Consider the following 57,671-nt stretch of genomic DNA (forward strand, 5'->3'; position numbering starts at 1 on the left):
ACAAATGCAATAAAGGGTGCAGCAGATGAAATTGCTTTTACAATAAAAGAAAGCGAAGCTTTTGAATTAACACAGAAGGCAATTAAGAAGCTGGAGGATGGCGGAAAAAAGAGAATTTCTGTTGAAGAAATTCAAGACATTGTTGAACATACTTTACTTGAAAATGGATATGAATTAATCGGGTTTACTTTTTCAAATTATAGAAAAGAGAGAACTAAAATTAGAGAAACAAAATCAGATTTGATGAAGGCTATAGAGAGAATTGGAGTAGAAACTGATAGAGACAATGCTAATGTAGGAAATAATTTTAGTTCAAAATTACTTAGAATAGCTAGTGAATCAAATAAGTGGCATAACCTAGCCATGATGCCAAAGCATTTAGCAAAGGCACATGAGATCGGAGACATATATTACCATGACTTAGACAGTTACAATCTATCAACAAACTGTTTACATATACCTACAAGAGAGGTACTTGAAAAAGGTTTTAATACTGGTTATGGATACATAAGAAGGGCTAGAAGAATAGAATCAGCTGCGGAGCTTTCCTGCATACTGCTTCAATCCACACAAAATGATATGTTTGGTGGACAGTCACATCCGGATTTTGATAATGACATGGCAATATTTGTTGAACCTACAAGACAGGAAATAAGAAAAGAACTTCGTGAGCTTGGAATAGAAGAGAGCAAAATAGAGGAGTATGTTGAAAAGAAGTTAAGAAAAAACATACAACAGGCTATGCAGGGTATTGTATATAACTTAAATACCATGCATTCTCGTGCAGGTTCTCAAGTACCATTTTCATCTATAAATATTGGAATTCCAAATTGTCCTGATGCCGCTTTAGTGTGCGAAGTATTCCTACTAGAATATGAAAAGGGGTTAGGAATTGGAGAACAGCCAATATTCCCTAATATTATATTTAGGGTAAAGGAAGGGGTAAACAGGGAGCCTAAGGATCCATATCATTATTTATATAGATTAGCTTGCAAAGTTGCAAGTAAGAGAATGAATCCAACCTTCATGAATATAGATGCTGATTTTAATAAAGCGTATTATGATAAAGGCTATATGCCTGCAACTATGGGATGCAGAACTTATGTAATGTCAAATATAAACGGAGAACCTGGGACTAAAGGAAGAGGAAATATTGCTCCAACAACTATAAATCTTCCTAGAGTAGGAATATTAGCTAAAGGTGATATAGATAAATTCTTTTCACTTTTAGATGCAAGACTAGAGCTTGCAAAAGAAGCGCTGCTTCATAGATATGATATTTTGAAAAAGCTTAAGGTAAAGGATCTACCTTTTGTAGCTGGGCAAAAGCTAATGAAGGGTGCTGAAGACTTAACTCCTGATGATTCAATAGAACCAATTTTAAAACAAGGAACTTGGGGAATTGGATTTATTGGTCTTGCAGAGACACTTATAGCTTTACTTGGAAAACATCATGGTGAAGATGCAGAAGCTAGAGAACTTGGGTTTAAAATAGTTTCACATATGAGAGACTTTACTGATAAGCTTACAAGGGAAACTAAATTGAATTGGAGTACATATGCAACCCCAGCTGAAGGATTAAGTGGGAGATTTGTAGTTCAAGATAGAAATATATTCGGAGATATAAAGGGAGTAACTGACAAAGAATATTATACAAATAGTTTTCATGTTCCAGTTGGATTCCCAATATCAATTAAAGATAAGATTGATATTGAGGCTCCATATCACAAGCTTTGTAATGCAGGACATATAAGCTATATTGAGCTTGACGACTATCCTAATGAGGATGTTATCATGGATATACTTAGCTATGCTTACAAGCATACTAATATAAGCTATATAGGAATTAACTTCCATATAAGATATTGTAAAGATTGCGGCACATATCTAAGGGGCGGCGAGCAAAAGTGTAAATGTGGAAGTTATAACATTCAAGGTATATCAAGAGTAACTGGGTACCTAAGTCTTGATGAAAGATTCGGCCCAGGAAAGTATTCAGAGAGAGCTGACAGAAAATCGCATACAGAAGAGCATAGTAATGTATATAATGATGTAAACTGCTAATACTTTTTCATAGAAGCATATAAGGTAATACTTGTATGCTTTCCTATTACAGAAAGGTGATAAATATGAATTTAGATAAATACATAAGACTAGCTGCTATTTTACCTGAAAGTCTTGTGAATGGACCAGGAATGAGGAGAGTGCTGTTTGCTCAAGGATGTCCTCATCACTGTGATGGGTGCTTTAGTCCTCATACTCACTCCTACGAAGCAGGAGCTCTTATAGACATGGAAGACATAATAAAAGATATAAGCTGCAATCCTATGCTTAAGGGAGTTACCTTTAGTGGAGGAGAGCCTTGGGAACAGGCAGATAAATTTGCCTATATTGCAAAAAGAGTAAAAGAACTTGGATTAAACGTATGGTCTTATACGGGTTATACCTTTGAATATATATTAGAAAATAGATTTAATAGAAAAGGCTGGGATGAGCTATTACAATATGTAGATGTACTAGTAGACGGCAAGTTTGATATAAATAAAATGGATTCAAACCTAAAGTTTAGAGGGTCAAGTAATCAGAGAATAATTGATATTAAGGAAAGCCTAGAAGTATTAGGAGCAGTAGCCATTGATGTAGATAATAGAGAAACAGCATAAGTGTAAATAGAGACGGATAGTTATTTAAAATAGCTATCCGTCTTTTTATATGTCTATATATAACTTCAACATGGCAAATTCAGCTTTATCAAAGCGACTTAACAGAATAAGCAAAGTCAGATAAGGTCATCCCAGTGGCCTTTTTAAAATGTCTTGAAAAATAATGGATTGATGAATAACCTAATATATCTGCTATTTGAGTAAAATTCATTTCTTCTTCACGGATAAGCCTTTTTGCTTCCTCAATTTTCAAGCTTTTAAAATATTCTATTACTCCAGTTCCGGTTTTTTCTTTAAAAACAGTTTTAAGATTTGTTTTGCTCATGTTTGAAAATTTACATACATCTTCAAAGGTCAAGTTATTATTTATATTGTCTTGCAGAAAGCCAATAATCTTGGTGGTCATATTATTATCAGATCTTTCCTTTACTGAAGAGGATAATCTAACCTCTTTAGTAATGCTTTTATCCCTTCTAACAAGATTTATTAAAAATTCTTCTAAATATATTTTTATTAGTTGCTCACATCCGAAAATTACATTATCCCGGAATTCAAGTTTTTTTAATTCAGATTCACTTAAATCAGAAGAAAATGCATTTCTTGCTTCTTTTACAATGTTAGATAATAATTTTCTATTAGCGTCATCTGCACTTAATATTTTATTTTCAAAAAATGCCATTGAAGGAGAATTGCAATAAAAGGATATTACAATTAGGTTAGGAGCAACTTTTCCATTAGCCCATAAATTATGAAATTCATTAGGCTTATGAAAGATAATTTCTCCTTGATTAAGCTTATAACCATTGGTGTCAGCCATTATTTCCACTTCACCTTTATCCACATAAACAAACTCCCAAAAGTTATGAGACTCACCTTCATAAATGTAATTTTTGGCAAATTCAAAATAGTGTACTGTGACAATTTCTTTTATATTGAATTCCTCTTTTAATAAAGTCTTAACATAGCTCATAATAGTCACCTTAAGTAATAAAAATTCTTATATATATCATAGCTTAATAAATTGGTTATTTAAAGACTAAAAGTGTAAAATTCTAGTCTTTTTTGATAAATAAATTACTGATTGAAAAATATACAATAAAGGTAGTTAAAATAAAAAGTTAAGTTAAAGGAGAGAGTGAAATGGCAGTTTTGGTTACAGGAGGAGCTGGCTATATTGGCAGCCATACTTCAGTCCAATTAATTGAAAAAGGCAATGACATTGTAATTGTAGATAACCTTATTAATAGTAATGAGGAAGCCTTGCACAGAGTTAGAAAAATAACAGGTAAAGATTTTAAATTCTATAAGGTTGATTTACTTAACAAGACCGACTTAAGGAAAATATTTCATGAAAATCAAATTGATTCTGTTATACATTTTGCTGGATTAAAGGCAGTAGGGGAATCAGTATCAATACCACTTAGATATTACGAAAACAACCTTATTAGTACACTAAATTTATGTGAAGTTATGAATGAATTTAATGTTAAGAAGCTTGTATTCAGTTCCTCAGCAACAGTTTATGGAAATCCTAGTACAGTTCCTATAACTGAGGATTTTCCACTAAGCGCAACGAATCCATATGGAAGAACAAAGCTTATGATTGAGGAAATACTTAGAGATTTATATATATCTGATAATAGCTGGAATATAGCATTACTTCGATATTTTAATCCAATCGGTGCTCATAAAAGTGGGCTTATAGGTGAAGATCCTAAGGGTATACCTAATAATTTAGTTCCATATATAGCACAGGTAGCTTGTGGTAAGCTTGAATGCTTGAAAGTTTTTGGAGATGACTATCCAACAAAAGATGGCACTGGAGTAAGAGATTATATCCATGTAGAGGATTTAGCAGATGGGCACCTTAAAGCCCTAGAAAAGTTAAACGCAAATCCTGGGATACAGGCTTATAATCTTGGGACAGGCAATGGGTATACAGTGCTTGAAGTAGTAGAAGCATATTCAAAAGCTTGTGGTAAGGAAATACCTTATAAAATAGCACCCAAAAGACCTGGAGATGTGGCAGCTTGCTATGCTGATACTTCTAAAGCACTAGAAGAGCTAGGCTTTTCAGCTAGAAGAACTCTAGAGGATATGTGCAGAGATTCATGGAATTGGCAATCAAACAATCCAAATGGATATGAGATATAAATGAAAGGAGAACTAGTATGATAAAACCAACTTTAGTAATAATGGCAGCTGGAATGGGAAGTAGATATGGAGGCTTAAAGCAAATAGAACCAGTGGGACCAAATGGTGAGATTATAATGGATTATTCAATCTATGATGCATTGAAGGCTAACTTTGGTAAAGTAGTATTTATTATAAAAAAGGAAATAGAAGAAGCCTTTAAACAAACTATAGGTGATAGAATTAGCAGTATTATTGATACAGCATATGTTTATCAGGAAGTGTCGGCTTATATACCTTTAAATTATAGTGTACATGAAGGAAGGGTTAAACCTTGGGGCACAGCTCATGCAGTTTTATGCTGTAAAGATATAGTTGATACACCTTTTGCTGTAATCAATGCAGATGATTTTTACGGCTCAACTTCTTTTGAGGAAATTGGTAAGTATCTTTCAGAAGTTAAGGATAGCGAAGACTTTTACAATTATGCTATGATTGGCTTTCAACTTGAAAATACTCTTACAGAACATGGAACTGTAGCTAGAGGTGTATGTAATGTAGATCCTTATAATTATTTAGTTGATATAAATGAAAGAACTAAGATTAAAAAGTTTGGGGAAGAGGCAAAGTATACTGAGGATGGAGAAAATTGGATAAACATACCAAAGGAAAGTACAGTATCTATGAATACCTGGGGCTTTACTCCAAGCATATTTAAGGAATTAGAAGCAGGCTTTATGAAGTTTTTAGAGGAAAATGAAGCTAATATATTAAAGGCTGAATATTTCATACCAAGTGTTGTTGATAGCCTTATTAAAGAGGGAAAAGCAAAAGTAAAGGTGTTAAAGTCAAAGGAGCAATGGTATGGGGTTACCTATAAAGAAGATAAGCCTATGGTTCATGAAGCAATTAATAAGCTTATAAGGTCAGGAATATATCCAGAAAAATTATGGGGGAATAAATAATGGAAAGTAAATTTAATATTAATGAGATAGTAAATAATTTTCAGTTTACTGGTAAATTCGTAAAAGCAGAGGCTTATGGCTTCGGACATATAAATAGTACCTACGCTGTATACTTTGAAAAAGAAGATGGCACAATTCATAGATACATACTTCAAAAAATAAATACAAATATATTTAAATCTCCAGAGAAGCTTATGGAAAATATAGAAAACGTAACTTCTCATATTAAAAATAAATTGATTACAGCAGGAAGAAATCCTGAGAGAGAGACCTTGGTTATTATAAAAGCTAAGGATGGAAAAAGCTTTTATAAAAGTGAAAGCGGAGAATACTTTAGAAGTTACGTATTTATTGAGGACGCTCAAACCTATATGCTAGTAGAAAACCCAAAGCATTTTTATAATGCAGGAAGAGCTTTAGGTAAGTTCCAGCAATACCTTTCCGATTTTCCAGCAGAAAGATTACATGAAACTATACCTGATTTTCACAATACTGAAAAAAGATATGAAGCCTTTTTAAAAGCAGTAAAAGAAGATGTGAAAGGTAGGGCAAAAGAGGTCCAAGATGAAATAAAATTTGTAACTAATCGAGCAGATGATACCAAGGTACTTGTAAACCTATTAAAGGAAAATAAATTACCACTTCGTGTTACTCATAATGATACAAAGTTCAATAATGTTATGATAGACGATGCCACTGGAGAAGGGATATGTGTTATAGATTTAGACACTGTAATGCCTGGATTATCTTTATATGACTTTGGTGATTCTATTCGTTCTGGAGCAGTTACAGCAGAAGAAGATGAAATTGACCTTTCCAAGGCATGGTTAAGTCTTGAATTATTTGAGAACTTTACTAAAGGCTTTATGGAAACTGCAGGACAGTCACTTACAGACATGGAAATTAAGTACTTACCATTTAGTGCTAAGCTCTTGACTTTTGAATGTGGAATGAGATTCCTTACAGATTACTTAAATGGAGATGTATATTTTAAAATTCACAGAGAAAAACATAATCTTGATAGAGCAAGAAATCAATTTAAAATTGTAGCTGATATGGAAGATAAGTTTGAACAGATGGAAGCCATTGTTGAAAAGGTATGCCAGTAGCTGGAAGTATTCTTTTAAACGCTAAATAATAAAAAATTAAAACCAGGTTATGTAAGAAGAGGAAATATGGAAATAGTGTATAGGTTTTCTTGCATAATATAAAGAAAAAAGCAAATAATTATTTTAAATTATTAAAAAAATGAAAGAAAATATATTGACTAATGCATTTTTGATGTATATAATAATATCAATAGTTCTAAAAAGCTTTGACGAGAAGAGTAGTTATAGAAGTTTAATCAAAGAGAGTCGGCGCTTTGGTGAGAGTCCGATATTAAAACTATAATGAAGAACATCTCTGAGCTTCCAATCGAAATCTAAAAGATAGTAGACTTGGACGGAGCCACACCGTTACAGCGTGGACAGTATCGAATTATCATTTGTTCCGTACTGATTGAGGGAGCTTTTGTAAGCTAATTTAGGTGGTACCGCGGAAGTAATATAACCTTTCGTCCTAGTTATTAGGATGAAGGGTTTTTTGTTTTGCCATGGCAATTTACTGCAAAACTGGCCAGAATTGCAGTGACTTTAGACATTCTAAGAAATTATTTTAATTAAAGATAGCTTAAATGAACTATTACTAAAAATAATTAGCTTTTTAAAGAAAAGTAAGTCAGTGTATAGGTAAAATTTCTATACTAAAAATTTGAAGGAGTGAAGATTATGGCAAAGGAATTAATAATACCAAAGGGATATAAATCTATATTAGCACTTAGAGAAACTGAAATAGCAATAAAGAAGACAAAAGACTTTTTTGAAAGAAGATTATCGGAAGCATTAAGACTCACTAGGGTCTCTGCTCCTCTATTTGTGGAAAAAGAAACAGGTATTAACGATAACCTAAATGGGGTTGAAAGACCTGTAGCTTTTGATGTAAAGGCTATGGTAGGCAGCAGTGTAGAGGTTGTTCATTCTTTAGCTAAGTGGAAGAGAATGGCTCTATATAGGTATGGTTTTTCATCCGGTGAGGGGCTATATACAGATATGAATGCTATAAGAAGAGATGAAGATATGGATAATCTGCATTCTATCTATGTAGATCAGTGGGATTGGGAAATGGTATTAGATAAGAAAGACAGAACTGAAGCTAAATTGAAGGAAGTAGTTAAAGCAATTTATAGGGTGTTTAAAGATACGGAATGGTATATACATGGAGAATACCCTGAAATTGAAAAGTGCCTTCCTGAGGAAATACATTTTATAACTTCACAGGAATTAGAGGATAAATTCCCAGAGCTTACCCCAAGACAAAGAGAGGATGCTATATGTAAAGAATGGGGTGCTGTATTTATAATGAAAATAGGAGGAACATTAGAATCCGGAGAAAAGCACGATGGAAGATCTCCTGATTATGATGATTGGGAACTAAATGGTGATATATTATTTTGGTATCCTGTTTTAGATAGAGCCGTTGAACTCTCGTCAATGGGAATAAGGGTGGATGAGAAGGCTCTCTTAAAACAACTGAAGGCAGCAGATTGTGAGCACAGAAAGGACCTTCCTTTTCATAAAATGCTTTTAGATGGAAAACTTCCATACACTGTTGGAGGAGGTATTGGGCAATCAAGAATATGCATGTACTTCCTAAGAAAAGCGCATGTAGGAGAAGTGCAAGCATCCATTTGGCCGAAGGAAATGGCAGAGTTATGTGAAAGTACAGGAATTGAACTATTATAAGGGGCATGTTTGCCCCTTTTTTTTATTCTTCTTCCATAAGTCCGCTGTCCTTAAATTTTGCTACAAATCGAACAATAAGACCTCTAAATAGTGATTTCCAGGCGAGTCCTATAACGATGAAAACTACAAAGTAAATTTCCAAGATTAGTCCGTTTGTAATAAGCACATCCCACAAGACACCTCCAACAGCTTCTCTCATGCCTGCTATTGCATAAGTAAAAGGAAGAAATGGGTTTAAATGCTGAAAGAATGCTGGAGTTACTTCAATAGGAAAAGTGCCTCCAGAAGCAGATATCTGAAGTACCAGCAGTATCATAGATAGTGCTTTGCCTACATTTCCGAATACTGATACTAAGGTATATACTATCATACTGAAGATAAGGCTTATATACATGGCATAGACTATAAATACCAGAATATTAGATACATAGACCTTAAGCAGGTATATATCTCCCAAGGTAACTGCTAAGGCTTGCAATAGTGCAATAGTCAAAAATGTTAGATAGCGGCCTAGATAAGCTTCTTGTAAGGTCATAGAGACACCTTCAAGGGGCTTATGAACATCTACAGATAAAATAGACACCAGTATAAGTGCACCTACCCAAAGGGACAGGGTTGTAAAAAAAGGTGCCATACCTGAGCCATAGTTTGGTATAGGGAAAAGTCTGTTTTGAACTACATTTACTGGATTTGCTATAAAATCAGCTTCCTTACGAGCATCTAATTTTAGTAATCTAATTACTTCATTTAGGCTAGCATCATTATCTAAAGCTCTAAGTTTTTCAGCAGTAGAATGGATAGAGCTTTCTATGGACGGTAGATTTTTTTTAAGCTCAATAATATCAGCTATTCCAGTATTAGTACCCTTATTGGCCTTTTGAATCAAATCTGAAGCTGCAGGCAAATTGTTATTAGCATCTTGTAGCAGCTTAAGAGTGTTACTAGCTGCAGTAATTGAATTAGAAAGTATATTATCTACTTCAGGAGCAATGGTTGAGTCATAATTATTTATAATATTGTCTAAGAAACTTCCAATTGCTGTACTATCCTGCTTTAGTTTATTTAGTAGGCTAGCAGCATCTTGATCCTTGTTATCTATGGCCTTAATAACAGAATCAATATCAGTGGATATACTCTGAAGTTTGATTTTATGCGCTTTTAATGAGTTTGTTAAGCTGACTATAGTTTTATTGCTAGAATTATTTCCAAGAGAATTTATTAATTCAAGAAGATTATCAATTTTATTTATGGCCTGAGTATTTGTATCCTTTGCTTTTACAAAAGCTTCTCTTGCTTTTACAGGATCCGATTCTATAAGATTTAAAGCTTGGTTTATTAAAGTTTCTGTTGTGCTAGAAATACTTCTAAGTACAATTAATTCCTGCTTTATAAAAGGACTTAAATTTCTTAAGGTATCCTGTGATTTAGTTAAAAAGCTCTGTCCTTTTGTAACAATATCAGTAGTTTTTTTAATAGTATCGTCTATTAAGGGGAGGTCGTTTTGAATTCTGTTTAATAGACCTTGAAGCACTATTGCGCCATCGTACACATCATTTACTGCCTTATTTATTTCAGGTATTCGTCTATCTACCTCAAAAATCATTTCCATTAGTGTTTTTAGCTGAGGCTTTCCTTTTTCAAGTTCAATACCTAGTCTATTAAAAATATCAAAAATAAGTCCGTTAACAGTTTCTATAAAGGTGGTTGTAACTTGCTGCTGTATACTGGTAACACCCTTTTGAGTTATTTTAGGAGCCACTGCATTTATCTTTTCATTAACAGAATAAATAATATCTGCCTTGTGTGGATTATCCTTAGTTATTGATAAAATGCTGTCAGAAAAGTTTTCAGGTATAGTAATACTGGCATAATATTTGCCGTATTTTACGCCATGCTCAGCTTCTTTTTCATCAACAAATTTCCATCCCATACTAGTGTTGCTCTTTAATTTTTCCACTAATTCATTACCTACATTTATGGTTTTGTCTCTATAGGAACCTCCTTTATCTCTATTCACTACAGCTACCAAAATTCCTTTTGTATTGCCATAGGGGTCCCATGCTGATTTTATATTGAACCAAGCGTACAATGAAGGCAGTATAACAAGAGCAATAGTAACTACCAGAGCTACCCAATTTGAAATTATATTTTTAAAATCTCTATTATAAATCTTTAAAACAGTCTTCATATTAAATTCAACCTTTCCTTTAATTATAATACTTTTATTTTGCATATTACTGAGAAAAAAATGTATGAGGTAGATGTTTATCAGTTTGAAAATAACTTATATTAATTAATAATTATTATTGATTAATATTCTAAAATATGGTATATTAAAATTGTAATAGATAATTATTTTGAAAATACACATATAAATAAGCGAGTTAAATTTTAATAAGCGAAAAATAAGAAATATAAGGAGGGTAATCATGATAGCTGAAAACTATAACCCACTAGAAGAAAAGATGTTTAGTATTTTAGACATGAATGGAAATGTCATTAATAAAAATTATTTGCCAGAAATTTCAGGTGAAAAACTTGTAGAGTTTTATAAGACTATGCTGCTTACAAGGTGTGCCGATAATAAAGCACTGCAACTTCAAAGACAAGGAAGGATGCTTACCTATGCACCAAATACAGGTCAAGAAGCAGCACAAGTTGGATCAGCAGCCGCTTTAGAAGAGAGAGATTGGCTTGTACCAGCATTTAGAGATTTAGGAGCATGGCTTACTAAGGGAGTGACTTTGGAGCAAGTATATCTATATTGGTATGGAAACGAGTTTGGAAGTAAGTTTGATGATAAAGTAAAAATGATGCCCATATCGGTTCCAATAGCTACACAGTTTAATCATGCTGTTGGTATAGCAATGGCTTCGAAAATTAAAGGAGAAGATGAGGTTACAATTGCCTATGTTGGTGATGGTGGAACCTCTGAGGGAGATTTCCATGAAGCCCTTAATTTTGCTGGAGTTTTCAATTCACCAGTGGTTTTTATAGTTCAAAACAACCAATACGCCATATCAGTTTCAAGAGCTATTCAAACTAAGTCAAGAACCATAGCCCAAAAAGCTGTAGCTTATGGAATGCCAGGAGTTCAAGTAGATGGAAATGACCTGCTTGCAATGTATGCAGCAACTAAAGAAGCAGTAGATAGAGCAAGGCGTGGAGAAGGACCAACACTAATTGAGGCACTGACTTATAGATTAGGTGCTCATACTACTTCAGATGATCCAACAAGATATCGTGAAGCTAGTGAAGTTGAAGAATGGAAAGAAAAAGACCCTATTAAGAGATTAAAAAAGTATTTAATAGAAAGTGGACTATGGAGTGAAGAACAGGATGCAGCACAAATAGAAGAATATGAAAATTATGCACTTGAAGTCTTTAAAAAGGTTGAAGAAAGTGGAGAGACCAAGTTAGAAGATATATTTAAATACCATTATAAAGATATGCCAAAAAATTTAGAAGAACAATATGAAGAATATAAGGCATATATCGAGAGAGAGGTGAAATAATATGGCACTTATGACTGTTATAGGAGCAATAAATCAAGCACTAGACCAGGAAATGGCTAGGGATAAAAGTGTTGTTGTATTTGGAGAAGACGTTGGACTTGAGGGTGGCGTATTTAGAGCTACAGTGGATCTTCAAAATAAATATGGAAAAGATAGATGTTTTGATACACCATTAGCTGAGGCGGCTATAATAGGTACCGGCATAGGTATGGCTATAAATGGTTTAAAACCAGTAGCAGAAATTCAGTTTTCTGGCTTTGTATTTCCAGGCTATGATCAGATTGTATCCCACGCTGCTAGAATGAGAAATAGAACTAGGGGAAAATATTCCGTGCCTATGGTTATAAGAATGCCACATGGTGGAGGAATAAGGGCCTTAGAACATCATTCGGAAAATATTGAGACTCTGTTTGCTCATATCCCAGGACTTAAGGTAGTAGTTCCATCTACTCCTTATGATGCAAAAGGACTTATGATTTCGGCTATAAGAGATGAGGACCCAGTAATATTTTTAGAGCCAAGTAAAATCTATAGAGCCTTTAAACAAGAGGTTCCTGAAGAAGAATATACAATTCCTATAGGTAAAGCTAAAATAGTAAAGCCAGGGAAGGATGTTACAGTAGTAGCTTGGGGAGCCTATGTTAGAGAAACAGAAAAAGCAATAAAGGAACTAGAGGCAGAAGGTATAAGTGTCGAGCTAATAGATTTAAGGACTATCTCACCTATAGATAAAGATACTATTTTAACTTCGGTGAAGAAAACTGGACGTTTTGTAGTGGTACATGAGGCTGCAAAATCCTTTGGACCAGGAGCAGAACTTATGGCAATAGTTAACGAAGGAGCCTTTTTATATCTAGAAGCACCTCCAACTAGACTTACTGGTTTTGATATAACAGTACCTCTTCCAAAGGGAGAGCACCATTATTTATTAGATGCCAAGAGAATTGCATATGGCATACGCAATGTTGTTAGGTTCTAGAGAGGAGGAAGAAGACTATGATAGAATTTAAATTTCCGGATATAGGAGAAGGAATAGCAGAAGGAAAACTACTAAAGTGGATGGTGAATACTGGAGATAAGGTAAAGGAAGGAGATACACTATTTTTAGTTGAAACTGATAAAGTTAACGCTGAGATTCCATCACCAGCATCAGGTACAATAGTTGAGCTTATGGCTAAGGAAGGCGACATTATATATGTTGGTCATGTTATAGTTAAAATTAATGATGGAGCTGAAACACCAGAGGAAGAAAAAACTGCAAGTACAGAAAAACTTAATGAAGGTAAAGAGGAAAATGCTGGTGTTGTAGGTGCAATTGAAGTATCCTCCGAAGTAATTGAAAGCAGCAATGAAAATAAACAAGAAGCTTCAGGAGAGCAATCTAAAGTTTTAGCTACTCCAGTCGCTAGAAAACTGGCAAAAGACTTAGGGCTGGATATTAGGATTATCAAAGGTACAGGTCCAGCTGGCAGAGTTATGAAAGATGATATTTATAATGCAAATAAGCAGGATGAAGCTGATGGCAGAAAGAGCGAGGCAGAAGCTGCAGATATAAAAACTATTAAAGAGGAGATTATTAGGCCAGAGGTAAGGAAAGCTGTAGAGGTTCCTAAGCTTAAGATAACAGGAGAAGTGGAAAGAGTGCCTTTAACTACTATTAGGAAGACTATTGCTAAGAATATGGTGCTTTCAAAGAGTGTAATTCCTCATGCAGCTGTAATGGATGATTTTGATGTAACTGAACTTGTGAAGTTCAGAAGTGAAGTAAAAGCTATGGCTAATACTCAGGGAGTTCAATTAACTTACATGCCATTTATAATAAAAGCCATAATACTTGTTCTTAAAGAATTCCCAATGTTCAATGCCAGCTTCGATGAAGATAATGAAGAAGCAATATTAAAGAAGTACTACAATATTGGCGTAGCTGTTGATACACCAGAAGGTCTCATGGTTCCTGTGGTAAAGGATGCAGATAAGAGGGGAGTTCTTAATATAGCAGAAGAACTTGGTGAATTGATTGTAGGTTCAAGGGAAAGAAGTATACCACTGGATAAGCTTCAGGATGGAACCTTCACAATTACAAATTATGGAGCTATAGGAGCCTCCTTTGGGGTACCAGTTATAAGATATCCAGAATCAGCTATACTTGGTGTTGGTAAGATTACTAAAAAGCCAGTTATAGATGATAATGATGAAATAGTAATAAGACACATGATGCCTATATCCTTATGTATAGATCATAGGATAATTGACGGAGGAGACGCAGGTAGATTTCTAAATAAGCTTAAGGCATATCTTAAGGACCCAATGCTTCTCCTAATGAGTTAAGGAGGATAAGGCTATGAAAGAATATGATATTGTTGTTTTAGGTGGTGGTCCAGGCGGTTATGTGGCAGCTATAAAAGCTGCCCAGCTTGGTGCCAAAACTGCATTGATAGAAAAAGAAAAGGTTGGCGGGGTGTGTCTTAATATAGGCTGTATACCAACAAAAACTCTGCTAAGAAGTGCAAAGGTATATGAAGATTTAATGAATAGCGAAAAGTTTGGTATAGATATTCTTGATAAATCCTCAGTGAAAATTAATTGGCCCAATATGCAAAAGAGAAAAGATGGTATAGTAAGCAGACTTACAGGTGGCGTAAAGATACTTCTAAAGCAAAATGGTGTAGATGTATATGATGGTTTTGGAGAGGTTGTAGATAAAAACACCATTAAAGTTAATGATGAAACCATCAAAACAAAAAATTTAATAGTGGCAACTGGTTCATCTGCAGCTATACCAAAAACTCCTGGTTTAACAGAAGCTTTTGAGAATGGATATGCTATAACAAGCACTGAAGCACTATCCCTTGATAAAGTTCCTAAGGATTTTATCGTAATAGGTGGAGGAGTAGTTGGAGTAGAATTTGCAGCACTATATAATGCACTTGGGAGCAATGTAACTATTCTTCAGAGATCTCAAATCCTGCGTACTTTAGATAAGGATGTAAGAGAAACCTTGGAGAAGATTTTAAAAAACAAAGGCATAAACCTTGTATATGGGGTGGATATTGAAAGATACGAAAACAATAATATAATTTGCAAGGTTAATGGAGAAGCTAAAACCTTTAGTGCAGATAAAATACTAATAAGTATGGGCAGAACTCCAAATCTTAAAGGAATTGAGAAGTTAAACTTAGATATTCAAAAAGGTGCTATAGTAACTGATGAAGGACTAAGAACCAATATTCCTGGTGTGTACGCAATAGGCGATGTAAATGGAAAGTATATGCTTGCTCATGTAGCATCAGCGGAAGGAATTATTGCCGTGGAAAACATCATGGGCAAGAATGAAAAAATAAATTATGATAAGGTTCCTTCATGCATCTATACCTTCCCAGAGGTAGGCGTAGTTGGACTTACTGAAGAGGAAGCTATAAAGAGAGGCCATAAGGTAAAAACAAGCTTATTTCCTATGACTGCCAACGGAAAAGCTATGGCAGAAGGAGATACCGACGGCTTTGTAAAGATAGTTGCTGACGAAAAATATGGTGAAGTATTAGGTGTTCATATTATAGCATCCCATGCTACTGATATGATTGCAGAAGCTGTAACCACTATGGAGCTTGAAGGCACTGTCTATGATTTAGCAAAAGCAGTGCATCCTCATCCAACCCTCTCAGAGGTAGTAATGGAGGCTGCTCATGGCGCTATTGATAAGCCAATTCATATATTTAGAAAGTAAATAAAGTAAAAAATCAACCCTAAGTATAGAACTTAGGGTTGATTTTTTATGCAATAAAAATTAGTAAAACATACACTCTATAAAATTATCCTTAGTTATTGCTGAGAAAAACTGAGAAAACTCGGTAAAATCTAGAGCCTCACGTATATCCTCTTCTTTGTAATTTATGTCTCTGAGAATTGCCTCTAGCTCACAGACATCCCTATTGCCGAAAAAGTCTCCAAAGATTTTTATACCTTTAATGACCCCATCTTTAACATCCAAGTTAAGTTCTAATTTGCCACCATCAAATCTCATAGACTTCTGTATATCAAATTCAGGAGATGCTCCATAATTCCATTCCCATTTTAGATATCTCTCATCCATAAGGTTTTGAATGATATCTAAGTCCTCCTGCTTCAATATAAGTTCTTTTTCACTATAATTTTCATCCCCGGTTAAAAATTTTAATAGAGTAGCTTTAAATTCTTCAATAGTTATCTTATTTTCTAAATAAGGATACACATTGGTTACTCTACTTCTAACAGATTTTATTCCCTTAGAAGCTATTTTATCCATTTTAACGTTAAGAGCATTAGCTACCACAGAAAGATCAGAATTAAAAAGTATAGTACCATGGTGCAGCAGTCTGTTTTTGTGATAATACTGTGCATTTCCAGAGAATTTTTTACCGTCTATAGTTATGTCATTCCTTCCTGAAAACTCTGCTTTTATTCCGAACTTTTCTAGAGCTGAAATTACAGGCTCTGTAAATTTTTTAAAGTTGCTTACAGAATCTTTCTCGTTATTTACTACAAAAGTAAAATTTAGATTTCCCAAGTCATGATATACAGCTCCACCACCGGAAAGTCTTCTAACCACGTTAATATCAAAGTCTTTTATATATTTTGCATTTATTTCTTCTATAGTATTTTGATTTCTTCCAATAATAACAGAAGGTTCATTTTGCCATAAAATTATGTAATCTTCTTTAGGATCCAGATATTTTACGGCATATTCCTCTAAGGCTAGATTAAAATGAGGGTCTTTGCATGTGTTTCTAATACTTATCATAATTAAAACTCCTATCTGATAAAAATTATTATTTGATATTAATTAAAATGTTTTCAATATTGTATATTTATATTATATAATCTAAACCCCATATCTGTATAGAATAAGTGCATTAAAATTCTCACATTTTTAAACAAACCGTAAAATTATTTGCAATATTAAAATAGTTACCATTTTGTAACCGATTGCCTAAAAGTTTGAAGTATAATTTGATGTAAAGTTTTACAAAACAGTATAATATTTAAAATAAAATAAAATGAAATGAAAAGGAGGAATGCATAAGTTTAGTACAAATCAGGTATTGTGGTTGATGAAGATTAGTGATTTTTAAAATATAAAATAGTTATTTATAAATATAAAATAGGAGAGTTTTTATGGAAGAGAATGAAAAAGTTAAAACTAAAAAAATAAAAAGAATTTGTATATTTCTAATATATGAAATTGTCATAATTGTAATCACAGTACCAATACTGACCTTCTATGGACCTTTTAATAATATAAAAAGAACTATAGTGGGTACAGCTATGTTTACAATGAGACATCAAAGGATTGCCACCACCTTTATGTCAAAGAAAGACATAGATGAGATTTTAAAATCAAAGGATACCATAGCGCTAAATGAGAGTGAAAATATACAGGATATAGATTTAAAGCGTAAAAAAGATAATACTATAGAAAAGTATGAGGTTCATGGAAAAAGATTTGATGGTTATATTCTTGAAATTAAAGATAAAGAAAGACTAAGAGTTGGAATCACGAAATACAAGAATAAGAGAGGACAGAGAACCTCAGAAATAGCAAAGCAAAATGGAGGCATAGCTGCTATAAATGGAGGAGGGTTTACTGACGTATCATCTTCTGGTAAAGAATTTATAGGTACTGGTGCGGTGCCAGAAGGTATTGTTATTAGTAATGGTGAGGTAGTTTTTAGCAGTATAGATTATGATGAAAAGACAGAAGTTGCTGCCTTTACTAAAGAAGGGGCATTAATTGTAGGAAGTCATAGCGTTAATGAGCTAAAGAAGCTTGATGTAAGAGAGGCTGTATCTTTTAATAGAACTTTAATTATGAATGGAAAAGGGCTTATTCAGGATGATGGTGGTCAAGGAATACAGCCTAGAACAGCAATAGCGCAGAAAAAAGATGGAACTGTACTGATGTTGGTAGTAGATGGGAGACAGGGGTTTAAACAAGGTGCCTCATTAAGAGAAGTTCAAGATTTACTTCTCAAAATGGGTGCTTGGAATGCTGCAAATCTAGATGGTGGTTCATCATCTACCATGTACTACAATGGGAAAATAGTAAATAGACCGTCAGATAAGGAAGGCGAAAGAACTGTTGCAACAGTAATGTATGTTAAGGAATGAGGGAGAGAATGAAGGTGATAAAAAAACTCATAATTTGGACAGTGATACCAATATCCATTGAATTATGTGCGTTCATGTATGTAGATAAATCCTACTTATCACAGAGCAATGTGGTAGAAATTGTGAAGGTAAATGATAAGATAGAAGAAAAGCCAAAGCTGCAAAATATAAGCATTAGTGATAAAGCAAAGGATATAAAGGTGTCCTATGATGGAAAGTATGTATCTTATGAAGAAGATGGAAGTTTAAAGTTATTGGATTTTAACTCTGGAGATTTAATAAATATAGAAAAGGATAAAAATAATTTGATTTCCTATTATACCTGGCTTCCAGATAGAAATCGGCTGTATATAGCTGAAAAGGTGACTTCCAATGGAGGAAGACCACTTATTAAAATGTATTCTTATGATGTAGATAAAAAAGAAAAGTATGAATGGGTTGATAATCATGAGAATAAAACGGAAATAGAACTTCAAAGCAAGCTTAGTGAAGTTAAAGAAATAGCAATGTCAACACTAAGCAGCTTGGCCTATATTAAAATTGAAAATCCTGATAAGAAATATAGTATATATAGAATTAATGTAATGACTCAACTTGAAAAAGTTAAACTTAAAAATACTCAGGTAGGCAAAATCGGAGTTACTACTACAGATGACAGGCTAATATATGAGGATAAAAAGCTCAATAGATTAATTATTGAAGGATATAACAATGCAAAAAAGCCTCTAGATAATCTTTTGTTTTTAGGGGTAGATTATGATAACTTGATTTATTTAGGAGTGAAACAAGAAGAAAAAATAAGCGAAATATTATATGGAAACGTAGATGAGCCAATAGAGAAGTGGAGCAAAGTAAAATTAGATAAAAGTACTGAAAGGGAGCAACTACGTGTTACACTAAATGGCCAAGTGTACTTAGATAGCTCTGAAAATCATGAACTAATAGATTTGAAGACAAATAAGAAATCTACATATGAAGGAAAGTTGGTTGCCATCTGTGAAAATTCAATAGCTTATCTTAATAATGGTAAACTATATAAGGTTCCTGTAAAATAAAACGAAAAGAAGCTCTAGATACTAGGCTTCTTTTCGTTTTATACCAATAATAGCTGAAGGCTCCTTATGCCAGGAATTTATACAATAAAATAGTGATTTTATATTTAAACCATGTATAAATTTATTAATGAAATGGAACAATTAATTACACATGGCAAGTATAGAAATATTTGTTATAACAGCCTGCTAAAATAATGGCTTTAGGTGGTGATAGTGTTGGAGGTTTCTTCTATTCGGGTTTATGAAGGGAATAATATAAAAAGAAGAAAGAAATGTATGAAGGTTACTTTAGAAGGAGCTCAAGCTAGAGAAATTATAAAGTATCTCAAGGCCTATTTTAGAATATGCTTTGCACTTGGCTTTAAGGAACAGCTAGTAAGCATGGATAAAAATGAAAAGCAATATAACCTATGGATTAGCTATTCTAGAGAGGAATTATCAAAATTTATATTAAACAACATAATAAACTATTGGAATAATGAAGAAAGACTGGTGGAGAAGGCAGCTGGCTTAGTTAAGGAGGGATTTGTGCAGAGTATAGTTGATACTTGGACACTAAAGGGAAATTCTCTAATTGAGCTAGGAGAAGGGATATATCAATTAGGATATGGGAAAAATTCTGTAGTGATTAGCAGCAGTTATCAGAGCTATGAAAACATGGCTCAGGTTGAAATTACAAGGAATAGATCTACCCTATGGAATTTATTAAGATATTCTCATATACCAAAGGTAGATGGAAAGGTTATATACAGTGGAGCACATATTAAAGAAACAGAAAATATGAAGTTTCCTGTTAATATAAGAAGCATTGAAAAAAATATGGATTTAAAAATATCCATAGGAGATAAAGAAGAGCTTAATAGAGTACTTGATAATATGATGAAAATGTATACCAGAGTATTTGTTTATAGTGGAGTTATAAACTACAGAATAATCTGCTTTCATGGTGAGATAGGAATAATATATAAAAATAATGATGGTGTTTATAAAAAAGTTGAGCTTACTAATAAAAAGCTTGAAGTTTTAGAGGTAGTTGATGTAATAGAGAGATTGAAGGATTTTTGTAGGGAAGTATACGAAACACTTGAAATTGAATTTATGTATGTAGACTTAGTGGATGATGAGGAATTAAAAATAGTTGATGCTGGAAGTGTATTTGATAATGCAGAAGAAATTAAGGATATTCAAAACCAAGTGGTAGAGTATTTTGTTGCGACTATGGAGGAGCGAGGGGTTGGAGGAATTCCAATTATATCGATAACTGGAACCAATGGAAAGACCACAACCTCAAGATTAACCTATCATATGTTGAAATTGTTAGGCTATAATGTAGGCTTAACCTCAACAGGTGGAGTATATATAGGAGATAAAAAAATTAAAAATGGAGATACTACTGGGTTCTTGAGTGCTAAGGAAGTACTTAGAAATAGTAGTGCAGAAATAGCTGTACTTGAAACTGCAAGAGGTGGCCTTTATAAAAATGGACTTGGCTATGAAAAGGCTATGGCGGCAATAATAACTTCTCTTTCCGAAGACCATATTGGCATGGATGGAATTAAGAATATTAAAGATTTGCTTGATATAAAGAGTGTTGTTCTTGATGAAGTAGAAAGTGATGGTAAACTTATTGTAAAGTCTCAAAAGGAACTTGTGGAAAAAGTAAATGGCAGAAAAAATGTATGCTTGTTTTCCATAGAAAAGGATGAATATATAAAAAGGCATTTAGAAAATAATGGAGAAGTATTATATCTTGAAAGTGGAAATATTGTTTGGTATAAGAATGGTAGAAAGGTTTTTAGTATAGATGTAAAGGAAATTCCTTTCACATATAATGGTATATCACTTTCCAATATCCTTGATATAATGGCATCAGTGGCTGCTATAGAAGCAGTTTATGGAGATATAAGTTCTATTTTTGATTCTTTAAAAAAGCTCCAATGCGATTTAATAATAAATCCAGGAAGGCAAAATATACTTCAAATTAACAACTTTAATGTAATATTAGACTATGGACATAATTCTGAAGCTTTTAATCAAGTACTTACTATTGCTTGCTCGCTAAATCCAACGAAGATTACTTCCATTATCGCTGCACCTGGAGATAGGATGGATAAATATATAGAAGAGCTGGGAAGTATAGCAGCTAGGTACAGTGATTACATAATTATTAGGGAGCAGGAGGACTTAAGAGGAAGAAAGCAGGGAGAGAGTGCTTCATTAATTGAAAAAGGAGTGCTTGAAGCAGGCTTTAGCAAAAAGAATGTAAAAATAATTTTTAAGGAAGAAGAAGCGATTGTTTATGCCCTAGAAAGGGCGGAAAAGGGTGAAATTATTGTTTTATTTACTCAATGCCTTAATGTTATAATTCCAGCTATCAATAGCTTTTTAGAAGTTTCTGGTTATGAGAAAGTAGGAGAAGGTTTAGACTTTTCTCATTAACATATAGGTTATAGATAAATTGCCCCTGTGTAAATCACAGAGGCAATTTGTTTTAGCGACTATAGTCTAATATTTTAACTACATTTTCACCTTCAAGTTCATTTTCTAGTTTTAAGGTTGAACTGGGGACTCTATCACCATTTTGCATATGAGTCAAAAAGGTCTCTACTCCTTCTATAGGAAAGGTCACTGAAGGAGTCTTAAAGTGCATTGGAATTACAATATGAGGGTTTAGGAGTTTGCAGACAGCAGTAGCCTCTTTACCGTCTATAGTATAATTTCCACCTACGGGAATAAATAGCACATCAACATGACCTATTTGATCTGCATCTGCAACAGTAAGTATATGTCCTAAATCACCTAGATGACAAATTCTATAATCATCCATTTTGAAAACATATATTACATTTTCCCCTCTTTTTGCACCTTTTACATTATCATGATAGGAAGGTACTCCAACTATATCAATATCACACTCGTTAAAAAAGCCTACTCTATCTAGAATATGAGGAGTTCCTTTTATTTTTTCTATATAATCATGATCGAAATGATGATGGCTTATAGTAACTACATCTGCTTCACCATCATACACTTTATATCCTACTGAACCATCAAAGGGATCAGTAAGCAGGCACCTGCCTTTTGAATCTTTTACTAAGAATGAAGAATGACCAAGCCATGTAATTTCCATGATAAAATCTCCTTTTCAAGTTAATACACACTCCATAGTATATCCCGAAAATAATCTAAATATAGGGATATTATAACTAATTGTTAAGATCATCTTTTAATGTGTTAATTTCATTTTCCAAACAAGCTTTATCTATAGGACTGATAAAAGTAAAATTACAGCTAAGTCCATTGTTAAACATTTCTAGTGCTTTCGATGAATCGCCTAGTGCTTTAAGAGTTTTTCCGTAATAGTAGTAAGCAGTAGCAAAAGTAGGATTTTTTGATATAACATCTTTATAAATTTCAGCTGCTTTTTCATAATCCTCTAAAAAGTAGTAATTCATACCTAGGTTGTCCAAGATTCCTAAATCAGTATTGCTGTAATCATAGGCTTCTTTATTAAATTCTAAAGCTTTTGAGTAATCTCCATTAAGTATCAAATAGTAGCCTAGGTTTTGATAAACAGTTGAGTTTTTATATCCTTTACTTATGAGCTGCTCTAGTAATTCAATAGCTTTTGGCAAATTGTTTTTCTTCCACATTATTAGTGAAAGATTTAATCCAATAGTAATTTCGTCTTTAGGAAGCAGCTTTGCTGTTGATACCTCATTAAGTATTTTTTCAGCCTTATCAATTTCACCATTTCTTATAAGTACATAGGTATACATTATTTTTATAGATGGCTTGCAGTGTTTAAAATTATATGCTTTTTCATATAATTTCATAGCTTCAGCAGTTTCAGCATTTGAATATTTCTTATTGGCTTTAACAAAAAGGAATATTGGCATATTGCTGTAAAGCAGGTATGTAATAAAGGCAATTATTAAAAGAATTAGCACTATTTTAGTCATTTTTTTCTCCTTTCACTGGTCACACTGGGTAACTTATTCGTGCCGGTTCCCACCAGCAAGTGTCCGGGGTAATTTTTAACGCAAATTCTCATTTGCTAAATTACCCGTTGAAGGTCATTTAGACCTTCAACCCAGTATAATTAATTATTATTTAAATTATAGCAGAAATTTAGATAATTTGTATTCAACTCACATAATGAAGTTACAGATTATTTACAAGAAGTTATTTTTTATAAAAGGCCGATAGAAGATAAGTTTTAGTTTTGTTGAAAATGCTAAGGATTAATTGTACAATAAGTGTGAAAAAACAATTGATACAAATGCTTTAGAAATTTAGGGGGATCACATGGATATAATTTTAGCTTTTATTTTTTGCTTCGTTATGCTAATAACCAGTGTATTTATGGGAGTTTTTGTAGGGTATCCTTTAATCTTAGGGCTTATAATTTTTATAATTATAGCCTGCAGAAAAGGCTTTAAGCTTTTAGATGTAATAAAGATGACTTACAGAGGCGGGAAAAAATCTTTAATAGTTCTAGAAATTTTTGTGCTTATTGGTGCAATAACTTCCAGCTGGATGGCTTCAGGAACTGTGCCAGCTATAGTGTATTATGGAATGAAATTTTTAAATCCAAAGTTTTTTATACTTTCAGCATTTATAATCAGCTCCATAGTTTCCTTTTTAATTGGTACTTCCTTTGGAACTATAGGTACTGTAGGAGTTGCACTTATGGTTATGGCTAGAAGCGGAGGCGTGAATCCGGTTATAGTTGGAGGAGCAATACTCTCTGGAGCATACTTTGGAGATAGATGTTCACCTATGTCCTCTAGTGCCAATTTAGTAGCTCATATAACTGACACTGAGCTTTATGATAATATTAAAAACATGACCAAAACATCTATAGCAGCTTTTGTAATCTCATGTATTTTATATGTTGTATTTTCCTTTGAATTTCCACTAATATCCTCAGGCAGCAGTATAACGGATGAAATTATTAGAATATATAATGTGAGTTATTTAACCTTGATACCAGCCCTTATAATATTAGTGTTGTCCTTTTTTAAGATTAATGTTAAAAAGCTTATGGCGTTAAGTATTGCCGCAGCTTCATTAATAGCAATTGTAATTCAACATAATACTATCTATGATTTAATTAAATCTATTATCTTTGGATATAGTATGAGTGAGGCTAGCACACTAAGCAGCATAATAAAAGGCGGGGGTATATTGTCCATGCTAAAGATTGCTTTAGTTGTGTTTATATCCTCTGGCTTTACAGGAATTTTTGAGGAAACCAATATGCTGAGCGTTGTAGAAGATATAATTAAAAAGCCAAGCACAAGAGCAGGATTGTTCTTTACTAATATTTTAGTGAGTATTGCTACAGCGGCCTTTGGATGTAGTCAAGCTCTGGCTGTAATACTTACCCACCTATTGATTAAGGAAGGGTATAGCGAGAATGGAATTAGCAATAGTGAGCTTGCATGTGATATAGAAAATACAGCTATTGTAATATCCCCTTTAATACCTTGGAATATTGCTGGGCTAGTTCCCTTAACAACTTTAGGAGTAGGACTTGGAGCTATTGTTTTTAGCTTATATCTTTTCCTATTGCCTATATTAAATTTTATAAGCTTATTTTTAAAAGATAAGGTCAAAACTGCATAAATAAAAGCCTTCAGTTAGCTGAACTGCTCACTAAAGGCTTTTTATTTATTTTCTTAGACTGGATTCCCGGACAATAAGTTCAGGGATAAGCAGTTTATTTTCAAAGGTATTAGTTTTATTCTTTAGCTTATCCATAAGTATTTCTCCAGCAACTTTTCCTAGTTCAAAGGTATTAATCTTCAGACAAGTAAGAGGTGGATCCATATAAGGTGCTAATGGAAAATTATCAAAAGTTAATATTCCTATATCCTCAGGAATTCTTAGTCCTTTTTCTTTTACAGCTTTAAGCACGCCAAAGGCAGTATAATTGTTTATGCAAATTACTGCATCGGGTGGATTATCCATGGATAATAAGTCCCTCATAAGTCTGTAGCCATCCTCTTCTGTACCTAAACCACCTTTTATGTAACCTTGATTTTCTCTTATATCCAGCTTATCTAATACTTTTTTGTAGCCTAGAAGTCTGCTGAAGGAAACAGGTTCATCCTTTGTGCCACCAATGAAGGCTATATTAGTATATCCTTGTTCTAAAAGATGATTTGCTGCTAATTCACCGCCAACAGTATTATCTATATCTACCCAGCTAGCTTTATTCTTTTCCTTTGGCTTACCAATTATAACATAAGGAAATTCACTTTCATTTAACTCCTGTATGATATCCTTATTTACAATTGAAACATGTATTATAAGACCATCTACCTTTTTGCTATAAACGAATTTATTTAAAAAATGCTCATTTGAATCTAAATAACTTATATTGCCTAGAGTAAGATCATAGGCACTGGAGAGAACTATGCTTTGAGCACCTCCAATAATATCATAAAAAAAAGGATCTAAAAAGTTATCCTTGCTAGAGGTATTTATTAAAAAGCCTACATTAAAACTACTTTGCATGGCCAATTGCTTTCCAATACTATTTGGTGTATAGTTCATCTCTTTAAGAATAGCTCTAATTCTAATCTTTGTTTCCTCGGAAATAAGAGGACTATCATTTACAACTCTAGACACTGTAGAAGGGGCTACCCCTGCAGCTTTTGCTATATCATTAATTGTAACAGCCATTTTTCTTCCACCTTTACTTATTTATGCAAACGTTAGCAATTATTATTATATCATTTTAAATCAGGTATTCAAGTAGAAATAATTTGTCGTTTATGATAAGTGAAAGTAATAATTCAGAATATACTGTCAAATGGTGTATAAAATAAAGTTTCGCATAAAACTATTGACATTTGAAATTTTATTTCATATAATTAAACCATAAGATATACAAATAAATTTCAAACGCGTTTGAAAAGGATTGTACATTGTATTTATTTGAAAAGGAGGAAAATCTTATGGCAGATAATAATTTATCCCCTAGAGTTATTGCAGATAATATTCTTCAAAAAATTGGGGGAAAAGATAATGTAGCGTCACTAACTCACTGCATGACTAGATTAAGAATGGTGCTTAAGAATAATGACCTTGCAGATAAGGACGGCATTAAAAAGATTGAAGGAGTTCTAGGACTTGTAGAACAATCTGGACAGCTTCAAATTATATTAGGACCAGGAAGAGTTGCAAAGGTATCACAAGAGGTTGGACAAATGACAGGACTTCAAGTTGGTGAACTTGATGAGGCGGCAGTCAAAAAGGCAGAAATAAAGGCTAAAAATGCTACTCCTTTCAAGAATATATTAAGAAAGATCTCCAGTATTTTTATTCCACTTATACCGGCTTTTATAGGTTGTGGACTTGTTACAGCAATATTAAATATAGTTCTTAAATATAATGCACCTTTTGCAGCAGGTCCAACTGCTGGAATATTAAAAATTATAGGAAATGCAGTTTTCTTTGGATTAAGCCTATTTGTAGGTGTTAATGCAGCAAAGGAATTCGGTGGTTCACCAATGCTAGGTGGTGCAATGGCTGCAATTCTTACTCATCCAGACCTTGCCAAGGTAACTATTGGAGGTAAGGCTCTAGTACCTGGAAGAGGCGGAGTTATAGCTGTATTACTAGTTGTTGCTTTTAGCAGCTGGCTTGAAAAGAAACTTAGAAAGGTTGTTCCAGAAGTTTTAGATTTGTTTTTAACTCCACTACTTACACTGCTAATATCTGGCTTTGTTGCACTACTAGTACTTCAACCAGCAGGGGGAGCTATATCTGATGCTATAGGAAATACAGTTAAAGTTGCAATCAAGGGTGGTGGCGCCTTTACTGGATTTATACTAGCAGGAACTTTTTTACCACTTGTTATGACAGGGTTACATCAAGGATTAACTCCAATTCATGCTGATTTGTTAAAGACTACAGGACAAACCCTTCTGTTACCAATATTGGCTATGGCAGGAGCTGGTCAAGTTGGCGCAGCTATTGCAGTACTTGTTAAGACAAAGAATAATAGATTAAAGAAAACTATATGGTCAGGACTTCCAATAGGTATATTAGGGGTTGGAGAACCATTAATATATGGTGTTACTTTACCACTAGGTAAGCCATTTATAGGAGCCTGTATAGGTGGTGCATTTGGAGGAGCATTTATTGCAGCTATGAAAGTAGGGGCAATAGCAATGGGATTATCAGGACTTCCATTAGCAGCACTTGTAAGTAGCCCAGCTAAATATATTATTGGTGTTGTAATAGCGTACGCAGGTGGCTTCATTGCAACTTATCTATTAGGATTTGAAGATCCACAAGAATAGTAAAATGTTAAGAGGAAAGTAGATTTAATATGTAATAAAATATATTTTCTACTATCCTCTTTGTTTTTTAAAATAATTCCATGAAAGATGGAGGAGAAAACATGGGAAAAGGAATCTCGATTTTTTTAGGCATGAATTATTCTCTGAAAGAAAATAAAAATTACATTATGAAGGCAAAGAAAGAGGGCTTCAGTAGTGTATTCACTTCTCTACATATACCAGAAGCTGATTATGAAAATGCTATTAATGAATTTAGGGAAATTGCCGAATTAAGTAAAAGTTTAGATATGAATATTATTGCTGATATATCACCACGAGCTTTTGAATATTTACATTCAGATATGAATAATTTAGGTGCCATCAAGGAACTTGGGGTATATGGAATAAGAGTAGACTTTGGCTTTTCAGCACAAGAAATAGCTTCCTTTACCAAAAATCCATACGGATTAATGATAGAAATAAATGCAAGTACAGTTACGAAGAAGTTTTTAGAAGAACTTCATAGTTATAATCCAGAATATAGCAGGCTTCAAGCGTGTCATAATTATTACCCAAGATTAAACACAGGCATATCAGTAGATACAATGCTTAAAAAAAACATTATGCTTAAAAATAGAGGAATGAAGGTATCAGCGTTCATACCTTCTCTAGTAAATAAAAGAGGACCAATATATGAAGGACTTCCAACTTTAGAAAGGCATAGATTTTTAAAACCTGAAATTTCAGCAAAACATTTATACGCTTTAGGATTAGATGATGTTATTTTTGGAGACAGCATTCCAAGTACTGAGGAGATAGAAGCAGTTGGAAGAGTAAATGAAAAAGCCTTACAGTTAAGCATAGAGTTGCTTAATCCGTCGGAGCTTGAAAATAAAATCATCTTTGAACACATCCATGAAAATAGACCAGATTCTGCTGAGGATGTTGTTAGATCTACTAGTTCTAGGTTAGTTCTAAAGGGAAATAATTCAATTATTCCTCATGATAACATAGCAAGAACTAAAGGGTGTGTAACCATTGATAACTGTAAGTACTTAAGATATTGTGGCGAATTGCAAGTGTGCAAAAGGGATTTAGAACCTGATAATAGAGTAAATGTGGTAGGGAAGGTAGTGGATGAGGAACTTTTCCTAATTGACTTTATAGAAGATGAATCAAGATTTGAATTTATAACTACAAGTATTAATGAAGTTTTTTAATATAAATAAACTTAGCAGTAGAAAACGCAGATATATTTTACTTAAGGAGGTGTGTTTACTCTTTTTTTGGAGTAGATTATTATGAAGATTGAAAGTTTGGAAAAATTAGTTACTGAAGGTAGAAACCCAGATACAATGAATATAGATAGCGTAAGCACTCTAGAAATGGTTGAAATGATGAATATGGAAGATAAGAAAGTTGCCTTGGTTGTAGAAAAAGCAAAGGTAAGCATAGCAAAAGCCATAGATGTGATAGCTGAAAGGCTAAAAAGAGGCGGCAGGCTTATATATATGGGCGCAGGTACTAGCGGAAGACTAGGAATCCTTGATGCTTCGGAGTGCCCTCCAACCTATGGAGTATCAGATGAATTAGTTCAAGGTATTATTGCTGGTGGATATACAGCTATATTCAAAGCTGTTGAAGGTGCAGAAGATGATGCAGAGCTTGGGAAAAAAGATTTAATAGAGAAAAATTTAAAAGAAAATGACGTAGTATGCGGTATAGCAGCATCTGGAAGGACACCTTATGTCATTGGAGCCATGAAGTACGCGAAGGAAGTAGGAGCTGCAGTAATAAGTGTGACTATGAATCCTGAAAGTGAAATGGCTAAGATATCAGAAGTACCTATTTCTGTTGTTGTAGGTCCAGAGGCTGTTATGGGGTCAACAAGAATGAAATCAGGAACGGCTCAAAAGATGGTTCTAAATATGCTGTCTACTGGAGCAATGATAAAACTAGGCAAGGTGTATGGAAATCTTATGGTAGATGTAAAAGCATCCAATGAAAAATTGTACACTAGAGCAAAGAGAATAGTTATGCTAGCTACTGATAAGTCTGAGGAAATTGTAAATAAGTATCTTGAGGAAACAGACTTTGATGTAAAATTAGCTATCCTTATGATTATAACAGGACTAAAAATAGAGGAAGCTAAAAAACTCCTATCAGAAAATGAAGGATATGTGCAAAAAGCTATTGATGCAGCAAATAATATATAGAGATATAGTTAAAAAGCTTTGATTTGAAATGATAATCAAAGTTTTTTATTTTTGTTAAACATTAGTTTTAATTGCAAGTATCTTTACATGGCGTAATTAAAATATTTCATAAATAAATTGGAAATTTTGTTAGAAAAGTTATGGAAAATTAGTTAGATAAAAGTATAATAGAGTTTAGATGAAAATATATCCAAAGTTAGAAAGAGGTAAAAGTCCTAAATGGACTTTTACGGGTAATCTGCCGATGGGAATCGGCATGAATAGATTACCCAGTGTTTCGAGTGAAAGGAGAAAATATCTATGAGCATAACAAAGAAATTTTTAGCAAATACAAAAAGTGGGCTTAAGGTAGAGAGCTATACTTTAAGTAATTCTAATGGGATGGAAGTGGATATACTTAACTTAGGAGGAATAGTATACTCCTTAAGGGTACCAGATCGTAATGGCAGAATAGATGATGTAGTGCTAGGATATGATGACATAGAAAGTTATTTAAAGCCAAGAGGGGCATACTTTGGAGCTATTGTAGGACGTCATGCTAACAGAATTGGGGATGCTTGCTTTGAACTTAATGGTATTGAGTATAAGCTGGCAAAAAATGATGGAGAAAATCAACTACATGGTGGTATAAAGGGCTTTGATAAGGTTATATGGCAGGCAAAAGTAATTGGTGGGGATAATGAAAAACTGCAGCTTTCATATTTAAGTAAGGACGGAGAAGAGGGGTTCCCAGGCAATCTAGAAGTAAAAGTAATCTATAGTGTTACAGAGGAGAATGAACTTAAAATAGAATATTATGCAGCAGCCGATAAGGATACTGTAGTAAATCTCACAAACCATTCTTATTTTAATTTAACTGGGCAAGCTTCAGGGGACATACTAAATCATAAGGTCATGATAAATGCAGATAAATTTACTGTGAATGATGATAAAGCTTTGCCTACTGGAGAAATCTTAGAAGTTCAGGGAACTCCAATGGATTTTACTAGCTTAACTGAAGTGGGTAAGAATATAAACAGTAATTATGACCAAATAGTTTTTGGCTCTGGTTATGATCATAACTGGGTGCTTAATACAAAAGGTGATATATCTAAAATGGCAGCAGAGGTTGTTGATGAGAAAAGTGGAAGAGTGTTAGAGGTTTACACCACAAAACCAGGTGTTCAACTTTATACAGGAAACTTCCTTCATGAAGCTGAAACAGGTAAAGGTGGAGTAAAATATGATAAGAGAAGTGGATTATGCCTTGAAACTCAATATTTTCCTAATGCCTTAAAACATAAAAACTTCCCTTCTCCAATACTTAAGGCAGGAGAACAATATAGACATGTTACAATATATAAATTTACTTTAGCAAAATAAATAATCGCAGCATAAACGCAACTTTTATATTTTCATACATATAAAGGTTGCGTTTATGCTTTAAAAACGTCATTTCATGCCTTTACTATTGAAATGTTTTTACCATGTTTTATAATTATAGTATATATATGGCTTGGATGGGGGATTTTATGAGAAAGAGATATTTTGTTATTGGGTGTATTTTAATTTTTATTGTGTCGTTAGTTACTGTACTGTGCATTCATGAAAGAGAGGCTCATAAGGATGTATGCAATCTTAAAGTTTACAAGGCTATCTTAGGGTGTAAAGTTCGGCCTGTAAAAGAGATGAAAATGAGGGTAGGAGAAAATGAATACTTAATACCTTTACCAAAATCAGCTGCAAGAGTTCAGGATGAAATATTTGTTACAAGGACAACAGATTTAGACGAATATTTTGATAAAACATTACCTGCCAGCGGATGGAAAAGATATGATAATTTTGGAGATGTCCATGTAATTAAGAATGATAATGGAAAAGATACTGTATTGTTTTTAGCAAAGCCTTATTCAAAGTCATATATGATGATAAATTATAAGAGTTTATAGAATTTAAACATAGAAATTCATTGACATTTTTCCCTATTTATAATAAAATTTAAACAATATAAAGTATAAAAGCTACGATGAGGAAAAGTACTTAGATTATGAACTTGCAGAGAGTGGGGATTGGTGGAAGCCCACAGGGAAGGTTTAAGGAAAATCACCTCTGAGCTGAAAGCTGAATATATAGTAAGCGTATCCGTAATCCTGCGTTAAAGGATAGAGTATGTTGGTACTTTAAATTGAACCATAGGTGGTTTTGCGAATTCACTTCGTCCTATTTGGGCGGAGTTTTTTTATTTTTTTCTATTGTAATCCACATAGCATGGCTCAGTGTATATCAGCATTATCAGAGTACTAGGGAAATAGTTTTTTCTTTGCTATGTTTAAGAAAAATTATACAATAAGTATTTATGTCAATAATTAAGATAAGCAATATGAAAGGAGATCAAATTATGTACAAAAAAGTTGATTCTTCTAAGGGCTTTGTAGATATGGAGAAAGATATACTAAAGCTTTGGGAAGAAAGAGATGTTATTAAAAAGAATTTTGATATGAATGAGGAAGGCGAGTACTTCACATTCTATGATGGACCTCCAACAGCTAATGGAAAGCCACATATAGGTCACGTTATAACAAGAGTTATGAAGGACCTTATACCAAGATACAAGGTAATGAAAGGATATAGAGTTTTAAGAAAAGCTGGCTGGGATACTCATGGACTTCCAGTAGAGCTTGAGGTTGAAAAATCACTTGGTATTTCAGGAAAACCTCAAATAGAAGAATATGGTGTAGAAGACTTTGTTAAGAAGTGTAAAGACAGCGTATTTACCTACGTTTCACAATGGAAAGATATGACTGAAAGAGTTGGATATTGGGTAGATATGGATGATCCATATGTAACTTATCATGACAACTATATAGAATCAGAATGGTGGGCATTAAAGAAAATATGGGAAAAAGGACTTATATACAAAGGTCATAAAATAGTACCATATTGCCCAAGATGTGGAACAGCTCTATCCTCTCATGAAGTTGCTCAAGGCTATAAGGATGTTAAGGATAGCTCCATATATGTTAAGTTTAAAGTTAAGGATCAAGATAAATATATACTAGTTTGGACAACTACTCCTTGGACACTTCCAAGTAATGTTGCACTAGCAGTAAATAAGAGCTATGACTATGTAGAAGTAGTTCATAAGGATGAACACCTAATACTTGCAGAATCATTACTCTCAAAGCTTGATGGAGAATATGAAGTAGTTAGCAAATTCAAGGGAGAAGAATTATTAGGCGTTGAGTATGAGCAAATGTTCAAATTTACAACACCTGATAAAAAGGCTTTTTATGTAATCCATGGAGACTTTGTTACATTAACAGATGGTACAGGTATAGTTCATATAGCTCCAGCCTTTGGTGAAGACGATAATCTAGTTGGAAAGAAGAATGATCTTCCTCTAATCAATTTAGTAGATGCTGAAGGTAAATTTGTAAGTGAAGCTGGAGAATGGGCAGGTATTTTTGTTAAAAAGGCTGATCCTAAGATTATTGAATTCTTAAAAGAAGCTAACATTCTTTATAAAACAGAAGGTTTTACACACTCCTATCCTTTCTGCTGGAGATGTGATACTCCGCTTTTATACTATCCAAGAGAATCCTGGTTTATAAAGATGTCAGCAATGAGAGACAATCTTCTTAAGAATAATAACAAGATAAATTGGCTTCCTGATAATGTTAGAACAGGAAGAATGGGTAACTTCCTTGAAAATGTTATAGACTGGGGTATAAGCAGAGAAAGATACTGGGGAACTCCACTTCCAATTTGGGAATGTGAATGTGGTCACAGAGAAATGATAGGCAGCAAGGAAGAATTAAGAGAAAAGGGAATAAATGTACCTGAAGAAATAGAACTTCATAAGCCATATATAGATAATGTAAAATTAGAATGTCCACATTGTCATAAAGAAATGACAAGGGTATCTGATGTTATAGACTGCTGGTTTGACTCAGGTTCAATGCCATTTGCTCAGCACCACTATCCATTTGAAAACAAGGAATTGTTTGAGCAAAATTTCCCAGCACAATTTATATCCGAAGCTGTAGATCAAACAAGAGGATGGTTCTATACACTGCTTGCTATATCTACAGTATTATTTGAGACAAATCCATTTGAGAATTGTGTTGTTCTAGGACACGTGCTAGATAAGAATGGATTAAAGATGTCTAAGCATAAGGGAAATGTATTAAGTCCATGGGTAGCACTAGACAACGAAGGTGCTGATGCTACAAGATGGTATTTCTATACAGCAAGTGCTCCATGGCTTCCATCAAGATTCTATGAAGAAGCAGTTATAGAAGCACAAAGAAAGTTCTTAAGCACTCTTTGGAATGTATATTCCTTCTATGTGCTTTATGCTGAAATAGACCAATTTGATCCTACTAAATATGAGGATTTTGTCAGCGGAAATGTGATGGATAAGTGGATAATGTCAAGACTTAATACATTAATTAAGACTGTTGATGAAAACCTAGCAAATTATAGAATTACTCAAGCTGCACTTTCTATAGAGGAATTTGTAGATGAGCTTTCAAATTGGTATGTAAGAAGAAATAGATCCAGATACTGGAGTGAAGAGCTTACAGATGATAAGATAGGAGCTTATGTTACTCTATATAGAGTATTAAAGAACTTATGCTTTGTAGCAGCTCCATTTGTACCATTTATAACAGAGGAAATATATCAAAATCTTGTAGTTGCATTAGATAGTAGTGCTCCAGAAAGCATACACCTATGCAGATGGCCACATGTTGATGAATCTTCTATAGATGTTGATTTAGAAAATGAAATGGATCTTGCTTACAAAGTTGTTAAACTTGGTAGAAGTGCTAGAAACTCTGCTAATATAAAGAACAGACAGCCGCTTTCAAAGATGCTTTTAAGCACAAAGGTGCTTCCAGAATACTATAGCGATATTATTAAGGAAGAACTTAATCTTAAGGAGGTTGAGCTTGGTTCTGATTTATCAAAGTATGTTAACTTTGAAATCAAGCCAAACCTTCCAGTACTAGGGAAGGCATTTGGTAAGCTTATACCTGGAATAAGAAAAGAATTAGGTACTATGAACCAAATGGAACTTGCTCAGAAGATACAAAACGGAGGCACTGTAGTTATTAATGTTCAAGGAACTGAAATAGAACTTAATAATGACAATCTTCTAGTTACAATGCAGGGACTTGAAGGTTATGCCTTTGCAGGAGAAGGTTCTATAGGAGTTGTTCTTGATACTCATATCACAGATGAGTTGAGAGAAGAAGGACATGTAAGAGAAATTATAAGCAAGATTCAAAACATGAGAAAAGAAAGCGGTTTTGAAGTTGCTGATAAGATAAATCTATATGTTTCAGGTAATGAAATGCTTGAAAAAGTAGTAGAAAAGTTTGAAAATCATATAATGAGAGAAACTCTTGCAGTAGAAGTTGTTTACAATGCTGAAAGAGACTACAATGAAGCTAACATTAATGGAGAAAAGTTTAATTTAGCTGTAGAAGTTGTAAGATAACAAAATTAAAAAAAGAGTATGGATTTATTCCATACTCTTTTTTGATTTTAAGAAGTTAGAAGTTCATAATTAAGATACTTGCGTTCATTTTCAAAAAAATACGAATTATTTTTTTAAAATACATTTATTTATACATGAAATATGTGTTAAAATATTCATGGATATGAAAATAAGGAGGGTGCTTTTATGGATATAGGCTCAAAAATTAAAGAATTGCGAACTAACAAAAATATGACTTTGAAAGACTTAAGTGAAAGCAGCGGATTATCTGTAGGATTTTTATCACAGCTTGAAAGAGGATTGACTACAATCGCCGTGGATTCATTAGAAATTTTAGCAGAGATATTAGAAGTACCATTGACCAATTTTTTCGATATCCCACATAGGAAGGATAAAGTTGTTCTAAGAAATTACGAAAGACAAGTGCTCAGCATAATGGATGGCGGATTTATATACTACAACCTAAGTACTGAGCTTGAAGATAAAAGCTTTCTACCAAAGCTTGTAGAAATACTTCCTCAAAAGGATGAAGAGGAAGTACAGCTTAATAGTCATACTGGAGAAGAGTTTATTTATATATTAGAAGGAATTTTGACCTTATATATTGGAAAAGAAAAATATGAACTCTACCCAGGAGATAGCGTTCATATGAATTCAAACATTACTCATAACTGGGCAAACCATACTAACAAAATCGTGAAGTTAATTGCTGTTAATTCTCCAAATTATTTTAAAGGTGTTAAGTAAGATGGATAAGGTAGTTATTTATATAATCGGAATATTTTTTTTAATAGGCGGAATAGATTATCTCCTAGGAAGCCCTATGAAATTGGGCAACAAGTTTGAAGAGGGCATGAAGACTATGGGAGCATTGGCTCTTGGTATCATAGGATTATATTCCCTGTCTCCTGCTCTTTTAAGCCTGTTAGAGCCAGCAGCAAAGGTATTTTCAAAGGTTACACATATAGACCCTTCTATACTGCCTGCTAGTATCTTTGCAGTAGATATGGGAGGTTATCAGTTATGCACTAATATAACCTTAAATAACAAAATAGGAATATTCTCTGCAGTTGTGATTGCATCTACTTTAGGTACAACAATAAGTTTTACTATTCCGGTGGCGTGCAGTCTTATACAAAAAGAAGATCAGGATTTTTTTGCAAAAGGCATCATGATTGGTATATCTACTATACCATTCGGCTGCTTAGCCGGGGGAATTTGGATGGGAATTAATTTTCTTCAGTTAGTTTGGACACTATTTCCTATATTTATTCTTTCAATTGTTTTGAGTATAGGACTTATTAAAATGCCTAACAGGGTTATAAATGGGTTTAGATATTTTGGTAAATTTATAATGATACTGAGTACTTTAGGCATAATGCTTCAAGGCATACATATTATATTTGGAATTAAGCTGGTACCAACTTTAGTACCCTTTGAGGATAATATGAAATTAGTAGGAAAGATTACCTTTATTTTAGCAGGAGCCTATCCTATGCTTGAGGTGCTAATAAGATTTTTGAAGAATTTCTTTAATAGAATTGCTAGGATACTAGGTGTAGATTCAATATCTATAGTTGCTCTTGTAGGAAATTTAGCTAGTAATCTTTTAGTGTTTGGAAATTTAAGCAGAATGAATTCTAAGGGTAAGGTTATTTGTACCTCAATGGGGGTAAGCTGTGCTTTTGTACTAGGAGGACAAATGGCTTATGTGGCTAGTGTGGAACCAAAGATGATAGGGGCTTATTTCGTAACCAAAATTGTTTCCGGAATACTTAGCTTATTTTTAGCATCAAGGCTATTTGAATATGAGTATAAAAAATCAACTCAATTAAGTGAAGTTAGTGTGATGGGAGGAGCTAGTTATGGTGATTAAGGAAAGGCTTATTAAACTAAGAGAGCTTATGAAAAATGAAGGCATTAGTGCTTATATTATACCAAGCACAGATGCACATCAAAGTGAGTATGTAGGCGAGTACTGGAAGTGCAGACAGTGGATTTCAGGTTTTACAGGTTCTGCAGGAACTGTGGTTGTTACTCTAGATAAAGCAGGACTTTGGACCGACGGCAGATATTTTATACAAGCAGAAAAGCAGCTTTTGGGAACAGGAATTGATTTGTTTAAAATGGGTGAATCCGGAGTACCTTCCTTTAGCGAATGGATTAGAGAAAATTTAAAGCCAGGGGAAAAGGTTGCCTTTGATGGAAAGGTTTTCTCAATGGCTGCAGCGGAGAAGTTAAAAGCTGAGCTGAGTTTAAAGAATATTGAAGTTATAATGAATTTAGATTTCATAGGTCAGATATGGAAAGACAGACCATCCATTCCAGAAGATAAAATTTTTATTCACCAGGTTAAGTACACTGGTAAGAGTAGAACAGATAAGTTTAATGAAGTAAGAAAAATAATGGCAGAAAAAGGTGCGAACTATTATCTACTAGCATCTTTAGATGATATATGCTGGCTATTTAATATAAGAGGCAGAGATATTCCAAGTAACCCTTATGTCACTTCTTATGCTGTGGTTGGAGAAGAAAAGTGCTACTTATTTGTGAATATGAAAAAGGTAGATGATAAAGCTCGCGAAGAACTTGAGAAGGATGGGGTTATACTAAAAGAATACAACGAAATTTTTAAGTTTCTAGAGCAGCTAGATAACGAAGCTTCAATAATATTTGATTCAAACAAGGTTAATGCCTATTTGTACAATAGTATTAATACGATGGTAAAAAAGATAGATGAATATAATTTAACTACCATGCTAAAAGCTGTTAAAAATGATGTTGAAGTTGAAAATATAAAAATGGCATATATAAAAGATGGAGTAGCATTAGTTAAGTTTTTTAAATGGCTTAAGGAGAATGTAGAAAAACAAACCATTACAGAAATTGATGCTGAAAACAAGGCCGAAGAATTTAGAATGCAGCAGGAGCTTTTCCTGGAACCAAGTTTTGCCACCATTGCTGGATACAAAGAACATGCTGCAATGATGCATTACAAAGCCAATAGTGAAACAACTTATGTACTAAAGCCTGAAGGATTTTTCCTCATTGACTCTGGAGCGCATTTTTTGAATGGAACTACTGACATTACCAGAACTGTATCCTTAGGAAAGCTCACAGAGGAAGAAAAAAGAGATTTTACACTTGTACTAAAATCAGTAATAGCACTTTCAACTGCTAAATTTTTAAATGGTGCTACAGGTTCAAATCTGGATGTTATAGCTAGAATCCCATTATGGAATTGTGGTTTAGATTATAAGTGCGGAACAGGACATGGTGTTGGATATTGCTCCAATGTACATGAAGAACCTCAAAGATTTAGTCAAGTTCCAAATACAATTAAGCTTATAAAAGGAATGACAATTACCATTGAGCCAGGAATTTATAAAGAGGGATTACATGGTATTAGAACTGAAAATACTGTACTTGTTGTAGAAGATGAAAAAACTGAATTTGGTCAATTTATGAGATTTGAAACGCTGTCCTTCATTCCTATCGACAGAAGGGCAATAGTAAAAGAAATGCTGACTATTGAAGAGGTTCAGTGGATAAATTGTTATCATAGAAAGGTATTTGAAGTCCTTTCCCCACATATTAATGAAGAAGAAGTGCAGTGGCTAGAAAGTGAAACTGCAGAAATATAGTCAAGTTAACTAATATTGCTCTATACTGAAGGTTTTTGGTATAGAGCTTTTTATTTTGTGAAAAATGAATGAGGGAAATATATAAATTCATATGTGTACATTTATCATTTTTAGAGGTAAAGTTGCGACTTTACCATACAAATAAACAGAAAATTATTAAAGTTACTGTTGGAGAAATTTTATGATATAATAGCAATGTTGTAAAACAATATAGTTCAGGGGGAAGGTATACATGTACAGTACAGATATTGAAAATGTAGCACATTATGCGGAGAAAAAGAGTGCTGCACTTAAGAAGAGCTCATCAAAGTACATTACTGCAGCTGCTTTGGCAGGAATGTATATAGGTATAGCTATAATATTTATTTATACAATTGGAGCATATTTGAATGCAGATCATTCACCAGCCACAAAGATTGTTATGGGAGCTTCCTTCGGAGTTGGACTTAGTCTTGTTATGGTTGCTGGTTCAGAATTGTTTACAGGAACAAATATGGTTATGACCATAGGCGCGCTGGAAAAGAAAGTAACTTGGCTGGATGCAATTAAGATATGGACCGCAAGCTTTTTCGGAAACTTTATAGGATCACTTATAGTTGCTGGAATATATGCTTTAACTGGTCTTACTCACGGAAAAGTTGGTGAGTTTATGGTTGAAATGGCAAGTGCTAAGATGAATGCAACTTCCTTACAATTGTTTACAAGGGCAATTTTGTGTAATATTTTAGTTTGCCTTGCTGTTTGGTGTTTCTATAAACTAAAAGATGATACTGCAAAATTAATTATGATATTTTGGTGTTTGTTTGCATTCATAAGTTCAGGTTATGAGCACAGTGTTGCTAATATGACTTTATTATCCTTAGCCTTGATGCTTCCACACGGTGCAGCAGTTTCTTTTGCAGGACTTGCTCATAATTTATTGATAGTTACGATAGGAAATCTTGCAGGTGGTGCAATTTTCCTTGCATTACCATATTGGTTTATTTCAAAAGAAAAATAGGAAATGAAAAAAGCAGAATCAATTGTAATGAATAGTTAAATAGAAGTTTAAATATGAAGCCTTGCCTTTAAATGCAAGGCTTTACCTATATTCCAAATAAATATAATTGACAGGTTAAATCACTCCATATATAATATGTATTGTGAATTATTTACTAAAGTTTTATTAGACTAAATATTAATGCGAATTTTCTTCATTGTATAGGGGGGCACCAATATAATGTCGAAAATATAGCAAGAAAAGATTCAGAAAATAAAAATTATGAAAAATATTGTTGCAAAAGCAGAATGTTTAGTTTATAATAAGCTTGTAAAACAAATTCATAAGGATTATTTATAAAGGGAGGAAAAAATATGTCATCTAATGTAAACGCTACCAAAAAGCTTACACTGGTATCATTAATACTAATGATCTTTACTTCAGTTTACGGATTTAATAATATCCCAAGATCCTTCTACAAAATGGGATACGCAGCTATTCCTTGGTATATAATATCTGGTATAGCATTCTTCGTACCATTCGCTCTTATGATGGCGGAATTCGGTGCTGCATTTAAAAATGAAAAGGGTGGAATTTACTCCTGGATGGAAAAATCCGTTGGACCAAGATTCGCTTTCATAGGAACATTCATGTGGTTTGCTTCCTATGTAATATGGATGGTTAACGTTTCATCCGGTATCTGGGTTCCAATATCAAATGCAATATTTGGTGCAGATACAACAAAAGACTGGGCTTTCCTTGGAATTCAAGGATTAACTGGACCAAAAACACTTGGTATTTTAGGTATTATATGGTTTATATTCGTAACATATATATCTACTAAGGGACTAGATAAAATTAAGAAGATAACTTCTGTAGGTGGTACAGCAGTAGTAATAGTTAACCTAGTTGTATGGTTAAGTGCTATAATATTAGTTATTGTAAATCATGGATTTGCTCAACCAATAGAAGGACTTAAATCCTTTACAACAACTCCAAATCCAAAATATGCTGGAAACATGCTGTCTGCACTAGCATTCGTTGTTTATGCATTATTCGCATACGGCGGTATAGAAGCTGTTGGTGGACTTGTTGACCAAACTGAAAATCCAGAAAAGACATTCCCTAAGGGAGTTATGATTGCAGCAGCAGTTATAGCAATTGGATATTCATTTGGAATACTATGCATAGGTGTATTCACTAACTGGTCAAACGTAATGTCAGTTAAGGGTGTTACTTTAGGAAATGCTTCCTATGTAGTTATGTCTAACTTAGGAGTTGCTTTTGGACAAGCATTTGGTGCAAGTCAAGCTACTTCAATTGCAATGGGTCATTGGGTTGCTAGATTCTTTGGACTTTCAATGTTCCTAGCTTTAACTGGTGCATTCTTCACATTAACTTATTCACCACTTAAACAATTAATAGATGGTACTCCAAAGCTATTATGGCCTGGAAAACTAGGAGAAACTAGAAAAGAAGACGGAATGCCAGTAAACGCTATGTGGATCCAATGTGCAATGGTTGTTGTTATGATAGCACTAGTTTCCTTCGGTGGAAACTCAATGGCTAAGTTCTGGGATATACTTGTTAACATGACTAACGTTGCAATGACTATACCATACATGTTCTTATCAATAGCATTTATAGCATTCAAGAAGAAAACATCTATTGAAAAGCCATTTGAAGTATATAAGAGTTACAGTTCTGCTTTAATATGGGGAGTAATTGTTACTTTAACAGTTGGATTTGCTAACTTCTTCTCAATAATAGAACCAGGTATAGAAGGAGATATGGCAACTACAATATGGCAAATAGTAGGACCTGTATTCTTTGGTCTAGTAGCTATATTAATGTTCAGCAGATATGAAAAATTATCAAAATCAAGCAGCACAGAAAAGAGTGCATAATTTATAAGATGCTTAATATAAAGCAGGGGTAATACCCTGCTTTTATTTTTGTTTGAATAATAATAATGAGCAATAAAAAACTTTATAATGTGTGATATATTAAGCAAAGAGACTTACTTGTTAATAATTGCTTATTAGTATATAATAATTGTGTAATGAATTATACTTTTAGAGAGGTAATTTATGATATCTACTAATCTATTAAAAGGAAAAAAAGTAAAACTTACTTCAATAAATGAAAAAGATATAAAGAGTATTACAAAGTGGTATAGCGATATAGATTTTTTGAGGTTTTTTGATACTGCTCCAGCACTGCCTAAGACAGAAGTGCAGTTAGGTCAATGGATAAAGTCAGTTCAGGACTCATATAATAGTGTTGCTTTTGCCATTAGACCAATAGAAGAAGAAGAAATTGTTGGGTATATAGAACTAGACAAAATATCATGGATTCATGGTGTAGCAACAGTTGGAATAGGCATTGGTACATCTGAACATAGGGGTAAGGGCTTCGCAAAGGAAGCGCTAAAGCTGCTTATGGAGTTAGCCTTTAATGAATTAAATCTTCACAGGCTTCAGCTAAATGTATTTAATTACAATGAAAGAGCAATAATGCTGTATGAAAGCCTTGGGTTTAAGAGAGAAGGTACTTATAGAGAATTTATACATAGAGACGGAAGAAGATGGGATATGTATCTTTATGGAATTTTAAGGGATGAATGGATTCTAAGTAAAGAAGAGTTTTAATTTCATCACGAATTGTAATATCTCATAAAAATAGAATAACATTTAAAAATATAGTATATATTAACTTGTAAGGAGTTAAAAATACGGGTATAATATTTGAAAGAAGATATATGGGAGTTGATGATATGGCAGCCTCAATTAAGGATGTGGCAAAGGAAGCAGGAGTATCCATTGCTACTGTTTCAAGAGTTTTAAATGATGTTGACGTTGTAAATGAAGAAACTAAAAAGAAGGTACAAGAAGCTATTAAAAAGCTTAGCTATAGACCAAATATAGTTGCTAGAAGTTTAAAAACTCAAAAGAGCAGAACTATAGGAATAATAATACCTGATATTTCAAACCAATTCTACCCTGAAATAGTTAGAGGAGCTGAAGACGTTGCCAATATATATAATTACAATATAATATTGTGCAATACAGATTTAGATCCTGAAAAAGAAAAAGAATACTTAAGAGTTCTAAAAGAAAAAATGGTAGATGGAGCAATCTATATGAGTAACTCATTAGAGCCCGAAACTATTGAACTTGTAAAGAGCTTAGAACTTCCTATAGTGTTGGTTGAGACTACTGATAAAAACAACACTTTTCCAAGCGTTACTATCGACAATGAAGAAGCAGCTTTCGAAGGAACTGAATACCTGATAAAAAAGGGAAATAAAAGGATTGCATACATAGGAATACATGAAGATGCAGTGCATGCAGCAGCTTATAGATTTTCAGGATACAAGCAAGCATTATCAAAGAATAATATAGCCTTAAATGAGGATATATTGTATTTTGCTGGTTTAAAAGCAGCAGATGGATATGATGCAGTCAATGAAATATTAAAGAAAGAAAAAATTGATGCTGTTTTCTGTGCTAGTGATGAACTTGCAATGGGAGCGATTAATGCGTTGAGGGAAAATGGCATTAATGTTCCAGAAGAAGTGGATGTTATAGGCTTTGATGATATATACAGTGCTTCAATATTCTATCCAAAGTTAACTACGGTTGGACAGCCAATGTATGATATGGGTTCTGTTGGAATGAGAATGCTTATAAAGTTTATTGATAAAATAGAGCTTCCTCAGGAAAAGTTTGTACTACCACACCAAATAGTTGAAAGAGACTCATGTAAGAAATAGGGAAGTGTAATTAATAAAAATATATTTATCAAGGTTATAATATTAGAATTAAGTAAAATAAAAGATGATTTCTGCATTATGCAGAATCATCTTTTTTATTTATAAATTTGTCTTCTATATCTAGTAGTATTTTTTGCTCAAAGAACATTATTCCGTAGCAGATAATGCTAAATATACATACTACAATAACTGAAGTAATTCTAAAAAATATGAAGCTTGCAGTTAAAATTATAGCTAAATTCATAGTTGTATTGCTAAATTTCCTAAAGGTATAGTATATTGAAATTTTAAGAATGTCCATTTTATTAAAGTAGAATCTTGATATTAAAGGGAAAATATGCAAGCTTATTAAAAATATAGCTGCCATAAATATAAAAACAAGGCCAATTAAAGCTTTTGGATAAGTACTTGAAATAAAGAATTTAGCATCTATATACAAAATAGATAGTATAATTAATTCAAAAGTCCAAAAGAATAAAGCTTGCCAAAAACTCACTTTATAAGCTTTAAAAAAGTCTCTTGTAATATCTATATCTTTATTACGAACCAACTTACCCATTGTACTAAGTAGAGCTGTTATAGAAGGTCCTACTGGAATACTGCAAAGAATGAAAATAAAAGCAAAACCCTGTGGAAGCTGGCTTAGTTCGTTAGTTAAAAACAAAACTAATACTACAATTAAGGGAATATTAAGAAGCAAAAAGTAAAAGTTTCCTATAAGAAACCAGGATATATAATTGGCTGCTGAAAATAAAGTGCCTTCACCAAATTCTTTTTTTATTCTAGCCATTTTTTCCTCCAAGTAAATAATTTATTCTATTTTATTATTTTAGAAGTAGTACCATCCAATTTAACCCTAGCGAATTCTGGATTTGAACCACTGGAAAAATTAAAGAAAATATAATCATCTATTATATTTAAATTTACAATAAAGCTAATTTGCAAGTCTTGAAGCGCTGAAATGGCTATGTTTGATGCTTTGCTGCCATCTGTACTTATTTTTTTTATAACTGAAGGTTCCTTAGGTGAAGTATAATAAATAAGATTATCTTTAATATTAAAGGACAAAATAGAGCCATCATTTATAACCTTAGTTTTATTACTACCATCAGTATTCATTTTATATAAGCCATCTTCTGATATAGTAAAATAAATACAATGATTATCTACAATAAATTTACTAACATTGCTGTTGCTTAGTTTAGTTTCGTTATTGTTTGGGGTTTCAATACTTGTTCTATATATGGTGCCTGAGCCTTGGTCTGCTTTTAAATAGTAAATAAAGCCTTCCTCAATATTTAGCATTTGTACTGGACCTGGGGCAATAATTGCCTTATTACTTCCATCAGTTTTGATTCTATTTATACCACCTATAACGCTTGTATTCATATTAAAGTTTGGATTACATTCAGTATAGTAGATCCAATCGCCTACAACACATATGCTGCTTGCGGTAGCGTTAGGTATTGGTACAGGATCTTCAGAACCATCAACCTTAAGCTTGTAAATGTTGTTATCTGTCTTGCTGACAAAATATATAGTATCATTTACAACGTTAATTGAAGAGGGTACTCCTAGCTTCAATTTTTTGAGTCCAGTTTCTCCATCTGGCATTGCTCTGTATATGTTAGAGGGAGAATTCCTAAATTCATTTGTATAGAACATCCAATTGCCCTGCTGAGCAGCCATACCATAATTGGACAAATTACCATTGGTATTGCCTTGTATGTTTGGTGTGGTATTTATTAGTGTTAAATCCTTTTTAGCATCCTTAGAAGACTTGTTATCAGCTGACTTATTATCAGTACCATTGCCAGTTGAATTAGAGTTTGTGGTGCTCTCTGCTGCTTTAGATGAGCTAGTAGCATTTCCATTTTTATTTTCGGTATTTTTTGAATTAGCTACATCAGTATTATTTACCGATGCATTTTTCGATTTAGTATTATAATTACGTACAGCAAAAGGAACAATTATTACTGCACAAATTAGAAGTCCGATGATTCGCTTTTTATTCATATCATTCACTCCAAATTTTAGAAAAATATGGTTTTATATATATTATATAAAATAATTTGGGTTTTGTATAGGGAAGAGAGTATAGTAGCTTGCCAACATTAAAAACAGATTAAAAATCATGCTTATAGCGATAATTTACAAGTATTTAATTGCTTGAAGTAGGTAGATTGGATATAATTATATTGTGTTTGTTGAAAATATGAAAACAAAGGAGAAGGCTAATGGTAGAAATGATAGTAAACTGGGCAATCGCAGTGCTCGGTAAAACAGGGTACTTTGGTGTAGCTCTTTTAATGGGACTAGAAAGTGCATGTATTCCAATTCCAAGCGAGGCTATACTGCCTTTTGGTGGATATTTAGCATCGTCAGCTTATACAGGTAATAAACTTAATCTTGTATGGGTAGTAATATGGGGAACAGTTGGTGGCACATTAGGGTCATTGTTTGCATATCTTCTTGGTGCTTATGGGGGAAGACCTCTTGTAGAAAAGTATGCTGAAAAGCTTAGATTAAATAGATCTCACATAGAGATGAGTGATAAGTATTTTGAGAAGTATGGAGAGAAAATAGCTTTTTTCTCAAGACTGTTACCTATAATAAGAACCTTTATTTCCCTTCCAGCAGGAATTGCTAAAATGGATTTAAAAAAGTTTTTAGCATATACTTTCTTTGGTTCTTTACTATGGAGTATAGTGCTTGGATATGCTGGATATATAATGGGTCAAAACTGGACCGTAATTCGTTCCTGGCTGCATATAGCTGACTATATTGTAGTTGCAGCAATAGTTGGATTAATTGTGTACTTTTATATTAAAAAGAGAAAGAAGAATAAGGCTAAGGCATAAAAAAACCCTGTGATTATGTAAATCACAGGGACTTTTTTTACCTAATTTAAGCTTCTGGCTTAACGGCTTCTATAGTAGCTGAAGCTTCAGCTTTAGATCCTTCTGCTGCTTGAGGCTTTGGAGCAGCAGCTGCAGGAGCTGGAGCTTTTGGTGCAGCAGGTTTTGGTGGTTCTACCTTATGAGTTTCAATAATATGAGAACTAGCACTGTGTCTTCTCTCGTTAGACATAGTTATAGCTTTCTTAGGGCATGCTGTAACGCATTCGCCGCAAATTATGCATCTAAAGGCATTTAGTTCCCACTTTCCATCTTTTCTATCTACTGTTATTGCGTCAGCTGGACATTTCTTTGCACATATAGAGCAAAGGATGCAAGCTGATGGATTTAAAACAATTCTTCCTCTTGAGCGCTCATAAGCGTCTCTTTCCTTCTCTATTGGATATAATCTAACTTTCTTTTTACCAAAAAAGTTTCTTGTAACTAATTCCAACATACTGGCCATAATTACACCCTCTTTCTATCTTTCAGTACAGCTGATACATGGGTCTATTGTAAGTGCTAGTATAGGTACATCTTGAAGGTTGCTACCTGGAAGCATTTTCAATAGAGCAGGTATGTTTTGGAAAGTAGGTGTCCTTATTTTTAACCTTTGTAAGTTCTTTGTACCATTACCTTTGATATAGTAAATAGCTTCTCCTCTAGGCTGTTCTATTCTAGAAATAGCTTCACCGTTAGGATTGCCTTTAACTGGCACTGCGATTTCTCCACTTGGAATCTTAGCAATACATTGTCTTATAAGGTCAAAGGATTGATATATGTCTCTAATTCTAACTATACATCTAGCATAGCTATCTCCATCTTTTTCAACTACAGGTTCAAAGTTTAAGTATTTGTACGCGCTGTAGCCTGTAGTTCTTAAATCCATATGAATTCCGCTGGCTCTAGCCATTGGTCCAACTACGGATATATCCTTTGCTTCTTGATAAGTAAGAGTTCCAACACCTACAAGTCTCTTTTTAACTGTATAGTTGTCAAAGAATACTTTTTCAACATCATGCATTTCTTTGTCTAATTCATCAATAGTACTTGAAATAATTTTAATGTGTTCCTCAGTCATATCCTTAGTAACTCCACCAACTTTATTAGCAGAGATTATAACTCTATTACCTGTAGTCATTTCCATTAAATCAAGGATTTTTTCTCTGTATCTCCATGTCTCCATAAATAAGCTTTCAAATCCAAAGGCATCTGCTAAAAGTCCAAGCCATAGGAAGTGACTTTGAAGACGTCCTATTTCTGCCCAAATAACTCTTAAGTATTCAGCTCTTTCAGGAATTTGAATATTCATAATATCCTCAATTCCTCTTACATAGGCCATTGAGTGCATAAAACTACAAATACCACAAACTCTTTCTACTATATATACACTTTGGTTAAAGTCTTTAAGTTCTGCTATTTTTTCTAGTCCTCTGTGTACATATCCAAGAGCAGGAAGAGCCTCTATTACTTTATCGTCGTCCATAACTAGTTTAAGCTGAAGTGGCTCAGGAAATACAGGGTGTTGAGGTCCAAATGGTATAACTGTTTTTGCCATAATTATTCTCCTTTCTGCTCTTGATTGTTATTTGCTAGAGGAGTTTTTGGACTATTAGATGCCAAGAACATATTTCCTCTATAATCTACAATAAGATCACTAAAGCTAAAACCAAATAAGTCTTGATATTCATTTTCAATTAGGAAAGCTGCTGGGTATATATTTGAAATACTTTTTATTGTATCCTCAGGCTTTACCATAATTATCAAGTGCTTCATTTCATAGTTTAGGTCAAAGTGATAGGTTATTTCATACTCTTCACCTTCCATAACACAGGTGATAGCTACGAATCTATAATTATAGAGCTTAAGATTATTAGCTTCTTCTGCTATCTTGTCTTTATCTACTAAAATTGAGTTTTGAAGCATATTGTTCAACTCCTTAAAATGATTATTTTTTCTTCATTTCTTCTCTCTTTTTATCTAGTATAGCTGCAGCTTGAGCTATTCCATCAAGAATAGTTTCAGGCTTTGGACAGCATCCAGGTACATACACATCTACAGGAATTAATTTATCTGCTCCACCAATAACATTGTAGCAGTCGTGGAATATTCCACCGGTACAAGCACAAGCACCAATTGCTACTACAGCCTTTGGATCTGGCATCTGATTGTAGATGTTAAGAAGAACGTCTACGCTTTTATAATTAATTGAACCTGTTACAACCATAATATCAGCTTGTTTAGGAGTACCGATATTTATTACTCCTAATCTTTCTGCATCATATAATGGAGTAAGACAAGCTAAGACTTCTATATCACATCCATTACAGCTGTTGCCATTCATGTGAACGATCCATGGAGATCTTGACATTACACTTGCCATAAACAAAACCTCTCTTCTTTCTTATATTAGTTTAACATTGTTTAGATATAGGAATAAAATGTTAGCTATTGATAAACCAACTATTACGGTCCATGTAAACTTAAGCATCCATTCCCAGTTAAGTCTTGCAGATATATTGTCTACTACTAAAACAAATATAAAAGTAAACAATGATAATATTGTTCCCATTATGATATTATTTTTCCAGAATAAGAACATAAGACCGCTTAGGAATACATATTCATACCAGTGAGAAAGTTCAATTACAGCTAGTGTAGGACCAGAAAATTCTGTAAACATACCTTTAACCAACTCTTGATGAGCGTGGTGAGAGGTTGAAAAGTCGAAAGGTGACTTCTTGAACTTAATTATCATTATAAACAGCATTGATATAAATATAAGTGGTAGATAAACTATAAGTGGCTTATTAATATTGTTTAATTGAGAAATATTAAAGGAGCCTGTTAACATATACATTCCAACGATGTAAAATACCAATATTGGTTCATAAGCAAGCATGGAAATTGTTTCTCTTGAGCTTCCTATTCTGCTGTAAGGAGAACCAGTACTCATACCGCCTAAGATTAATGCAACATTTGCTATTGTATAAACGAATATTATCATAAGTAAGTCCATTTCTAAAAATAGCATTAATAAACTTACAATGACAAACAGAAGATATACAAGTATATAAACATTTTGATATCTGTTAACAACAACGCTTTCCTTGTTTATGAGCTTTTTAAAATCATACCAAGGTTGTAGCAAGGAAGGACCTAATCTTCCTTGAAGATGAGCAGTAATTTTTCTGTCAATTCCTGCAAATATACAGCCTATTACAGGAGCTACGACAAGTACAATAAGTGTTCTTATTATGATTTCAGTTGTACTCATTATGATAGACCTCCTAAAATTACTATTAATATTAATGAAACGGATACTATGGTTCCTAGGAGGGTTAAGGTTTTTTCATCAAGAATGTGGCTAAGATATAAATTTCCTACTGTAGCCTTGTCATAAGTTCCGTTAGCATTTCTAAACATTGTTTCATCCTCGATATTGTTTTCACCGCACATATATATATTCTTTCTATCTGCTTTTGTAATTAAACTTCCTTTTATAGCTAAAGCTATAAGTATTACAAGACCAATAACTATAAATACTATTTCGTTATTAAAGCCTCCTATTTGAGAAGTGATTACAGCTCTTGAAACTGAAAGACCTTTAGCAGCATGTGGTAATAAAACATTTATTTCTGGTGAAACCATATTGTTATAAATTGGTGATACAAATATACTTGCTAGTAAAACAAGTACGCTTAAAACTACAAGTGGTAAGTATATATTTGTATCTATCTTTGGGTTTTTAATTAGTTTATTTTCTGGATATGATAAAAGGTTACCTATCCATTTAACGTAATATAATGTAGTAGCAGCACTTCCTAGGATAAGGAAAATTGCAATAAATGGATTGTTAGCTGCTGCTTCAATAGATATAAGCTTTGTAATAAGCACTCCAAATGGAGGAAGAATCATTGATATTGCTCCAAAGGCTGTTATAAGAGCAAGTGCTGGTGCTTTGTGAATAAGTCCCTGCATGTCTTCTATATCTCTACTACCTATAGTATGCTCAATTTGGCCTGTACATAGGAATAGCAGTGCCTTTGATACAGCGTGGAATATTATTAATATAATTGCAGAAGATATAGCTAAACTTGAGCCCATACCAGCGCTGCAAATTATAAGTCCTAAGTTTGCAATTGTTGAATAAGCAAGCACCCTTTTTGCATTTCTTTGTGAAATTGCAATTGCAGAGCACAGTAAGAAAGTAAAACCACCATAAAGCGCAATTGCAGTTCCAAGTTTAGTACCTGCATATGCTGGTGAAAGCTTAACTATTAGATAAACCCCCGCCTTAACCATTGTACTTGAGTGTAGTAGTGCGGATACAGGGGTTGGAGCTACCATAGCGCCTAAAAGCCAGCTTTGGAAAGGCATTTGAGCTGATTTTGCAAAGCCTGCTATACAAAGTAGGAATACTGGCACTATATAAATACCTGCAAGTTTTCCGTGGTTTATAATTCCTGTTAGTGTTGTTATTCCAAGCTGCTTAGCAAATAGTATATTTCCTAAAGCAAAGCATATACCACCAATAAGATTGATGTATAATGCTCTAAATGCACTATTGTAAGCTTCTTCATCAGCATTATAGCCGATAAGTAGGAAGGAAGCTAGTGTAGTGATTTCCCAGAAGAAGTATATCCAGGTTAGTGCATCACTAGCAACTAATCCATTCATAGCTGAGATAAATATACAAATGATTACATAGAATTGCTTTTGCTTGCTCTTCATGTGTCTGTGGTGTTCGTATTCGGTTATGTATCCGTTTGCAAAGACCACTATTAAAGTACCGATAATGTTTACAAGAAGCAACATTATTATTGAGAAGTTGTCCACGTTTAAGGTTACTTCATGATGTTTTTCCATAAAGAAGCTGCTGTAAACAAAGATTATTGCTTGAATAAAAGTAAGCAATAAAACATTTTTTCTTCTGTGCTTAATTGAAACCCAGAATAAGAATACTAAAATCAAGATTTCTACAATTAAAATAATACCTTCTACAATGCTGAAGGTTGAACCAGATATGGTGAATTTTACTGGTCCCTTTAGGGCTAGCAAAATTGAAAAAGCAGTTCCAAATATGCAAAGAACGTAAGAAAGCAATTTGTAATAAGCTTTGTTATCGTTTAAAGCATAAAGTACAGCGAAAATAATTGGAACTACTATTAAGGCTAGCACATACATGTTCATAAGAATACCCCCTTACTTTATTAGCTTGTAACAGTAAAAAAAAATTACTATAACAGCCAGCTAAGATTATTATAGTACTAATTTTTAGAAAATACAACAAATACGAAGTGGCAGTATAAGGGCGCTTACTAAAGCAAATAAGCTAAATATGGTACATATAATTGCTATACTTATTATTTTGAACTTAATTTTGTAGCACTATTGGACAAGATACATAATATATATTAGGACAAGCGAATATGTGGGCATAAATGAAATGAATTATTAAACAGTGGTAAAGAAGGTGAGAAAATGTCTTGTAATAAGATAAATATTATCATTAACAAGAGAAATGATAGAGATAACCGTTCCTCAAGCAGCAGGCGGACTTCCAGCAGTAGAAGATCCTCAAGTAGTGATAGATCTTCAAGTAGTGATAGATCTTCAAGCCGACGTCGCTCCTCAAGCAGCAGATCTTCAGACCGAGATGAAATAGAAGATATTGAAATAGAAGATAATAGATTTGTAGAGCATTTAAGAGAATTTATTGGAAGAACAGTTACTATTTTTACCACTAGCGGTGGGGAGTCAGGAAGTGGTTTTACAGGAGTAATACTAAGAGTAAATAATAATTTTGTAACTTTGCTAACTCAAGTTGGAACAGTACCCGGAACTGTATTAGATAATGAAGCAAGTGTAAGCAGCACAAATGAAACTAGAGTAAATGGAAGGTGTCCTAGTCACGGAGTAGAAACAGACATTCCAATAGATAGAATAGCAGCATTTGAGCATAATGTAGTTTAAATTAATAATAGGCGCTACCTTAATGATAGCGCCTTTACTTTATTATATATAATTAACTTTTACTTCTTTTCCAAGCTTTTTCATAATATCTATAAGGTCCTCTATTATTTTAAGTTTAATACTCAAATCCACAGGAAAGTCAGGGTTTTGGTGGGCAGGATTAATAGCTTTTCCTACCAGCATATTAAGATGAGTGCAATCCTCAATTAATATTTTTGTAAGCTGAGATGCACCATCCTTTGCTTTTAAATTTAAGGAAATTTTATCTTCAAGAGAGCTGTTATAATATGCTTTAAGTTTTTCTATAACTTTACTTAAAGTTAAAACTCCCTCTGTTACAAGATCTATGCCTTTAATTTCTGCAGTAGGCGGAACATCAATATCTATATATTCCATGCAGACTTTAATTTCTGTATTTAACTCTCTGGCTGCAATATTTGCTGCTGTGCCGCCGCAGATTATTTTTTTTCCATTGCTGTTTTTTAGCATATCTATTGCTAGGGAATCATTTTCCTTAGACTTTGGAGGTCCTGTAAATATATTAACAAACTCTGGAGTTCTTAAGGTTACCGCAACAACTGTAGTGTCGTCTCCAGGTTTTCCATCATAGAGCTTTTGGCAGGTTTGAAGCAAATCTTTACAAACATTAGCGGAGCACTTTTCGGTTTCAACCAATACTTCCAAATAATCAGCTACATTATTCCACTGCCATCCTAAATTTAATATGGCTCCAACTCCAGCATGAATTGCTCCATCGCTTACTACAGTAAGTACATCACCGGGCTCCAGTTGAAAGCTGCTTTCGTTAATTATCTTATCACTTATTTTAAGCTGTTTTTTTTCAATGGTAGTAACAATATTATTTTTAACGAAAAAAAATGGAGGATTATCATATTCTATGGTATGAACCATTCCGTCATTTGAAATTTTAATTATGGTAAAGGTAGAATATGCTAGCTGTCTTACACTGCATACAGGAAGAGTGTGAACTAAAGTATCTACGGTTTCGGAGATACTTAGCCCTTCTCTTAGCATTGTACCAGCAATCTTACAGGTCATAGTTGCAAGTATATTTGCTTTGACGCCACTTCCAAGCCCATCTGCAAGTACAATTATCATTCCGTCATCAGTTTTGATAACCTCAACCTTGTCTCCACAAAGTTCTTCGCCATATTTGTTTAAGCTATTAGAAGCTACATCAATAAAGTAACTCATTTAGTATCACTCACTTCCTTAACTGCAATAGCCTTAAGTTTAGTAAGGATTACTTTTGTTTCAGCGGTAGTTTCCCCTAAGAGACTTGCAATTTCTTGTGCTACTCTCATTTGTTTTTCAATTACAGACTGAGCAGCATCCAGTGTTTTTGTTTTCATTAGAGCAAGTTCTGCCTTATTTTTTTCTTCCGTAGTAATGTCAGTTAATATGCATAAAAACATGCCTTGCTTTTCCATATATATAATATTCTCCAGGAGAACTAAATCTTTATCTTCAAAGTGTATCCTATTTGCAATAACATTTTCTTTAGTTTCTTTCACCTTTGAAAAGCTGCTGTCATCCATAAGCATACATATTGGCTTATCCTTTATATCCTCAAGCTTAGTAGAGAATATTCTTTCTGAGGAAGGGTTGAAATCCTTAACTAATAAATCTTCATCTAAGGTAAAAATAGCATTTGGTGATGATTCAAATACTAGATTAGAAATACTTTCAGCTTTATTTCTAATATAATGGATGCACATATTAATTTCAGCCATTCCATCTAGCACTGCTTGAGCCTTTTCCCTGCAGGTATTGTAACCACACACTCCACAGTTTAGCTCATCACTTTTATCAAGTTTACCCATTTTTTTAAGCACTTTCACAATTTCTTCGTCGGAAGCAGTTTCCTTTTCAAAGCTAAGATCTTCAAATTTCTTTGAAAAATCCAAACTTGAGGTAATAGGCTTTAAAGCTATTTTAGCGTTCTTACTTTGCTTCCTAATATAACTTTTCACCTTTTTTTGCCTTACAAAATAGTCAGACTCATCCTTAGGCATAGCAGGTCCAGCAATACAGCCACCTCTGCAGGCTAGTGCTTCAATAAACAGCCCCTCTATTTCACCTTTTTCCATGGAATCGAATAGCTTAATGCAGCTATCAATTCCATCGACTACTGTTGGATCATAAATAGTATTGTTACCTATATCTAATTTTCCAAGTACGGGGAATTGCCTTCCAGGAGTAGAACCACTTTCATCAAAATTATCGGAAGCTAGGCTCGATAAATCTATTTGTTCATCATCAAGCCATTTATGGAGCTCATCAAAGGTTAATACTGCATCAATGATGCCTTTATTTTCTTCATCTATACTTTCAAACTTTTTTGCAGTACAAGGGCCTACGAAAGTAATAAATGCATCTTCACCATATTTTTCACGTATCAGCTTTCCGTTTACAAGCATTGGTGAATCAAGAGGAATCATATATTTTATTAACTCTGGGTAATAAATTTGAACTAGGTAATTTACTGATGGACAGCTGGTAGTAATAAGGTTTTTCAGTTCGCCTTTTTTAGCTGCATTCTTATATAAATCAGTAATTATTTCAGCACCTAAAGCTACTTCTTCTACAAACTTAAAACCTAATTTCTTTAAAGCAGCTACCAATTGAAGTTCATCCTTCATGTCGAAAGCTCCTGAAAAGGAAGGTGCAACTATAGCTATTGTATTTTTACCTGACTTTATAGAATACTTAATAGAATCTAAATCGCTTTTTATATGCCTTGCATTTTGAGGACATACCACAAGACATTGCCCACAGGCAACACATCTATCCTCAACAATTCTAGCTTGATCATTCTTTATCCTAATTGCTTTTACAGGACAAGAACGTAGGCATTTGTAGCAGCTTCTACAGTTGGCTTTGGAAAAATTAATAAGTTCCATCTTATTCCTCCATATTAATCCTATTCCCTATCAAGGTTAACATTTTCTAGGTTTAGAACTCTTAATGCATCTTTAACATCTGTTTCCATAGCAAGAGAGGCATATTTGTCAACTTCCTTTTTATCCTTTGGACCATGGCATAATGAAGCAGCTCCACCGATGCAGCCTCCAACACAGGCCATTCCTTCTATGAAGTTGAACTTTAGTGCATTGACTTTAGCTAGCTTTAAAGCCTTGTCACATTCTTTTATTCCATCGCAGTTTGTTGGATTAAATTCTACGTCAATATTTTCAGCAGCAGCTACATGTTTAACTGCGTCTGCAACTCCACCGCTTCTAGCAAATATTCTTCCATAGAAGGAGGCGTTGTTAAGAGGACCATCATCACAATTTTCAATGCTTATTCCATGTGCATCAAGAAGTGCTTGAAGCTCTTCAAAAGTTAATACATAATCAACATCTTCTTTAGCGAAATCCTGCTGGATTTCTGCTTTTTTAGCAGTACATGGTCCAATAAATACTATCTTTGCATCCTTGTCCATATCTTTGATAAGTCTTGCAATAGCAACCATTGGAGATACTGTATTAGATATCTTTGACTCAAGAGATGGATAGTTTTTTCTTATATAGGATACGAATGCTGGACAGCAGGAGGAGGTAACAAGTTTTTTCTCAGCAACTGTTTCAGCAAACTCATGTGCTTCATGCATTGCAACAATATCTGCTCCAAGAGCAACTTCTACAACATCATGGAAGCCTAGCATTTTCACTCCTCTAACTACTTGCTCAATTCTTGCGTAGGAGAATTGGCTTGCAATTGCTGGAGCAATAGCAGCATACACATGTGTACCATCTATTTTAGACTTTTGAATAGTTTTAACCACATCTACTATAGAGGATTTGTCTGACATAGCCCCAAATGGACATTGATACACGCAGGCACCACATTGTATACACTTTTTATTATCTATAACAGCTTTTTTATCTTCATCAATAGAAATTGCATTTGGAGTACAAGCTCTTACACAAGGTCTTAATGTATCAGAAATAGCGTTGTAAGGACAGCTTTGTGCACAGCGTCCGCACTCTATACATTTTTCAGAATCTATATATGCTTTTCCGTGAACATGTACTATAGCTCCCTTTGGACATACCTCTGAGCATTTATGTGCTATACATCCTCTGCAGCTGTCAGTAACATTAAAACGCTGCACTGGACATTCGTCACAAGCTTCTCTAATAGTTTCTATTATATTTGGATTTTCTTTGTCGCCGCCCATTGCAAGTTTTACTCTATCACTAATGATAGCTCTTTCTTTATGCACACAGCAGCGAGTTCTTGGCTTGGAACCAGGAATAATAATTAGCGGTATTTTATCATAATCCTGCTCTAGGGTCCCATCAAGTGTCATTTTTGCTACTTCTCTTAATACTTCATATCTTAATAGTTGAACATTATTTTCAAACTTCCTCATTCCTAATCCTCCTTATAAGTCGGAGCACAGGGTAACTTAACCATGCCGATTTCCATCGGCAAGTGTCCGGGGTAATTCTTAACGCTAATTATCATTAGCTAAATTACCCGTTAAAGGTCATTTAGACCTTTAACCCCGTTAAAAGTCCATTTAGGACTTTTTAACTCCTTAGCTGCAATTCTATACTATAATATTGGAATTACATATTCGTTTAAAAATTCTTCCACAGTTTGCTCACTTACTGAAACAACCTGTCCACCATTAACTTGTACAGAAACAGCATTTGTACAATGACCAAGACAAAAAGAGCCATTTATTCTAACCTTATCTGACAAATCTCTTTCATCAATACATTTTTGTAGTCCCTTTATTACGTTATAGGAACCCTTAAGATGACATGCGCTTCCAATACAAACATTAATATTTACCATAAGTTTGCCTCCTATTTTTTATATAAATTTAGTATTCAAATTTAAAACTATATTGTAATCTTTTATGAATTATGTAATACTTATATATATAATATAAGTATAATACTTTGTTAAAATTTTATCAAGTGCTTTTATAAAGCTGTTTAGAAATTGCAAAAAAACATATTGCTGTTTAAACAGCTTTATGTTATTATCAAATAAAAGACCGACTGGTCGTTTTTTTATAGAGAGGTGATTATTATACCAAAGATAAGTGAAGAAAATAGGCAATCTAAAATAGAGTTTATAACTAATACGGCTTTAAAGCTATTTTCTAA

General features: G+C 33.5%; 48 protein-coding genes and 2 other annotated features (2 of these 50 only partly in view). Of the genes, 30 read left to right on the top strand and 18 right to left on the bottom strand.

The features are described from left to right. Positions 1–2,064, top strand: partial view of an anaerobic ribonucleoside-triphosphate reductase gene (gene nrdD / locus bsdE14_RS12630; RefSeq protein WP_264850301.1) — the 3' portion only. The gene continues 57 nt to the left of window position 1, outside the view; the window shows 2,064 of its 2,121 coding nt (coding positions 58–2,121); its start codon lies off the left edge, out of view; its stop codon occupies positions 2,062–2,064. 65 nt (positions 2,065–2,129) lie between these two features. Continuing rightward, positions 2,130–2,663 (top strand): anaerobic ribonucleoside-triphosphate reductase activating protein, encoded by a 534-nt coding sequence (gene nrdG, locus bsdE14_RS12635; protein WP_264850303.1) that lies wholly within the window; start codon positions 2,130–2,132, stop codon positions 2,661–2,663. Between the two features lie 88 nt (positions 2,664–2,751). Here the strand turns inward: nrdG and bsdE14_RS12640 are convergent, their stop codons facing one another. Beyond that, positions 2,752–3,633: an AraC family transcriptional regulator gene (locus tag bsdE14_RS12640; RefSeq protein WP_264850304.1), complete on the bottom strand. Its 882-nt coding sequence runs from the start codon at positions 3,631–3,633 to the stop codon at positions 2,752–2,754. 170 nt (positions 3,634–3,803) lie between these two features. On the opposite strand from bsdE14_RS12640, the gene galE reads away from it, so the two are divergent. The 4 genes from galE (at position 3,804) to asnA (ending at position 8,544) form a co-directional block, all read left to right on the top strand. Then, positions 3,804–4,817, top strand: coding sequence for a UDP-glucose 4-epimerase GalE (gene galE / locus bsdE14_RS12645; protein ID WP_264850305.1), 1,014 nt, complete (start codon positions 3,804–3,806; stop codon positions 4,815–4,817). Between the two features lie 17 nt (positions 4,818–4,834). Beyond that, positions 4,835–5,761 (top strand): nucleotidyltransferase family protein, encoded by a 927-nt coding sequence (locus bsdE14_RS12650; protein ID WP_264850306.1) that lies wholly within the window; start codon positions 4,835–4,837, stop codon positions 5,759–5,761. Further along, on the top strand, positions 5,761–6,870 hold the full coding sequence (locus tag bsdE14_RS12655) for a phosphotransferase enzyme family protein (protein WP_264850307.1): 1,110 nt from the start codon (positions 5,761–5,763) through the stop codon (positions 6,868–6,870). Before bsdE14_RS12650 ends, bsdE14_RS12655 begins: the two co-directional genes overlap by 1 nt. A gap of 197 nt (positions 6,871–7,067) precedes the next feature. Continuing rightward, positions 7,068–7,327: a binding site (T-box leader), on the top strand. A 203-nt stretch (positions 7,328–7,530) separates the two neighbouring features. Then, positions 7,531–8,544 (top strand): aspartate--ammonia ligase, encoded by a 1,014-nt coding sequence (gene asnA, locus bsdE14_RS12660; protein WP_264850308.1) that lies wholly within the window; start codon positions 7,531–7,533, stop codon positions 8,542–8,544. A gap of 22 nt (positions 8,545–8,566) precedes the next feature. On the opposite strand, the gene bsdE14_RS12665 is transcribed toward asnA, so the two are convergent. Then, complete coding sequence (locus tag bsdE14_RS12665; protein WP_264850310.1) at positions 8,567–10,732, bottom strand: YhgE/Pip domain-containing protein; 2,166 nt, start codon at positions 10,730–10,732, stop codon at positions 8,567–8,569. Between the two features lie 241 nt (positions 10,733–10,973). Between bsdE14_RS12665 and pdhA the strand changes: the two genes are divergently transcribed. The 4 genes from pdhA to lpdA are packed head-to-tail and all read left to right on the top strand — an operon-like array spanning position 10,974 to position 15,783. Further along, the gene (pdhA, locus tag bsdE14_RS12670) at positions 10,974–12,059 is read left to right on the top strand and encodes a pyruvate dehydrogenase (acetyl-transferring) E1 component subunit alpha (RefSeq protein WP_264850311.1); all 1,086 of its coding nucleotides are present in this window, start codon (positions 10,974–10,976) and stop codon (positions 12,057–12,059) included. A gap of 1 nt (position 12,060) precedes the next feature. After that, complete coding sequence (locus bsdE14_RS12675) at positions 12,061–13,038, top strand: alpha-ketoacid dehydrogenase subunit beta (protein ID WP_264850312.1); 978 nt, start codon at positions 12,061–12,063, stop codon at positions 13,036–13,038. A 17-nt stretch (positions 13,039–13,055) separates the two neighbouring features. Next, positions 13,056–14,387, top strand: coding sequence for a dihydrolipoamide acetyltransferase family protein (locus bsdE14_RS12680; protein WP_264850313.1), 1,332 nt, complete (start codon positions 13,056–13,058; stop codon positions 14,385–14,387). A 13-nt stretch (positions 14,388–14,400) separates the two neighbouring features. Continuing rightward, positions 14,401–15,783: a dihydrolipoyl dehydrogenase gene (lpdA, locus tag bsdE14_RS12685; protein WP_264850314.1), complete on the top strand. Its 1,383-nt coding sequence runs from the start codon at positions 14,401–14,403 to the stop codon at positions 15,781–15,783. A gap of 60 nt (positions 15,784–15,843) precedes the next feature. Here lpdA and lplA read toward each other — a convergent pair whose 3' ends face one another. Further along, a complete protein-coding gene (lplA, locus tag bsdE14_RS12690) occupies positions 15,844–16,836 on the bottom strand; it encodes a lipoate--protein ligase (RefSeq protein WP_264850315.1) in 993 nt (330 codons plus the stop codon). A 374-nt stretch (positions 16,837–17,210) separates the two neighbouring features. Between lplA and bsdE14_RS12695 the strand changes: the two genes are divergently transcribed. From bsdE14_RS12695 to bsdE14_RS12705, 3 genes are all read left to right on the top strand, one after another. Further along, positions 17,211–18,203, top strand: coding sequence for a phosphodiester glycosidase family protein (locus tag bsdE14_RS12695; protein WP_264850316.1), 993 nt, complete (start codon positions 17,211–17,213; stop codon positions 18,201–18,203). A gap of 8 nt (positions 18,204–18,211) precedes the next feature. Next, on the top strand, positions 18,212–19,258 hold the full coding sequence (locus tag bsdE14_RS12700) for a hypothetical protein (protein ID WP_264850317.1): 1,047 nt from the start codon (positions 18,212–18,214) through the stop codon (positions 19,256–19,258). Positions 19,259–19,534: 276 nt separating this feature from the next. Further along, a complete protein-coding gene (locus tag bsdE14_RS12705; RefSeq protein ID WP_264850318.1) occupies positions 19,535–21,697 on the top strand; it encodes a Mur ligase family protein in 2,163 nt (720 codons plus the stop codon). A 52-nt stretch (positions 21,698–21,749) separates the two neighbouring features. On the opposite strand, the gene bsdE14_RS12710 is transcribed toward bsdE14_RS12705, so the two are convergent. Together bsdE14_RS12710 and bsdE14_RS12715 are read right to left on the bottom strand one after the other, a co-directional pair. Continuing rightward, positions 21,750–22,388, bottom strand: a complete 639-nt coding sequence (locus bsdE14_RS12710; protein WP_264850319.1) for an MBL fold metallo-hydrolase — start codon at positions 22,386–22,388, stop codon at positions 21,750–21,752. A 76-nt stretch (positions 22,389–22,464) separates the two neighbouring features. Then, positions 22,465–23,220, bottom strand: coding sequence for a tetratricopeptide repeat protein (locus tag bsdE14_RS12715; protein ID WP_264850320.1), 756 nt, complete (start codon positions 23,218–23,220; stop codon positions 22,465–22,467). A 346-nt stretch (positions 23,221–23,566) separates the two neighbouring features. Between bsdE14_RS12715 and bsdE14_RS12720 the strand changes: the two genes are divergently transcribed. Beyond that, positions 23,567–24,889, top strand: coding sequence for a Na+/H+ antiporter NhaC family protein (locus bsdE14_RS12720; RefSeq protein WP_264850321.1), 1,323 nt, complete (start codon positions 23,567–23,569; stop codon positions 24,887–24,889). A gap of 45 nt (positions 24,890–24,934) precedes the next feature. On the opposite strand, the gene bsdE14_RS12725 is transcribed toward bsdE14_RS12720, so the two are convergent. Further along, the gene (locus bsdE14_RS12725; protein WP_264850322.1) at positions 24,935–25,951 is read right to left on the bottom strand and encodes a LacI family DNA-binding transcriptional regulator; all 1,017 of its coding nucleotides are present in this window, start codon (positions 25,949–25,951) and stop codon (positions 24,935–24,937) included. A gap of 275 nt (positions 25,952–26,226) precedes the next feature. Between bsdE14_RS12725 and bsdE14_RS12730 the strand changes: the two genes are divergently transcribed. The 13 genes from bsdE14_RS12730 (at position 26,227) to bsdE14_RS12790 (ending at position 43,651) form a co-directional block, all read left to right on the top strand. After that, positions 26,227–27,576 (top strand): PTS transporter subunit EIIC, encoded by a 1,350-nt coding sequence (locus bsdE14_RS12730; RefSeq protein WP_264850323.1) that lies wholly within the window; start codon positions 26,227–26,229, stop codon positions 27,574–27,576. A 101-nt stretch (positions 27,577–27,677) separates the two neighbouring features. Further along, complete coding sequence (locus tag bsdE14_RS12735) at positions 27,678–28,775, top strand: DUF871 domain-containing protein (protein ID WP_264850324.1); 1,098 nt, start codon at positions 27,678–27,680, stop codon at positions 28,773–28,775. A gap of 81 nt (positions 28,776–28,856) precedes the next feature. After that, a complete protein-coding gene (gene murQ, locus bsdE14_RS12740) occupies positions 28,857–29,771 on the top strand; it encodes an N-acetylmuramic acid 6-phosphate etherase (RefSeq protein ID WP_264850325.1) in 915 nt (304 codons plus the stop codon). A gap of 300 nt (positions 29,772–30,071) precedes the next feature. Further along, positions 30,072–31,133, top strand: coding sequence for an aldose epimerase family protein (locus tag bsdE14_RS12745; RefSeq protein ID WP_264850326.1), 1,062 nt, complete (start codon positions 30,072–30,074; stop codon positions 31,131–31,133). A 149-nt stretch (positions 31,134–31,282) separates the two neighbouring features. Continuing rightward, on the top strand, positions 31,283–31,699 hold the full coding sequence (locus tag bsdE14_RS12750) for a hypothetical protein (RefSeq protein ID WP_264850327.1): 417 nt from the start codon (positions 31,283–31,285) through the stop codon (positions 31,697–31,699). 65 nt (positions 31,700–31,764) lie between these two features. Further along, positions 31,765–31,976 (top strand) — a binding site (T-box leader). A 172-nt stretch (positions 31,977–32,148) separates the two neighbouring features. Next, positions 32,149–35,253 carry an isoleucine--tRNA ligase gene (gene ileS / locus bsdE14_RS12755; RefSeq protein WP_264850328.1) on the top strand — a complete coding sequence of 1,035 codons (3,105 nt, stop codon included), beginning with the start codon at positions 32,149–32,151 and terminating at the stop codon, positions 35,251–35,253. 186 nt (positions 35,254–35,439) lie between these two features. Then, on the top strand, positions 35,440–36,000 hold the full coding sequence (locus bsdE14_RS12760) for a helix-turn-helix domain-containing protein (RefSeq protein ID WP_264850329.1): 561 nt from the start codon (positions 35,440–35,442) through the stop codon (positions 35,998–36,000). 1 nt (position 36,001) lies between these two features. Continuing rightward, positions 36,002–37,129, top strand: coding sequence for an ethanolamine utilization protein EutH (gene eutH, locus bsdE14_RS12765; protein WP_264850330.1), 1,128 nt, complete (start codon positions 36,002–36,004; stop codon positions 37,127–37,129). Further along, positions 37,119–38,897, top strand: a complete 1,779-nt coding sequence (locus bsdE14_RS12770; RefSeq protein WP_264850331.1) for an aminopeptidase P family protein — start codon at positions 37,119–37,121, stop codon at positions 38,895–38,897. The genes eutH and bsdE14_RS12770 overlap by 11 nt, the downstream gene beginning before the upstream one ends. A 232-nt stretch (positions 38,898–39,129) precedes the next feature. After that, positions 39,130–39,897: a formate/nitrite transporter family protein gene (locus tag bsdE14_RS12775; protein ID WP_264850332.1), complete on the top strand. Its 768-nt coding sequence runs from the start codon at positions 39,130–39,132 to the stop codon at positions 39,895–39,897. Positions 39,898–40,250: 353 nt separating this feature from the next. Next, positions 40,251–41,783 carry a glutamate/gamma-aminobutyrate family transporter YjeM gene (gene yjeM / locus bsdE14_RS12780; protein ID WP_264850333.1) on the top strand — a complete coding sequence of 511 codons (1,533 nt, stop codon included), beginning with the start codon at positions 40,251–40,253 and terminating at the stop codon, positions 41,781–41,783. A gap of 183 nt (positions 41,784–41,966) precedes the next feature. After that, positions 41,967–42,527 (top strand): GNAT family N-acetyltransferase, encoded by a 561-nt coding sequence (locus tag bsdE14_RS12785; protein ID WP_264850334.1) that lies wholly within the window; start codon positions 41,967–41,969, stop codon positions 42,525–42,527. 125 nt (positions 42,528–42,652) lie between these two features. Further along, positions 42,653–43,651 (top strand): LacI family DNA-binding transcriptional regulator, encoded by a 999-nt coding sequence (locus tag bsdE14_RS12790; protein ID WP_264852267.1) that lies wholly within the window; start codon positions 42,653–42,655, stop codon positions 43,649–43,651. A gap of 76 nt (positions 43,652–43,727) precedes the next feature. Here the strand turns inward: bsdE14_RS12790 and bsdE14_RS12795 are convergent, their stop codons facing one another. Then, positions 43,728–44,441 carry a YesL family protein gene (locus tag bsdE14_RS12795; protein WP_264850335.1) on the bottom strand — a complete coding sequence of 238 codons (714 nt, stop codon included), beginning with the start codon at positions 44,439–44,441 and terminating at the stop codon, positions 43,728–43,730. A gap of 26 nt (positions 44,442–44,467) precedes the next feature. Beyond that, positions 44,468–45,667, bottom strand: coding sequence for a DUF5050 domain-containing protein (locus tag bsdE14_RS12800; protein WP_264850336.1), 1,200 nt, complete (start codon positions 45,665–45,667; stop codon positions 44,468–44,470). Positions 45,668–45,888: 221 nt separating this feature from the next. Here bsdE14_RS12800 and bsdE14_RS12805 point away from each other — a divergent pair, with 221 nt between their 5' ends. Then, positions 45,889–46,512 (top strand): DedA family protein, encoded by a 624-nt coding sequence (locus bsdE14_RS12805; RefSeq protein WP_264850337.1) that lies wholly within the window; start codon positions 45,889–45,891, stop codon positions 46,510–46,512. 46 nt (positions 46,513–46,558) lie between these two features. On the opposite strand, the gene bsdE14_RS12810 is transcribed toward bsdE14_RS12805, so the two are convergent. From bsdE14_RS12810 to bsdE14_RS12835, 6 genes are read right to left on the bottom strand one after another with little or no spacing between them, the layout of a single operon-like run. Then, positions 46,559–47,014, bottom strand: coding sequence for a 4Fe-4S dicluster domain-containing protein (locus tag bsdE14_RS12810; RefSeq protein ID WP_264850338.1), 456 nt, complete (start codon positions 47,012–47,014; stop codon positions 46,559–46,561). A 15-nt stretch (positions 47,015–47,029) separates the two neighbouring features. Further along, complete coding sequence (locus tag bsdE14_RS12815; RefSeq protein ID WP_264850339.1) at positions 47,030–48,106, bottom strand: hydrogenase large subunit; 1,077 nt, start codon at positions 48,104–48,106, stop codon at positions 47,030–47,032. A gap of 2 nt (positions 48,107–48,108) precedes the next feature. After that, positions 48,109–48,474 (bottom strand): NADH-quinone oxidoreductase subunit C, encoded by a 366-nt coding sequence (locus bsdE14_RS12820; RefSeq protein ID WP_264850340.1) that lies wholly within the window; start codon positions 48,472–48,474, stop codon positions 48,109–48,111. 22 nt (positions 48,475–48,496) lie between these two features. Further along, a complete protein-coding gene (locus bsdE14_RS12825) occupies positions 48,497–48,931 on the bottom strand; it encodes an NADH-quinone oxidoreductase subunit B family protein (RefSeq protein WP_264850341.1) in 435 nt (144 codons plus the stop codon). 21 nt (positions 48,932–48,952) lie between these two features. Beyond that, positions 48,953–49,825, bottom strand: a complete 873-nt coding sequence (locus bsdE14_RS12830) for a respiratory chain complex I subunit 1 family protein (RefSeq protein WP_264850342.1) — start codon at positions 49,823–49,825, stop codon at positions 48,953–48,955. Further along, entirely contained in the window at positions 49,825–51,741 is a 1,917-nt protein-coding gene (locus bsdE14_RS12835) for an NADH-quinone oxidoreductase subunit 5 family protein (RefSeq protein WP_264850343.1), read from the bottom strand. Before bsdE14_RS12835 ends, bsdE14_RS12830 begins: the two co-directional genes overlap by 1 nt. A gap of 291 nt (positions 51,742–52,032) precedes the next feature. Between bsdE14_RS12835 and bsdE14_RS12840 the strand changes: the two genes are divergently transcribed. Next, positions 52,033–52,524, top strand: coding sequence for a hypothetical protein (locus tag bsdE14_RS12840; protein WP_264850344.1), 492 nt, complete (start codon positions 52,033–52,035; stop codon positions 52,522–52,524). A 42-nt stretch (positions 52,525–52,566) separates the two neighbouring features. On the opposite strand, the gene bsdE14_RS12845 is transcribed toward bsdE14_RS12840, so the two are convergent. The 4 genes from bsdE14_RS12845 to bsdE14_RS12860 form a co-directional block, all read right to left on the bottom strand. Further along, complete coding sequence (locus bsdE14_RS12845) at positions 52,567–53,739, bottom strand: PP2C family protein-serine/threonine phosphatase (RefSeq protein ID WP_264850345.1); 1,173 nt, start codon at positions 53,737–53,739, stop codon at positions 52,567–52,569. Continuing rightward, positions 53,736–55,448: a [Fe-Fe] hydrogenase large subunit C-terminal domain-containing protein gene (locus bsdE14_RS12850; protein WP_264850346.1), complete on the bottom strand. Its 1,713-nt coding sequence runs from the start codon at positions 55,446–55,448 to the stop codon at positions 53,736–53,738. The genes bsdE14_RS12845 and bsdE14_RS12850 overlap by 4 nt, the downstream gene beginning before the upstream one ends. Positions 55,449–55,468: 20 nt before the next feature. Continuing rightward, on the bottom strand, positions 55,469–56,923 hold the full coding sequence (locus bsdE14_RS12855) for a 4Fe-4S dicluster domain-containing protein (RefSeq protein WP_264850347.1): 1,455 nt from the start codon (positions 56,921–56,923) through the stop codon (positions 55,469–55,471). Positions 56,924–57,108: 185 nt separating this feature from the next. Then, positions 57,109–57,354: a (2Fe-2S) ferredoxin domain-containing protein gene (locus tag bsdE14_RS12860; RefSeq protein ID WP_264850348.1), complete on the bottom strand. Its 246-nt coding sequence runs from the start codon at positions 57,352–57,354 to the stop codon at positions 57,109–57,111. Between the two features lie 231 nt (positions 57,355–57,585). Between bsdE14_RS12860 and bsdE14_RS12865 the strand changes: the two genes are divergently transcribed. Beyond that, positions 57,586–57,671, top strand: partial view of a TetR/AcrR family transcriptional regulator gene (locus tag bsdE14_RS12865; RefSeq protein WP_264850349.1) — the 5' end (the start) only. It continues 529 nt past the right edge of the window; the window shows 86 of its 615 coding nt (coding positions 1–86); the start codon lies at positions 57,586–57,588; its stop codon lies off the right edge, out of view.

The organism is Clostridium omnivorum, assembly GCF_026012015.1.
GTDB lineage: Bacteria > Bacillota > Clostridia > Clostridiales > Clostridiaceae > Clostridium_AX > Clostridium_AX omnivorum.

What these genes read in the sequence shown, in the direction of transcription:
- nrdG (WP_264850303.1), top strand. Translation starts at nt 2,130, where the DNA reads ATGAATTTAGATAAATACATAAGACTAGCTGCTATTTTACCTGAAAGT.
- bsdE14_RS12640 (WP_264850304.1), bottom strand. Translation starts at nt 3,633, where the DNA reads ATGAGCTATGTTAAGACTTTATTAAAAGAGGAATTCAATATAAAAGAA.
- galE (WP_264850305.1), top strand. Translation starts at nt 3,804, where the DNA reads ATGGCAGTTTTGGTTACAGGAGGAGCTGGCTATATTGGCAGCCATACT.
- bsdE14_RS12650 (WP_264850306.1), top strand. Translation starts at nt 4,835, where the DNA reads ATGATAAAACCAACTTTAGTAATAATGGCAGCTGGAATGGGAAGTAGA.
- bsdE14_RS12655 (WP_264850307.1), top strand. Translation starts at nt 5,761, where the DNA reads ATGGAAAGTAAATTTAATATTAATGAGATAGTAAATAATTTTCAGTTT.
- asnA (WP_264850308.1), top strand. Translation starts at nt 7,531, where the DNA reads ATGGCAAAGGAATTAATAATACCAAAGGGATATAAATCTATATTAGCA.
- bsdE14_RS12665 (WP_264850310.1), bottom strand. Translation starts at nt 10,732, where the DNA reads ATGAAGACTGTTTTAAAGATTTATAATAGAGATTTTAAAAATATAATT.
- pdhA (WP_264850311.1), top strand. Translation starts at nt 10,974, where the DNA reads ATGATAGCTGAAAACTATAACCCACTAGAAGAAAAGATGTTTAGTATT.
- bsdE14_RS12675 (WP_264850312.1), top strand. Translation starts at nt 12,061, where the DNA reads ATGGCACTTATGACTGTTATAGGAGCAATAAATCAAGCACTAGACCAG.
- bsdE14_RS12680 (WP_264850313.1), top strand. Translation starts at nt 13,056, where the DNA reads ATGATAGAATTTAAATTTCCGGATATAGGAGAAGGAATAGCAGAAGGA.
- lpdA (WP_264850314.1), top strand. Translation starts at nt 14,401, where the DNA reads ATGAAAGAATATGATATTGTTGTTTTAGGTGGTGGTCCAGGCGGTTAT.
- lplA (WP_264850315.1), bottom strand. Translation starts at nt 16,836, where the DNA reads ATGATAAGTATTAGAAACACATGCAAAGACCCTCATTTTAATCTAGCC.
- bsdE14_RS12695 (WP_264850316.1), top strand. Translation starts at nt 17,211, where the DNA reads ATGGAAGAGAATGAAAAAGTTAAAACTAAAAAAATAAAAAGAATTTGT.
- bsdE14_RS12700 (WP_264850317.1), top strand. Translation starts at nt 18,212, where the DNA reads ATGAAGGTGATAAAAAAACTCATAATTTGGACAGTGATACCAATATCC.
- bsdE14_RS12705 (WP_264850318.1), top strand. Translation starts at nt 19,535, where the DNA reads ATGAAGGTTACTTTAGAAGGAGCTCAAGCTAGAGAAATTATAAAGTAT.
- bsdE14_RS12710 (WP_264850319.1), bottom strand. Translation starts at nt 22,388, where the DNA reads ATGGAAATTACATGGCTTGGTCATTCTTCATTCTTAGTAAAAGATTCA.
- bsdE14_RS12715 (WP_264850320.1), bottom strand. Translation starts at nt 23,220, where the DNA reads ATGACTAAAATAGTGCTAATTCTTTTAATAATTGCCTTTATTACATAC.
- bsdE14_RS12720 (WP_264850321.1), top strand. Translation starts at nt 23,567, where the DNA reads ATGGATATAATTTTAGCTTTTATTTTTTGCTTCGTTATGCTAATAACC.
- bsdE14_RS12725 (WP_264850322.1), bottom strand. Translation starts at nt 25,951, where the DNA reads ATGGCTGTTACAATTAATGATATAGCAAAAGCTGCAGGGGTAGCCCCT.
- bsdE14_RS12730 (WP_264850323.1), top strand. Translation starts at nt 26,227, where the DNA reads ATGGCAGATAATAATTTATCCCCTAGAGTTATTGCAGATAATATTCTT.
- bsdE14_RS12735 (WP_264850324.1), top strand. Translation starts at nt 27,678, where the DNA reads ATGGGAAAAGGAATCTCGATTTTTTTAGGCATGAATTATTCTCTGAAA.
- murQ (WP_264850325.1), top strand. Translation starts at nt 28,857, where the DNA reads ATGAAGATTGAAAGTTTGGAAAAATTAGTTACTGAAGGTAGAAACCCA.
- bsdE14_RS12745 (WP_264850326.1), top strand. Translation starts at nt 30,072, where the DNA reads ATGAGCATAACAAAGAAATTTTTAGCAAATACAAAAAGTGGGCTTAAG.
- bsdE14_RS12750 (WP_264850327.1), top strand. Translation starts at nt 31,283, where the DNA reads ATGAGAAAGAGATATTTTGTTATTGGGTGTATTTTAATTTTTATTGTG.
- ileS (WP_264850328.1), top strand. Translation starts at nt 32,149, where the DNA reads ATGTACAAAAAAGTTGATTCTTCTAAGGGCTTTGTAGATATGGAGAAA.
- bsdE14_RS12760 (WP_264850329.1), top strand. Translation starts at nt 35,440, where the DNA reads ATGGATATAGGCTCAAAAATTAAAGAATTGCGAACTAACAAAAATATG.
- eutH (WP_264850330.1), top strand. Translation starts at nt 36,002, where the DNA reads ATGGATAAGGTAGTTATTTATATAATCGGAATATTTTTTTTAATAGGC.
- bsdE14_RS12770 (WP_264850331.1), top strand. Translation starts at nt 37,119, where the DNA reads ATGGTGATTAAGGAAAGGCTTATTAAACTAAGAGAGCTTATGAAAAAT.
- bsdE14_RS12775 (WP_264850332.1), top strand. Translation starts at nt 39,130, where the DNA reads ATGTACAGTACAGATATTGAAAATGTAGCACATTATGCGGAGAAAAAG.
- yjeM (WP_264850333.1), top strand. Translation starts at nt 40,251, where the DNA reads ATGTCATCTAATGTAAACGCTACCAAAAAGCTTACACTGGTATCATTA.
- bsdE14_RS12785 (WP_264850334.1), top strand. Translation starts at nt 41,967, where the DNA reads ATGATATCTACTAATCTATTAAAAGGAAAAAAAGTAAAACTTACTTCA.
- bsdE14_RS12790 (WP_264852267.1), top strand. Translation starts at nt 42,653, where the DNA reads ATGGCAGCCTCAATTAAGGATGTGGCAAAGGAAGCAGGAGTATCCATT.
- bsdE14_RS12795 (WP_264850335.1), bottom strand. Translation starts at nt 44,441, where the DNA reads ATGGCTAGAATAAAAAAAGAATTTGGTGAAGGCACTTTATTTTCAGCA.
- bsdE14_RS12800 (WP_264850336.1), bottom strand. Translation starts at nt 45,667, where the DNA reads ATGAATAAAAAGCGAATCATCGGACTTCTAATTTGTGCAGTAATAATT.
- bsdE14_RS12805 (WP_264850337.1), top strand. Translation starts at nt 45,889, where the DNA reads ATGGTAGAAATGATAGTAAACTGGGCAATCGCAGTGCTCGGTAAAACA.
- bsdE14_RS12810 (WP_264850338.1), bottom strand. Translation starts at nt 47,014, where the DNA reads ATGGCCAGTATGTTGGAATTAGTTACAAGAAACTTTTTTGGTAAAAAG.
- bsdE14_RS12815 (WP_264850339.1), bottom strand. Translation starts at nt 48,106, where the DNA reads ATGGCAAAAACAGTTATACCATTTGGACCTCAACACCCTGTATTTCCT.
- bsdE14_RS12820 (WP_264850340.1), bottom strand. Translation starts at nt 48,474, where the DNA reads ATGCTTCAAAACTCAATTTTAGTAGATAAAGACAAGATAGCAGAAGAA.
- bsdE14_RS12825 (WP_264850341.1), bottom strand. Translation starts at nt 48,931, where the DNA reads ATGGCAAGTGTAATGTCAAGATCTCCATGGATCGTTCACATGAATGGC.
- bsdE14_RS12830 (WP_264850342.1), bottom strand. Translation starts at nt 49,825, where the DNA reads ATGAGTACAACTGAAATCATAATAAGAACACTTATTGTACTTGTCGTA.
- bsdE14_RS12835 (WP_264850343.1), bottom strand. Translation starts at nt 51,741, where the DNA reads ATGAACATGTATGTGCTAGCCTTAATAGTAGTTCCAATTATTTTCGCT.
- bsdE14_RS12840 (WP_264850344.1), top strand. Translation starts at nt 52,033, where the DNA reads ATGTCTTGTAATAAGATAAATATTATCATTAACAAGAGAAATGATAGA.
- bsdE14_RS12845 (WP_264850345.1), bottom strand. Translation starts at nt 53,739, where the DNA reads ATGAGTTACTTTATTGATGTAGCTTCTAATAGCTTAAACAAATATGGC.
- bsdE14_RS12850 (WP_264850346.1), bottom strand. Translation starts at nt 55,448, where the DNA reads ATGGAACTTATTAATTTTTCCAAAGCCAACTGTAGAAGCTGCTACAAA.
- bsdE14_RS12855 (WP_264850347.1), bottom strand. Translation starts at nt 56,923, where the DNA reads ATGAGGAAGTTTGAAAATAATGTTCAACTATTAAGATATGAAGTATTA.
- bsdE14_RS12860 (WP_264850348.1), bottom strand. Translation starts at nt 57,354, where the DNA reads ATGGTAAATATTAATGTTTGTATTGGAAGCGCATGTCATCTTAAGGGT.